The organism is Corynebacterium sp. MSK074 (genome assembly GCF_030229735.1).
In the GTDB taxonomy this organism is placed as follows: domain Bacteria; phylum Actinomycetota; class Actinomycetes; order Mycobacteriales; family Mycobacteriaceae; genus Corynebacterium.
The window spans coordinates 56823-113367 of record NZ_JASPIX010000006.1; the positions used below are offsets into that span (position 1 = coordinate 56823).

The 56545-nt window shown below is 60.5% G+C and carries 57 protein-coding genes, 2 tRNA genes and 4 pseudogenes (2 of these 63 only partly in view); 28 read left to right on the forward strand and 35 right to left on the reverse strand.

Features of this window, described 5'->3' with window-relative positions; all coding sequences use genetic code 11:
• Positions 1-333 carry the final stretch of a bile acid:sodium symporter family protein gene (locus QP965_RS07130; RefSeq protein WP_284844513.1) on the forward strand. The gene continues 633 nt to the left of window position 1, outside the view, so the window shows 333 of its 966 coding nt (coding positions 634-966); its start codon lies off the left edge, out of view; its stop codon occupies positions 331-333.
• A 15-nt stretch (positions 334-348) separates the two neighbouring features.
• A complete protein-coding gene (locus tag QP965_RS07135; protein WP_239278990.1) occupies positions 349-657 on the forward strand; it encodes a hypothetical protein in 309 nt (102 codons plus the stop codon).
• A gap of 12 nt (positions 658-669) precedes the next feature.
• Here the strand turns inward: QP965_RS07135 and QP965_RS07140 are convergent, their stop codons facing one another.
• The 4 genes from QP965_RS07140 to QP965_RS07155 are packed head-to-tail and all read right to left on the reverse strand — an operon-like array spanning position 670 to position 3802.
• Entirely contained in the window at positions 670-1002 is a 333-nt protein-coding gene (locus tag QP965_RS07140) for a branched-chain amino acid transporter permease (RefSeq protein WP_284844512.1), read from the reverse strand.
• Entirely contained in the window at positions 1002-1730 is a 729-nt protein-coding gene (locus tag QP965_RS07145) for an AzlC family ABC transporter permease (protein ID WP_284844511.1), read from the reverse strand. Before QP965_RS07145 ends, QP965_RS07140 begins: the two co-directional genes overlap by 1 nt.
• Positions 1731-1769: 39 nt before the next feature.
• Positions 1770-2366, reverse strand: a complete 597-nt coding sequence (locus tag QP965_RS07150) for a YqgE/AlgH family protein (RefSeq protein ID WP_005325866.1) — start codon at positions 2364-2366, stop codon at positions 1770-1772.
• Positions 2366-3802 carry a CCA tRNA nucleotidyltransferase gene (locus QP965_RS07155; RefSeq protein ID WP_284844510.1) on the reverse strand — a complete coding sequence of 479 codons (1437 nt, stop codon included), beginning with the start codon at positions 3800-3802 and terminating at the stop codon, positions 2366-2368. The genes QP965_RS07150 and QP965_RS07155 overlap by 1 nt, the downstream gene beginning before the upstream one ends.
• Positions 3803-3980: 178 nt before the next feature.
• On the opposite strand from QP965_RS07155, the pseudogene QP965_RS07160 reads away from it, so the two are divergent.
• The 4 genes and pseudogenes from QP965_RS07160 to QP965_RS07175 form a co-directional block, all read left to right on the forward strand.
• A pseudogene (locus QP965_RS07160) lies at positions 3981-4484 on the forward strand (NUDIX hydrolase); the annotation flags it as partial.
• Positions 4484-6679 (forward strand): DUF6049 family protein, encoded by a 2196-nt coding sequence (locus QP965_RS07165; protein ID WP_284844509.1) that lies wholly within the window; start codon positions 4484-4486, stop codon positions 6677-6679. The pseudogene QP965_RS07160 and the gene QP965_RS07165, both read left to right, overlap by 1 nt.
• A gap of 18 nt (positions 6680-6697) precedes the next feature.
• On the forward strand, positions 6698-10126 hold the full coding sequence (murJ, locus tag QP965_RS07170) for a murein biosynthesis integral membrane protein MurJ (protein WP_284844508.1): 3429 nt from the start codon (positions 6698-6700) through the stop codon (positions 10124-10126).
• A gap of 183 nt (positions 10127-10309) precedes the next feature.
• Positions 10310-10843 (forward strand): YceI family protein, encoded by a 534-nt coding sequence (locus tag QP965_RS07175; RefSeq protein WP_284769085.1) that lies wholly within the window; start codon positions 10310-10312, stop codon positions 10841-10843.
• A 298-nt stretch (positions 10844-11141) separates the two neighbouring features.
• Here QP965_RS07175 and QP965_RS07180 read toward each other — a convergent pair whose 3' ends face one another.
• The 5 genes from QP965_RS07180 to merT form a co-directional block, all read right to left on the reverse strand.
• The gene (locus QP965_RS07180) at positions 11142-11852 is read right to left on the reverse strand and encodes an IS6 family transposase (RefSeq protein ID WP_284769086.1); all 711 of its coding nucleotides are present in this window, start codon (positions 11850-11852) and stop codon (positions 11142-11144) included.
• 351 nt (positions 11853-12203) lie between these two features.
• Complete coding sequence (merA, locus tag QP965_RS07185) at positions 12204-13646, reverse strand: mercury(II) reductase (protein ID WP_049151230.1); 1443 nt, start codon at positions 13644-13646, stop codon at positions 12204-12206.
• A 120-nt stretch (positions 13647-13766) separates the two neighbouring features.
• Entirely contained in the window at positions 13767-14315 is a 549-nt protein-coding gene (locus tag QP965_RS07190; protein WP_014316113.1) for a TlpA family protein disulfide reductase, read from the reverse strand.
• Entirely contained in the window at positions 14312-15277 is a 966-nt protein-coding gene (locus QP965_RS07195) for a cytochrome c biogenesis CcdA family protein (RefSeq protein ID WP_284769087.1), read from the reverse strand. The genes QP965_RS07190 and QP965_RS07195 overlap by 4 nt, the downstream gene beginning before the upstream one ends.
• Positions 15274-15651 (reverse strand): mercuric ion transporter MerT, encoded by a 378-nt coding sequence (gene merT / locus QP965_RS07200; protein WP_284769088.1) that lies wholly within the window; start codon positions 15649-15651, stop codon positions 15274-15276. Before merT ends, QP965_RS07195 begins: the two co-directional genes overlap by 4 nt.
• Before the next feature lie 227 nt (positions 15652-15878).
• Here merT and QP965_RS07205 point away from each other — a divergent pair, with 227 nt between their 5' ends.
• Positions 15879-16262 (forward strand): heavy metal-responsive transcriptional regulator, encoded by a 384-nt coding sequence (locus QP965_RS07205; protein WP_419127241.1) that lies wholly within the window; start codon positions 15879-15881, stop codon positions 16260-16262.
• A 62-nt stretch (positions 16263-16324) separates the two neighbouring features.
• On the opposite strand, the gene QP965_RS07210 is transcribed toward QP965_RS07205, so the two are convergent.
• The 5 genes from QP965_RS07210 to QP965_RS07230 form a co-directional block, all read right to left on the reverse strand.
• Positions 16325-16537 (reverse strand): alkyl hydroperoxide reductase, encoded by a 213-nt coding sequence (locus QP965_RS07210; RefSeq protein ID WP_284767241.1) that lies wholly within the window; start codon positions 16535-16537, stop codon positions 16325-16327.
• Between the two features lie 280 nt (positions 16538-16817).
• Positions 16818-17132, reverse strand: a complete 315-nt coding sequence (locus QP965_RS07215; RefSeq protein WP_230208643.1) for an NIPSNAP family protein — start codon at positions 17130-17132, stop codon at positions 16818-16820.
• Positions 17133-17237: 105 nt separating this feature from the next.
• Positions 17238-17567, reverse strand: a complete 330-nt coding sequence (locus QP965_RS07220; RefSeq protein ID WP_003849969.1) for a DMT family transporter — start codon at positions 17565-17567, stop codon at positions 17238-17240.
• Positions 17564-17923 (reverse strand): DMT family transporter, encoded by a 360-nt coding sequence (locus QP965_RS07225; protein ID WP_003849971.1) that lies wholly within the window; start codon positions 17921-17923, stop codon positions 17564-17566. Before QP965_RS07225 ends, QP965_RS07220 begins: the two co-directional genes overlap by 4 nt.
• A complete protein-coding gene (locus tag QP965_RS07230) occupies positions 17920-18465 on the reverse strand; it encodes a TetR/AcrR family transcriptional regulator (RefSeq protein WP_284767240.1) in 546 nt (181 codons plus the stop codon). The genes QP965_RS07225 and QP965_RS07230 overlap by 4 nt, the downstream gene beginning before the upstream one ends.
• Before the next feature lie 416 nt (positions 18466-18881).
• On the opposite strand from QP965_RS07230, the gene pepN reads away from it, so the two are divergent.
• The 5 genes from pepN (at position 18882) to QP965_RS07255 (ending at position 24648) form a co-directional block, all read left to right on the forward strand.
• The gene (gene pepN / locus QP965_RS07235) at positions 18882-21407 is read left to right on the forward strand and encodes an aminopeptidase N (RefSeq protein WP_284844507.1); all 2526 of its coding nucleotides are present in this window, start codon (positions 18882-18884) and stop codon (positions 21405-21407) included.
• 82 nt (positions 21408-21489) lie between these two features.
• The gene (locus QP965_RS07240; RefSeq protein WP_005326023.1) at positions 21490-22038 is read left to right on the forward strand and encodes an RNA polymerase sigma factor; all 549 of its coding nucleotides are present in this window, start codon (positions 21490-21492) and stop codon (positions 22036-22038) included.
• Between the two features lie 84 nt (positions 22039-22122).
• Positions 22123-23049, forward strand: coding sequence for a thioredoxin-disulfide reductase (gene trxB / locus QP965_RS07245; protein ID WP_284769092.1), 927 nt, complete (start codon positions 22123-22125; stop codon positions 23047-23049).
• Between the two features lie 6 nt (positions 23050-23055).
• Entirely contained in the window at positions 23056-23379 is a 324-nt protein-coding gene (trxA, locus tag QP965_RS07250) for a thioredoxin (RefSeq protein WP_284769093.1), read from the forward strand.
• A gap of 87 nt (positions 23380-23466) precedes the next feature.
• Positions 23467-24648 carry an N-acetylmuramoyl-L-alanine amidase gene (locus QP965_RS07255; protein ID WP_284844506.1) on the forward strand — a complete coding sequence of 394 codons (1182 nt, stop codon included), beginning with the start codon at positions 23467-23469 and terminating at the stop codon, positions 24646-24648.
• A 9-nt stretch (positions 24649-24657) separates the two neighbouring features.
• Here QP965_RS07255 and QP965_RS07260 read toward each other — a convergent pair whose 3' ends face one another.
• The 8 genes from QP965_RS07260 to rpmH all read right to left on the reverse strand — a co-directional run bounded on the left by QP965_RS07260 (position 24658) and on the right by rpmH (position 29542).
• On the reverse strand, positions 24658-25155 hold the full coding sequence (locus QP965_RS07260; RefSeq protein WP_284844505.1) for a 2-methylaconitate cis-trans isomerase PrpF family protein: 498 nt from the start codon (positions 25153-25155) through the stop codon (positions 24658-24660).
• Between the two features lie 88 nt (positions 25156-25243).
• Positions 25244-26284 (reverse strand): ParB/RepB/Spo0J family partition protein, encoded by a 1041-nt coding sequence (locus QP965_RS07265; RefSeq protein ID WP_250411830.1) that lies wholly within the window; start codon positions 26282-26284, stop codon positions 25244-25246.
• 6 nt (positions 26285-26290) lie between these two features.
• Positions 26291-27139 (reverse strand): ParA family protein, encoded by an 849-nt coding sequence (locus QP965_RS07270; RefSeq protein WP_284844504.1) that lies wholly within the window; start codon positions 27137-27139, stop codon positions 26291-26293.
• A gap of 10 nt (positions 27140-27149) precedes the next feature.
• A complete protein-coding gene (gene rsmG, locus QP965_RS07275) occupies positions 27150-27749 on the reverse strand; it encodes a 16S rRNA (guanine(527)-N(7))-methyltransferase RsmG (RefSeq protein ID WP_040425466.1) in 600 nt (199 codons plus the stop codon).
• A gap of 29 nt (positions 27750-27778) precedes the next feature.
• Positions 27779-28756, reverse strand: a complete 978-nt coding sequence (gene yidC / locus QP965_RS07280; RefSeq protein ID WP_239279041.1) for a membrane protein insertase YidC — start codon at positions 28754-28756, stop codon at positions 27779-27781.
• Between the two features lie 13 nt (positions 28757-28769).
• The gene (yidD, locus tag QP965_RS07285; RefSeq protein WP_005326014.1) at positions 28770-28985 is read right to left on the reverse strand and encodes a membrane protein insertion efficiency factor YidD; all 216 of its coding nucleotides are present in this window, start codon (positions 28983-28985) and stop codon (positions 28770-28772) included.
• A 47-nt stretch (positions 28986-29032) separates the two neighbouring features.
• Positions 29033-29395 (reverse strand): ribonuclease P protein component, encoded by a 363-nt coding sequence (rnpA, locus tag QP965_RS07290; protein WP_284844503.1) that lies wholly within the window; start codon positions 29393-29395, stop codon positions 29033-29035.
• A 3-nt stretch (positions 29396-29398) separates the two neighbouring features.
• Positions 29399-29542, reverse strand: coding sequence for a 50S ribosomal protein L34 (gene rpmH / locus QP965_RS07295; protein WP_003847033.1), 144 nt, complete (start codon positions 29540-29542; stop codon positions 29399-29401).
• A 670-nt stretch (positions 29543-30212) separates the two neighbouring features.
• On the opposite strand from rpmH, the gene dnaA reads away from it, so the two are divergent.
• The 5 genes from dnaA (at position 30213) to gyrB (ending at position 37727) form a co-directional block, all read left to right on the forward strand.
• Positions 30213-31850 carry a chromosomal replication initiator protein DnaA gene (gene dnaA, locus QP965_RS07300; protein WP_005325995.1) on the forward strand — a complete coding sequence of 546 codons (1638 nt, stop codon included), beginning with the start codon at positions 30213-30215 and terminating at the stop codon, positions 31848-31850.
• Positions 31851-32581: 731 nt separating this feature from the next.
• A complete protein-coding gene (dnaN, locus tag QP965_RS07305; RefSeq protein ID WP_005325994.1) occupies positions 32582-33763 on the forward strand; it encodes a DNA polymerase III subunit beta in 1182 nt (393 codons plus the stop codon).
• Positions 33763-34938, forward strand: coding sequence for a DNA replication/repair protein RecF (gene recF, locus QP965_RS07310; protein ID WP_284844502.1), 1176 nt, complete (start codon positions 33763-33765; stop codon positions 34936-34938). The genes dnaN and recF overlap by 1 nt, the downstream gene beginning before the upstream one ends.
• A complete protein-coding gene (locus QP965_RS07315; RefSeq protein WP_150850217.1) occupies positions 34931-35500 on the forward strand; it encodes a DciA family protein in 570 nt (189 codons plus the stop codon). Before recF ends, QP965_RS07315 begins: the two co-directional genes overlap by 8 nt.
• Before the next feature lie 157 nt (positions 35501-35657).
• Positions 35658-37727, forward strand: a complete 2070-nt coding sequence (gyrB, locus tag QP965_RS07320) for a DNA topoisomerase (ATP-hydrolyzing) subunit B (protein WP_284767236.1) — start codon at positions 35658-35660, stop codon at positions 37725-37727.
• Positions 37728-37797: 70 nt separating this feature from the next.
• On the opposite strand, the gene QP965_RS07325 is transcribed toward gyrB, so the two are convergent.
• The 5 genes from QP965_RS07325 to QP965_RS07345 are packed head-to-tail and all read right to left on the reverse strand — an operon-like array spanning position 37798 to position 40657.
• A complete protein-coding gene (locus tag QP965_RS07325; protein ID WP_284844501.1) occupies positions 37798-39273 on the reverse strand; it encodes an MFS transporter in 1476 nt (491 codons plus the stop codon).
• Positions 39274-39315: 42 nt separating this feature from the next.
• Positions 39316-39753: a DUF6918 family protein gene (locus QP965_RS07330; protein ID WP_150850214.1), complete on the reverse strand. Its 438-nt coding sequence runs from the start codon at positions 39751-39753 to the stop codon at positions 39316-39318.
• Between the two features lie 20 nt (positions 39754-39773).
• Positions 39774-40130: a hypothetical protein gene (locus QP965_RS07335; RefSeq protein WP_284844500.1), complete on the reverse strand. Its 357-nt coding sequence runs from the start codon at positions 40128-40130 to the stop codon at positions 39774-39776.
• Between the two features lie 38 nt (positions 40131-40168).
• Complete coding sequence (locus QP965_RS07340; protein WP_284844499.1) at positions 40169-40429, reverse strand: cell filamentation protein Fic; 261 nt, start codon at positions 40427-40429, stop codon at positions 40169-40171.
• A 6-nt stretch (positions 40430-40435) separates the two neighbouring features.
• A complete protein-coding gene (locus QP965_RS07345) occupies positions 40436-40657 on the reverse strand; it encodes a CopG family transcriptional regulator (RefSeq protein ID WP_005325982.1) in 222 nt (73 codons plus the stop codon).
• Positions 40658-40736: 79 nt separating this feature from the next.
• On the opposite strand from QP965_RS07345, the gene gyrA reads away from it, so the two are divergent.
• From gyrA to QP965_RS07365, 4 genes are all read left to right on the forward strand, one after another.
• Entirely contained in the window at positions 40737-43289 is a 2553-nt protein-coding gene (gene gyrA, locus QP965_RS07350) for a DNA gyrase subunit A (protein ID WP_225746210.1), read from the forward strand.
• A gap of 3 nt (positions 43290-43292) precedes the next feature.
• Positions 43293-43631: a DUF3566 domain-containing protein gene (locus tag QP965_RS07355; RefSeq protein WP_284844498.1), complete on the forward strand. Its 339-nt coding sequence runs from the start codon at positions 43293-43295 to the stop codon at positions 43629-43631.
• Between the two features lie 162 nt (positions 43632-43793).
• Positions 43794-43870: transfer RNA gene (locus QP965_RS07360), tRNA-Ile, on the forward strand.
• Positions 43871-43879: 9 nt separating this feature from the next.
• A tRNA-Ala gene (locus tag QP965_RS07365) sits at positions 43880-43952 on the forward strand.
• Between the two features lie 114 nt (positions 43953-44066).
• Here QP965_RS07365 and QP965_RS07370 read toward each other — a convergent pair.
• The 8 genes and pseudogenes from QP965_RS07370 to QP965_RS11585 all read right to left on the reverse strand — a co-directional run.
• Positions 44067-45245, reverse strand: coding sequence for an IS256-like element IS1249 family transposase (locus QP965_RS07370; RefSeq protein ID WP_284844497.1), 1179 nt, complete (start codon positions 45243-45245; stop codon positions 44067-44069).
• Between the two features lie 642 nt (positions 45246-45887).
• Positions 45888-46370, reverse strand: a complete 483-nt coding sequence (locus QP965_RS07375) for a GNAT family N-acetyltransferase (RefSeq protein WP_284836120.1) — start codon at positions 46368-46370, stop codon at positions 45888-45890.
• Between the two features lie 652 nt (positions 46371-47022).
• Positions 47023-47440: pseudogene (locus QP965_RS07380) on the reverse strand (transposase family protein); the annotation flags it as partial.
• A 164-nt stretch (positions 47441-47604) separates the two neighbouring features.
• Positions 47605-48459, reverse strand: a complete 855-nt coding sequence (locus tag QP965_RS07385) for a 23S rRNA (adenine(2058)-N(6))-methyltransferase Erm(X) (RefSeq protein ID WP_011117480.1) — start codon at positions 48457-48459, stop codon at positions 47605-47607.
• Positions 48460-48558: 99 nt separating this feature from the next.
• A complete protein-coding gene (locus QP965_RS11545) occupies positions 48559-48624 on the reverse strand; it encodes an erythromycin resistance leader peptide (RefSeq protein WP_071569110.1) in 66 nt (21 codons plus the stop codon).
• A 50-nt stretch (positions 48625-48674) separates the two neighbouring features.
• Positions 48675-49853, reverse strand: coding sequence for an IS1249 family transposase (locus QP965_RS07390; RefSeq protein ID WP_284844496.1), 1179 nt, complete (start codon positions 49851-49853; stop codon positions 48675-48677).
• 456 nt (positions 49854-50309) lie between these two features.
• Positions 50310-50528: pseudogene (locus QP965_RS11580) on the reverse strand (IS110 family transposase); the annotation flags it as partial.
• Between the two features lie 4 nt (positions 50529-50532).
• Positions 50533-50772 (reverse strand): annotated as a pseudogene (locus tag QP965_RS11585) (IS110 family transposase); the annotation flags it as partial.
• A 554-nt stretch (positions 50773-51326) separates the two neighbouring features.
• Between QP965_RS11585 and QP965_RS07400 the strand changes: the two are divergent.
• The 7 genes from QP965_RS07400 to QP965_RS07430 all read left to right on the forward strand — a co-directional run.
• Positions 51327-51725 (forward strand): hypothetical protein, encoded by a 399-nt coding sequence (locus QP965_RS07400; RefSeq protein WP_284844495.1) that lies wholly within the window; start codon positions 51327-51329, stop codon positions 51723-51725.
• Positions 51722-51940, forward strand: coding sequence for a hypothetical protein (locus tag QP965_RS07405; protein WP_284836116.1), 219 nt, complete (start codon positions 51722-51724; stop codon positions 51938-51940). Before QP965_RS07400 ends, QP965_RS07405 begins: the two co-directional genes overlap by 4 nt.
• Positions 51937-52980 (forward strand): ABC transporter ATP-binding protein, encoded by a 1044-nt coding sequence (locus QP965_RS07410; RefSeq protein WP_086589202.1) that lies wholly within the window; start codon positions 51937-51939, stop codon positions 52978-52980. The genes QP965_RS07405 and QP965_RS07410 overlap by 4 nt, the downstream gene beginning before the upstream one ends.
• Positions 52977-53729, forward strand: coding sequence for an ABC transporter permease (locus QP965_RS07415; RefSeq protein WP_005325973.1), 753 nt, complete (start codon positions 52977-52979; stop codon positions 53727-53729). Before QP965_RS07410 ends, QP965_RS07415 begins: the two co-directional genes overlap by 4 nt.
• Positions 53726-54463, forward strand: a complete 738-nt coding sequence (locus tag QP965_RS07420; protein ID WP_005325972.1) for an ABC transporter permease — start codon at positions 53726-53728, stop codon at positions 54461-54463. Before QP965_RS07415 ends, QP965_RS07420 begins: the two co-directional genes overlap by 4 nt.
• Positions 54464-54536: 73 nt before the next feature.
• Positions 54537-55220 carry a class I SAM-dependent methyltransferase gene (locus tag QP965_RS07425; RefSeq protein ID WP_034668635.1) on the forward strand — a complete coding sequence of 228 codons (684 nt, stop codon included), beginning with the start codon at positions 54537-54539 and terminating at the stop codon, positions 55218-55220.
• On the forward strand, positions 55217-56545 hold the 5' portion of the coding sequence (locus QP965_RS07430) for an ABC transporter ATP-binding protein (protein WP_238801895.1). It continues 450 nt past the right edge of the window; 1329 of the gene's 1779 nt are visible here — the first part of the coding sequence; it begins with the start codon at positions 55217-55219; its stop codon lies beyond the right edge, outside the window. The genes QP965_RS07425 and QP965_RS07430 overlap by 4 nt, the downstream gene beginning before the upstream one ends.

The window sequence follows — 56545 nt, forward strand, 5'->3', positions numbered from 1 at the left end:
TCCAAGGGTGTGGTGGACGGAATTTGGTCCTCGATTTCCCTGTGGGATCTGGCGTTCCTAGTCGTCTTCGCCGCGATCTTCGTCGCCTTCATGCTGTGGCTAACCAGAAGGGCAAGCCAAAAGATGGGATTCAACCGCGCCGATACCATCGCAATCGAGTTCTGCGGATCGAAAAAGTCATTAGCCACGGGGCTACCCATGGCCTCGGTCATCTTTGCTTCTGGCGGCGCATCCCTTGGCCTACTAATCCTCCCGTTGATGATTTACCACCAGGTTCAGCTGATGATGTGCTCATGGCTAGCGGCCCGTTACGCGCAGCACCCCGACACGTAACTACACTTAAGTGCCATGACGAATTACCTTTACGTACGAACCGAACTGAATGTGCCCGGAGTGGGCTCAGCAATTCACATGGCGGAAATGGAAGAGCGCGATGCCCGCAGCTGCCGCATGGTGCGCATGATTGCGCTGGATCCCTCGGATGCCATCGTCGGGGTAGCAACACCAACTAGTTCCACGGGAAACGTAGATCAACCGCAAGAGGTTGTCCCTCACCCGGATACCTATGATGATTTTCCGGACATTAGCGCGCAGTACGTGGACCAGTCTCGGTTCGACGCCCTGTGGTCCGAAGCCACCGCCAAGTTCGGCCTATAAGAGTCGCAAGGGCTAAAACACTACGTTGACGAGGAGCATATAGAAGGCGGTTCCTCCGAAGATGGACAGCGCAGACTCCCGCTTCCACAGGTGAAGCAGAAAGGTAACCACCACACCAAGGAGAGCCGCCCAGATACCACCGGGGGCGCTGGACTGCCCGTGGACGGTATACACGACCAAGATGGTCATCACACCGACGGGCATCATCATGCCGAGCAAGGAAAAGAACTGACTATCCTTCATCCATTTCACAAAGGAGAAAGGAAGTTGGCGTAGTACAACGGTAATGAGACCGACGGGAACTAGGACGGCCGCGATGGAAGCAAGGGTGACTCCAGCGGGCATTAGCACTCCTCCCAGAGTCGCTTAAGGTCGCCTCGCCTACGCAAGGTAAAAGCCGCATCGACGCGTGGAGATAGGTACCGAATAATCAACAGGATGAAGTAGGCGCTGAGAGCCACCATGAGAAGTTGACCAGGGACGAAGGCAGCGGCGAGGATCCCCACCATCGCGGCGCTCAAAGACAATGAGAAGTCCTGGTTATTGCGGAAGGAATCCATCGCCAGCACGACGAAGAGCGCCACTAGGGCGAATTCCATGCCCTGCACGGTAGAGGGAATCACCTGGCCGGCGAGAGCACCGACAATGCCACCGCCTACCCACAGAGCCTGACAAAAAATTTGGATGGTGAGGATCCGGGCCCCGGTCGGGCGGTCATGGGTGGGGAGGGAGGAGACGATGGCATATGTTTCGTCGGTAAGCGCATAGGTGGAATAAGCCCTGCCCAGGCGCGAGTTAATGCGGTGGCGAGGAAAAGTAAGACCATAGAAAATATGGCGGAAGTTCACCATGAAACCGGTGACCAGGGAGGCCACGGCTGTGGCGCCGCCGGTGACCATGGAAATGGCCAGGAACTCCATAGAGCCGGCGTAGATGACGATGGAGAAAATAGGCGTCCACCACCAACTGAAGCCGGATTGGACCATGAGCAGGCCGAAGGCAAGGCCGAGGGGAATGAGGCCGATGGCGGCGGCCCAGGTATCCCGCACACCTTGTGAAATATCCTCACGCATGCGGGCTAGTTTAGCCCACTGCCTGCAGCGCGATAGGAATTAATTGTCTTCCACGTTGACAGGGTAGGTGGAGTACAGCGGCAACGGCATGGGTTGGCGCTTCATAACATCGGACCAGAGGTCGGCCGGGCCCGGCGTAATAACGTCTTGGGCTAGGGCAGGGGAGACGAACCATTCGCCGGCCTCGATTTCCTCCTCGAGCTGGCCCGGGCCCCACTCGGCGTAGCCGGCAAACATGCGCATGCCCGAGACCAAGGGCTCTATCTCTTCTGGCTCCGCGCGCAGATCCACATGCGCGAGGCGCGGGGCGAGGCGGGTGAGGCGATCGTGCTTGTCCGGATCGACGCCCTGGTTGGTTTGCGCGAGTCCTACGACGGATTGCTGATTGAGCGGGCCGCCGATGTACAGCGCCTGCGGCTTGGCCACAACGGGAAGCCATTCCGGCAGCACATTGAAAATCGCCACCTCGGAGCGCTTGGTCAGATCCACGCCGAAGGTCATCATGTCATTGTGCTCAATAACGAGAATGACGGAACGGGCGAATTCCGGCGAAAGCATCCCCGGAGCGGCGATGAGCAGCTGGCCGGGGGCGGGGTCATTGCGCTCGAGGGCGTTGAATAATCTATCGGCAAACATCACTGTTTAGAATCCCACCACTCACGCAACTTCGCAATCGCTTCCTCGCGCTCGAGGGGGCCATGCTCGAGGCGCAGCTCCTTGAGATAGGACCATGCCTGGCCCACCTCAGGGCCGGGCTGGAGCCCTAAGATCTCCATGATCTCGTTGCCGTCGAGGTCTGGACGCACGCGCGCCAGGTCCTCCTTGCGGCCGATCTCTTCGATGCGCTCTTCCAGCTGATCGTAGGTGCGCTGGAGGCGGCGGGCCTTCTTGGCATTGCGGGTGGTGCAATCGGCGCGCACCAGCTTGTGCAGGCGGGGAAGAAGCTTGCCGGCGTCGGTGACATAGCGACGCACGGCGGAATCAGTCCACTGATTTTCCCCAAACCCGTGGAAGCGCATGTGTAGGTACACCAGCTGGCCGATGGACTCCGTGGTGGCCTTCGGGTACTTCAACTTGCGCAGGCGCTTGCGGGCGAGCTTGGCGCCCACCACCTCGTGGTGGTGGAAGGAGACCTTGCCATCGGTGTTATCAAAGGTATCCGGCTTGCCAATATCGTGCAGCAGCGCCGCCCAGCGCAGGACAAGATCAGGCCCATCTTCCTCTTGATCCATGGCCTGGCTCAGCACCTTGAGCGAGTGCGCATAGACGTCCTTGTGCTGCGCGTGTTCGTCCGCGGTCATGCGTAGCGCGGGGATCTCCGGGAAGATATAATCCGCGATTCCCGTAGATACCAGAAGATCAATGCCATCCCACGGGGCCGTGCCGCAGATGAGCTTATCCAGCTCCACCTGCACGCGCTCCACGGTGATGCGCTGGATCTCGCCAGCCATATCCCGCATGGCCTCCACAACGCGATCCGCCACGCGGAATTCCAACTGGGAGGCGAAACGAGCCGCACGCAGCATGCGGAGCGGATCATCGTGGAAGGAGATCTCCGGCTTATCCGGGGTATCGAGCACCCGGTCAGCCACGTCTTGGAGGCCGTGGAGGGGATCGTGGAACTTAAAGGAGGCGTCGGCAAGCAGCTCAATGGCCATCGCATTGACCTTGAAGTCGCGCCGGACTAGATCGCCTTCCAAGGTGTCGCCGTAAACCACCTCAGGATTGCGGGACTGGCCATCATAAGAATCGGAGCGGAAGGTAGTGATCTCAATCTGCTGGCCCTTGTAGGCCGCGGAGACGGTACCGAAGTCTATGCCGGTATCCCACACGGTTTCGGCCCACTCATCGAGAATCTCCTTGACCACCTCGGGGCGGGCCGGGGTAGTAAAGTCCAGGTCATTTCCCAAGCGGCCCAAAAGCGCATCGCGCACAGAGCCGCCCACGAGGTAGAGCGGGTAGCCGCGCGCGGCAAATTTCTCCACCAGTCCACCCAGCAGGCTGCTGAGGGAGGAGACGGTGGATTCCGCGCGGGCAAGAACGCCGATTAGCTGAGTGTCCTGAAAATTCACGGGTGAGAGTCTACTACGATTGGCAGGGATGACTAACCAAGAACAGGGCCCCTCCAAGGGAGGCGGCCGCAACCGCAACCGGTCCCGGCGCAGGCGGCGCCGCCGGCCGGATAATCGCGCGCGCCGCACCACTCAGCAGCGCAAGCCCTACCGCGGTGGCAATGGCCAATCCACGGCCATGGAAACCCGCGATGAAACCTCCGCGGGTGGCCTCGTTGTCTCCGGCTTGGCGGAGTGCGTCGATGCCACTGGCAATGTCGACCTTTCTCGGCTCTATGTGGCGCTCATTGGCCGCCTCGACCGCCGCGGGCGCCTGCTGTGGTCCATGCCCAAGGGCCACGTGGAAAATGGCGAGGCCAAGGAGGTCACCGCTGAACGCGAGGTATGGGAAGAAACCGGCATTTCTGGTGAGGTTTTTGCGGACCTCGGCATGATTGATTACTGGTTCGTCTCTGATGGCGTGCGCATCCATAAGACCGTGCACCACCACTTGCTGCGTTTTGTAGACGGCATTATGAACGATGAGGATCCAGAGGTCACCGAGGTCTCGTGGATCCCCGTCTCTGAACTCATCGAGCACTTGGCCTACGCCGATGAGCGCAAGCTGGCGCGCATCGCGCATGATCTCCTTCCCGATCTCGCACGAAAGGAAGCCGCGGCGGGGAAAGTGACGCCACGGTAATGCGCCAACGCCTGAAGTCTTGGGCCGCCGTGGGCGGCTGCATGGCGGTAGCGGGGTGGGGCTTGTGCCTGCCGCTACCAGCAGCCGCCGCGCAGATGGACTCGGCCGCCGAAAATCAGCAGGATATCCAGGCATGGTTGGGCGCGCGCGGGCCGGAGCGGGCCACTCTTGATCTCCTTACGGCCGAGCCCTTTTCCGTGGGCAAGGACCTGAAACTGACCTTCCGGCTGCACAATCCCACCGATGAAGCCATGGAGGATCTCCAGCTCACGAGCCGCCGCGGCGATGCTGTGCAGGACACCGCGCAGGCCCGCACGCAGCTGGCCACCGGCGAATTCCCGTATTACGGTCCGAGCACTACCACCGCACCCCTGCAGCCAGGCGAATCCCGGGAGGTCACCTTCCAGGTTCCCACCTCCCTGCACGAGGAGCAGACCCTGGCCATCGAAGAGCCTGGCTCCTATCCGCTGCTGTTTACCCTCACCGGCACCGTAGGCGGCGAGGCGGTCAGCTTTGCGGAGGAGCGCCTCGTAGGCCAGGTAAAGGGGAAGGAGCAGGCGCTTGGCGATGCCCCCTCGGACCCCACACCCCACGATCTCACCGTGATCTATCCCATCAGCGCCGATATCGACTCGGTACCAGGCGGCACTGGGGGAGAGGACCTTATCCTCTCCTCTGATGAGCTGGCCGGTGAGCTGGCGGAGGGCGGCAGGCTCGATCGCTTGGTCAGCACGTATGCCGACCACGACCTGCGTGGGGCAGGCTGCGTAGCCATCGATCCCGCCCTCTTGGACACGGTCAACCGCATGGCGGAGGGCTATAAGGTGGGGCCGGCCCGCCTACCTCAAGCCGAGCGACCTAAGCGCCTACGCGATTCGTGGTTCACTAACGATGACGATGTGCACCTCGAACCCGGCAGTGGAAAAGAGGACGCTGCCCGCTGGCTCAAGCGTCTGCGCGAGCTCGATTGCTTTATGTCTATGCCGTGGGCGAACGCCAATGCTTCCTCCGTGGCCAAGGCAAATAATCCCTTCCTTACTTATGAGGGGCTACAACGCGGCAATCACACCATCGAGCGAATTCTCGGTGCCAAGCCGGCCACCACCGTGCTCGCGGTCGGCTCCGGCTATGTGGATCAGCAGCTGCCCCTGCCCGCGTTGGTGGCGGATAATACTTCGTGGCCTGGCCGCGCCGTGACTTTCGACGCCTCCCTGGGCGCCCTCCTCGCCCAAACCGGCTCCAAACCACAGACGGTGGGCTATTCCAACCCAGAGCTGCGCTACGATTACTCGCTCGATTCCGATCTTTCTCGTGCCATCACCGGCGGCGCCGCACTGAGCTTGGCCGCAAGCGATGACACCGTGGCGCGCTTGCCCAATTACTTGGATCCCAGCGCGGCCGAGTACGCACTCGACTCTGCCGAGGCACTCATCGCTTCCGGTAAGTCCCATCCGCGCACCGTCGGCAGCCTGAAGCAGGAGACCGCAGAGCCCGGTTCACTGCCCGGCAGCCCCTTTAGCGATCCCGCCGCCTTTGCCGAATCCGATATCGTCCGCGTGGAGCAGCAGGCCCGCTATACCGACGAGCTGATGAATATCATGGTCGACGATCCCGATATCGCGCTCACTCGCTATGAATTTGTCTTGCCTTTGCGCAGGGATCTGCTCGCCGCCCTCTCGCTGACCAACCGCGATAGCTTGGGAAGCAATGCAGAGGCGCAGCGCCGATTCACTCACACGATGGATGTGCATTCCGATACACTGCGGGACCTGCGTTCTTCTGTAGCGCTTATCCCACCGGGCAATGTCTATACCCGCGTATCCGAGTCATCGCCGCTGCTCATCGTGGCAGAAAATGGCCTGCCACTACCGGTGGAGGCCAAGCTGCAATACGATGCTCCCGATGGCGCGCGCCTCAACACGCCCAAGAGCGTCCGTATTCCGGCGAAGGGCTCTATTACTGTATCCATGACCGCCGATATGCCTAAGGACGTCGATCGCACGGACATTGGCCTGTGGCTTGCCACCCCAGAAAAGCAAACCATCTCCGAGCCCATCAATATCGCTGTGCAGACGCGTGCCGGTATCGTAAGCGTGTATGGCGTCGGCATAGCCGGCGCCCTTGCGCTGGTCTTAGCCACGCTCTTCCGGCTAGGCCGCCATCGGCGCAAAAAATCACAAAGGCTTAAAAAGTAAGTTGAAGTTGTATCCTCTATGACTGATAAGACTGGCCGCGAGGCCGAACACGTGGAGAAGTCACCTGCGGGTGTAGTTGACCCAAAGGATGCCGCCGCGCCGGCAGAGCACCCCGCCCCGGCGGGTGCCCGCGGCCGCATCGTCCAGGCCTCTCCTCCCGCTCCGGTACCAGAAAAGCGCCCCACCCCAGCGGTGAAGGACACCGCCGTTCCTCCCGAGGAGGATAAGTCCGCGCTCACTGGACGCAACGCGGACAACGAATCATCCAATCAGGATGTCATCCGCGCAACAGGCACGATGGCCATCGCGACGCTGCTATCCCGCATCACTGGCTTCTTGCGCCAGATGCTCATCGGTGCCACGCTCGGCGCCACGGTGGGCACCGCGTTTAGTAGCGCCAACCAGATCCCTAACCTCGTCACCGAGATCGTTTTGGGTGCGGTACTGACCTCTCTGGTTGTGCCCGTCCTCGTGCGCGCCGAAAAAGAAGACACGGACCGCGGCGAGACCTTTGTCCGGCGGCTATTTACCCTGGCCTTTTCCATCCTGGGCATAGTCACCATCGCCTCCGTGGTGCTCGCACCCTTCTTAACCAGGATGATGCTGCCGGAAGATTCCAAGGCCAATGCCGTGCAGGCAACTTCCTTGGCCTTCTTGCTGCTGCCGCAGATTCTTTTCTACGGCCTCTTCGCCCTCTTCCAGGCCGTCCTCAATACCAAGAATATCTTTGGTCCGGGCGCCTGGGCACCGGTGATCAATAACTTCATCTCCATTGGCGTGCTGCTGGCTTATCGCTTCCTGCCCGGCCAACTAGACCCGCATGAGCCCACGCCAGTGGCCGATCCCCACGTCATGCTCTTGGGCTTGGGCACCACCACAGCAGTGATGGTGCAGTGCCTCATCCTATTGCCGTATCTGAAAAAGGCCGGCATTAACCTGCGCCCCAAGTGGGGCTTGGATGCGCGCATCAAGCAATTCGGCGGCATGGCTTTGGCCATCATTACTTATGTGGCCATCTCCCAGCTGGGCTACGTGGTCACCTCCCGCGTGGCCGCCTATGCGGATGCCGGCGCCCCGCTGGTCTATCAGAATGCTTGGCTCATGCTGCAGGTGCCTTATGGCGTTATCGGTGTGACGCTCCTGACGGCGATTATGCCGCGCCTGTCCCGCAACGCCGCCGACGGCGATGTTGATGCCGTGGTCCGCGATCTCACCCTGGGCTCCAAGCTGACCTTCATCGCGCTTATCCCCATCGTCATCTTCATGACCGGCTTCGGCGTACCTATCGCCCGCGCCCTCTTCCAATACGGCGCCTACGGCGCCGACAGCGCCGAGCAACTCGGCCTGACCATCAGCTTCTCCGCCTTCACACTCATCCCGTATGCCTTGGTGCTGCTGCACCTGCGCGTATTCTATGCCCGCGAGGAAGCCTGGACGCCTACCTTCATCATCGCCGGCATCACGCTGACCAAGATCGTCCTCACGCTCTTGGCACCATTGATGACGTCCAACCCGGACCGCGTGGTGATTCTGCTCGGTACGGCCAATGGCTTTGGCTTCGTCTCCGGTGCGGTCATTGGCGGCTTCCTGCTCAAGCGCAAGCTCGGCAGCCTCGGCGGCAAAGCCGTCACCCAAACCGTGCTGTGGGCTTCCGGTGCCGGCCTGGTGGGCTTGGTCGTCTCCTGGGTGCTGTACTGGGGCGTGAATTACCTCCTTCCGGAGAATTTGCCGTCCATCGTCTCGCTGATCAAGGTCGCGGTGCTCGGTGTCATATTCCTCATCGCCACCGGCCTGGTGCTGTCCAAATCCTCCTTGCCGGAGGTGCAGAACTTGGCGCGCGCCCTGCAGCGCATCCCGGGCATGTCCCGCTTCATCAAGGTCGATTCCTCCAAGGCCATCGAGCTGGAGGAGCCCGACGTGCCGGAAATCCGGCCGGTATTTACCCAGGACGCCTTCAATGCCACCCTGGTGCCGCCGCCAATGTCCGCGGGCATCGTCCGCGGCCCACGCCTGGTCCCAGGCGCCCCGGTTTCGGATGGCCGCTTCCGCCTGCTACAGGATCACGGTGCGGTCACTGGTGCGCAGTTCTGGCAGGCACGCGAACAGTCCACCGGCCGACTGGTCGCCTTGACGTTCGTCGATACCAATAGCCTGGCGCCGATTGCGCCATCGACTCCGGGAGTTGCCGCCCGCCGCTCCGCAGAGATTTCGCGCAATACCCGCCGCCTTGCCGAGCTGGAGCTCGATACCGTGGCGGATAATATCCAGGTTCTGTCTTATCGCACTGGCTGCCTGGTAGTGGCGGATTGGTTCGAGGGCACCTCCCTCAAGCAGGTAGCGGAGGCAGATAACCTCGATCCCCATTCCGTGGCACGAGCTACTGCGCCGCTATTTGCTGATGCCGCTGCTGCCCACGACGCCGGCCTCACCCTCGGCGTGGAGCACCGCGACCGTTTCCGCGTCTCTACCGATGGCGTGGTCAAGGTTGCCTTCCCCGCCGTGCTGGACGGCACCTCCGCAGCCACCGACCGCGAGGCTTTGAGCTCCGCCCTCGAGCTGCTGGTGGAGTCCACGGAACCTTCGCCGAAGAAACTGCGCGATATTTCTGAGGACGCCAATCTCCCCGCAGACGAGGCCGCCCAGCGCATCGAAGATGCGCACTTTGCCCTCGATAGTGCCGATGAGGACAGCCGCGAGGAAAAGATGGAGGAGCTGCAGGAGGCACAGGCGCTAACCTTGGCCGGCATCGCCCAGCGCCTGCACGACTTCGCACCGGATGAACCAGAAGAAACACCCGAGGCCCTGCCGGTGAAGGCACAGGTAGAACCGGATCAAGAGGATGACCCCGCGCAAGAACCCGGCTTTGGCGGCCGCGGCTATTCCGGTTCCGGCGTCATCGTCATCGGCATCTTTGCCACGATCTTCGTCGTAGCAATGGCCGCGCTCACCACCTGGATCATGTCCTTGCTCAGCAATGTGGAGGCATCCAACCCGGTCAGCGAGACCATCCACGGCAGCACGGACATTCCGGATACCCCGCCGGTGCGTCTCCAGCCTTCCTCTGCGGTTACCGTCCCTGATAACAAGGACAACGCAGCGCTTATCGACGGCAAAACGGCCACCACGTGGTCCACCACCGAGGAGGACACCGGCGTCCTCGTCACCTTGGATACGCCAACGCACCTAGCGGTCCTGCCGGTGGTGCAGTCCAACTCCACTGGGGCGCGGTACGCCGTCTATGGCGTAAACCAGGACAGCTTCAATCCGGAGAACCCACAAGCTGGCTCCCTGCACCAACTGGCCAGGGGCAAGTTCGAAAGCGGCAAGGAAGATATCGAGCTGGAGGAAACCACCGAGCAATTCGATGGGATCCTCTTCATGCTCACCGAGCTGCCCAAGTCCGATAAGGCAACCATCGCAGACATTGGTCTCGTCGGGCAGCCCTAGGCGCAACCCACACGGCCGAATCGAGGAACACGACCTTCGATTCGGCCTTCTTTTTTAAATTCTTCCCAATCACACTTCTGTGACCTGCACGTTTACAAAGTTTTTACTTCACGTGTTGACTATTTAGAAGTGGTGCGTACACTGTGGGGTGTAACGCAAACAACAACTTTAGGAGTATTCATCATGTCCCTCGCAGCAGGTACCTACGCACTTGACCCAGCCCACACCGTTATCGGATTCGTCGCCAAGCACGCGATGGTCACCAAGGTTCGCGGTAACTTCGCAGACTTCGAAGGCACCATCACCGTGGCCGAGAACATCGCCGATTCCGCTGCTGAGACAATTATCCGCACCGCTTCCATCTCCACCGGCAACGATGACCGCGATGCACACGTAAAGAACGAAGATTTCTTCGCAGTAGAGCAGTACCCGGAGATTACCTTCAAGGCCACCAACCTCAACGTTGATGAGAATGGCAACGGCACCGTCACCGGTGACCTCACTATTAAGGGCACCACCAAGTCCGTCGACCTCGACGTTGAAGACGTTGCTACCGCCGAGGACCCATTTGGCAATACCCGCCTGGGCTTCGAGGCAACCACCAAGATCAACCGCAAGGACTTCGGCATCGACTTCAACGCTCCGCTGAAGACCGGCGGCGTGCTGGTCTCCGAGGAGATCAAGATTGAGCTCGAGGTCTCTGCTATCAAGCAGTAGGCCCGTAGCCCCAGACACACTAGAAGCATTAAGCTTCCCCAAGCCCGCAGCCACCTTCTGGCTGCGGGCTTTTCCTACGTCTTCCGGTCTAGCGGTACAGCCACTCCTTACCCTTGGGAAAAGCCATTCAGCCCCTCAGCACCTCTGGATATCAGCCAATCAACGGGTTTGGCTTCACCTATAAAGGAAACAATTCAAAGTCGCCACAGGAGAATTGCAGGGTGCTGTTGCAAAGTTGGGCGGAGAGCCGAGACGACCCAGTTTCTCATTTCCTGATGGCCGCTGCGTGCCGGCGTTCTCAGGCCGTCTCGAAGACCCGGTTGACGATCACCGCGTCCGGATTGGGGTGCCCATAAGCAAACATCGTGCCCTGACCTTTCCGTAATGAATGCATCGCTTCCATCCCTTTCAACGTCCGGTAGGCGGAAATTCGGTTTTTGAACGCCCCCTTCGGTCCCAGGATTCTTTTAAGTCGGCCATGATCTCCCTCGAGAACGTTGTTCAGGTATTTCACCTGCCGGTACTCCACCGTCTGAGGGCAGATTCCCTCCGCCTTCAGCTCGGATATTGCCTTGGCCAGAGCTGGTGCCTTGTCGGTGTTGATGACCCGCGGGGACCCGGCTGTCGTATTCGATCGCAGCGTCTTGGCCAGGAAACGCTTGGCCGCAGCCACATTCCGTTTTGGTGAGAGGTAGAAGTCTAAGGTCTGGCCACCGGCGGTAATAGCCCGGTAGAGATAGCACCACGTGCCGCCGACCCGGATATAGGTCTCATCCACCCGCCAGGACCGGGCCTGCCAGTCGGGTACCTGCCGGTACCAGCGAGTGTGCTTATCCAGCTCAGGGGCGTATTTCTGCACCCAGCGGTAGATCGTGGTGTGATCGACTGGCACACCCCGCTCGGTCATCATTTCTTCGAGGTCGCGGTAGCTCACGCCGTAGCGGCAGTACCACCGCACCGCCCACAGGATGATGTCACGGGGGAAATGCCGACCGGAGAAGATGCCCATGGCTCTGATTATTTCACGCCGGTCTTTCTACTGCCCCAACTTTGCAACAGCACCGACATACTTCACGCTGGCATCCACATTACTTTGAGACCTCGCACATTCTGTGCGGGTCAGGTTCCTATTAGCAGTCTGGAGTATGTCACTGCCTTCGGCGGCATCACCCCCGGATCATTTTCAGACAGGGACGAAAATAAGCCATACCGAAGCCAGCGACTAGTTCCACTGCCACAAGGCAGAAGGAACGCAGATAAACATAGCCTGCCCCAGCATGGGGCTAGGAGTACGAATCCTGGGCTCCTTCAAGCGGAACTGCCAACAACGTAATGGGATTAGGCTGGGATCTGGCGCGGGTCAGGAGGCGCAGCAGGAGAGTTTGGAGACGTCGGTGGTGAAGGACTGTGCGGCGATTTTGATCCCTTCGGCCATGGTCAGGTATGGGCACCAGAGGTTCGCGACCTGGTCAACGGTCATGCCGGCCTCGAGGATGTAGACTCCGGCGGCGGCCAGGTCACCGGCCTCCTTGCCGACGGCGGTGATCCCCACAATCCGTCCGGTGTCGGCGTCGGCGACGATTTTGATGAAGCCGCGGGTGTCCCGGTTCACCAGTGCCCGGGGAACGTATTCCAGGGGCAGGACCCGGCATTCACACCGGATGCCCGCCTCGTTGGCTTCCTTGTCGGTCATGCCGACCGCGGCCAGTGACGGGCTGGTGAACGTCACGCGGGGCAGGTGCCGGTAGTCGACCTCGCGCCCGGCGTTGTTGAAGGCGTTCTCCACCATCAGGGTTCCGTGGGCGGACGCGACGTAGACGAATTCTCGGTGCCCGGTCACATCCCCTGCGGCCCAGATCCTGGGGTTGGAGCTGGCGAGTGTGCTCTCGACCAGGATCTGGCCGGTGTCGCCGGTCTTGACGCCGACGGCGTCCAGGTTCAGTCCGTCGGTGACGGCGCGTCGGCCGGTGGCTACCAGCAGCTTTGCGGCGCGGAATTCCTCCTGGCCCCCGGCGACCGTGGCGGTGACAAGGACCTCTGCGCCGGCGGGATCTGTGCGGACCGAAGTTACGGCTGCGCGGCGGACCACGCGGATGCCCTCGTCGGCGAAGACGCCCATCAGCGCACGGGAGGCTTCCGGTTCCTCGTGCGAGGCAAGCCTGGAGCGGACCAGCAAGGTCACTTTGGATCCGAGGCGGGCAAAAAGCTGCGCCTGCTCCAGGGCCACGTACCCGCCGCCGAAGACGATCAGGGACTCAGGCACTTCGTTCAGTTCCATGGCGGTGGTCGAGGTCAGGTAGTTGACTTCATCCAGTCCCGGCACCGGGGGTGCCCACGGGGTCGAACCGGTCGCGACCAGATAATGGGCGGCGGTCAGGGAGTCGCGGGTGCCGTCGGGTCCGGTGATTTCCAGGACCGGTTCCTCCGGGGTGCCGGCGAACACCGCGGTGCCCTGGCGCAGGTCCCATCCGTAGTCGGCGGCCAGATCCACGTATTTATCCGAGCGCATTCGCTCGACCAGGGAGCGTTTCCCGTCTATCAGTACACCCATGTCCACCGGGGCGGCGGAAGTGCTGATCCCGGGGAACCTTCCGGTCGCATCCACAGCGACATGCCGGGCTTCAGCGGCGGCCAGCAGGGCTTTGGAGGGAACGCACCCGGTGTTCACACAGGTCCCGCCCACCGTGGAGCGTTCGATCATCACGACCCGATAGCCCAGCTTGGTGGCCCGGATGGCGGCGGCGAAGGCGCCGCCTCCGGAACCGATCACGGCTAAATCAAAATCTGGTGCTGCCTCAGGCATTAGTCCTCCTTGGAGTCTCGAATGAACACCCCGGGGGGCGTTCCTTTTTGCATGCTGTCCCCAGTCTGCACCTTCCCCTGCACGGGAAGGTCAAGAACGGGAGCGAAGAGATCGGTGTTGCTACGGAAGTGTTGTGTCAAGAAATTCCTTCAGGGCATCGGCCTTCATGGGCCGGGAATCGGCCCGGCCCAGGATGTCACCGTCAGGTGCGATGACGACGGTACTGTCTAGGGATGTGACCGCGTACTTTTGGGTGAGTTCCCCGGTCCGGTCGACAACGAAGGGGTATCCGGGTGTGCCGGCCATTTCGCGGAACTGGTCCACTTGGGTTTTTGTGGTCTCCGGCGTCACGTCCACGGCGACGAAGTCTGCCTTATCGGCATATTCCTGTTCCAGTTCCTTCATCGCTTCTGCCTGCGGAACGCAGGTATAGCACCAGCTCGCCATGAAATACAGCACTGTCGGGCGGGTGGAAGGGACGGTGAGGGCCTTGCCGTCCACAGATGTGATCTCGATCCTGTCCACGTTGTTTGCGCCCGCTGGCCCGGCGGCGGGAGCGGTTTCGCTCCCGCGGTTCAACGCAGTGAGGGCCAAGACCAGGATGAGGGCCGCGGCCGCTACGACGGCAGTAATGGTGAAAATCCGCCGGTGGTTTCTGGTCGTTGTCATGGGTTTCCTTTCTGGTTGGTGCGCCCCGGCGCCGTGTCGGGAAGAAGATGTTCCGGGCCGCAGCACGCTTCGGTGCTGTCGCTGCTCTCAGCCCCATCCGTGATTGCGCTGTTGTCCTGTGCCTTGCTTTTACTGCGGCGCCGCAGGGCCAGGGCCGCGGCGGCGAGGACGGCGGCCACCGCGGTGAGGGTGATGATGGGCCAGTTGCCCGAGATGAAACCGGACAGCGCCACGCTGGCTTCGGTGACCGTCCCGCCCATGATCTCCCCGGCCTGCCCGCCGGACAGGGCCGGAACCCAGTAGAGCAACAGGTAGATCCCTGCGAGGATAAGCGCGGCTCCGCCGAGACGATTAACAAACGGCAGGATCCTTCGGACGTGGCGTGCCAGGACGTCCCGCGCTACCGCTGCACCGAGGGACAGAAGGACCAGCACCACCGAGGAGCCCAAGGCGTAGGCGGCGAAGACCGCCAGCAGCCCGGCCAGGCTCCCGGTGGACACAGCCTGGGCGACAACAGCCAGCAGCACGGCCAGGCTGCAAGAGAGCGCAGCCACCGCATAGGCCACCCCGTAGCCAAAGACCGCCCTGAGGCCCGAACTGGTCCCGTCCGTCTTCAGAATCCGGGGCAGGTTCAACCTCGCCCCGGGCAGCTGCCATCCGAACACCATGCCAAGGCCGGCAACCACAATAACCGCTCCGATCAGCGCCGCCGCCCAGGGAAGCGCCGACGCCACCGACCGCAGGCCTACAGCGGCGAGCAGGCCGGCCGTAACAAAGACAGTGGCGAAACCGGCGCTGAGGGCAACCCCGGCCTGAAGACCTGCAAGCAACGGCCGCTTCCGTCCCGCACCCGGGCCTGAACCAATGAAATACGCCAGATAGGTTGGCAGCATCGCAAACCCGCATGGATTCACCGTGGCAAGCATTCCGGTCAGAAAGGCCAGACCCAAAACACCCGTCATCCCTGTGACCCCGCATCCTCAGAAGCACCGGCCCGGGACTGCCCGGACCGCTCCTGCTCCGACGATGAATGAGGTGTTGGAGTAGAACCCGCGGACAGGCTGGCCCCCGGGCGGGAACGGGCGCAACAATCCGTCCCCGGGCTGCCCCGACGCTGCGCCCGCAGGAGCAGGGCCCCCGCGGCAAGGGCTGCGGCGGCAATGAACCAGAGGTTGCCGGCCATTGCGCCGGCCGCGGCGAAAACACCGGCTGCAGCCGTCAGAACGGGTACCCCGCAGCACACCAGCGCCACCATCACAACACCAAGGAAGGACAGCAGAGTGCCTGCCGCAAGCACCAGGCCAGAGCGCTCCCGGCCCTTCACTTTTATTGACATGATCATCCCTTCATATGTCCGGCTCGTGTCCGGAACCCCGACAGGGGACCCCAACACGAAACCGGACGGCCAGTAGTACGTCACACCCCATTATCAACCTTCCACTAAGGGGGAAGGTCAAGCTGGCGACGGGACCTGTTGGTTTGCGGGTGCCGATGCGGAACGTTCCAGTACGATGGAAGGGTCATATGCGATTTTTTGGAACGAGATGAGGACCCGAAATGCGAATCGGTGAAGTTGCTGATGCTGCCGGTATAACAACCAAGACGATCAGGTTCTATGAGGACCGGGGCCTGCTCCCACCGGCTGAGCGCTCGGCCAACGGCTATCGTGACTACGCCCACGACACCCTCAGCCGCCTCGAATTCATTCGCCGCAGCCAAACCGCCGGGCTGACCCTGGCGCAGATCCAGGGCATTCTGCGGATCCGCGATAGCGGTTTGACGCCTTGCACCCACGTACGGGATGTCCTGGGGAAACAGTTGCAGGACCTGGACCGGAAAATCGCGGAGCTCACCGCGCTCCGGGTGACCGTGGCCGAACAATATGCAACCGCCGAGGTGGCCGACCCTCAGCGCTGCGATGCTGAACAAATCTGCAGTTACATCTGAGCCCGCCGCAGGCTAAGGGGCTTCACTGAGCCGGCTCCCGCCGCGGCCAGTGCCGTCCGCAGTTACGCAGCACCCGGCTCCACGGCACGGAAGACCTCCGTGCCCGCGGCGTCCAGGATTACAGCGGTGCTTACCTGGTTTATCCGGTAGGCGGTGATGAGCCGCGTATCGGTATCAGAGGCAAAGGCCAGGGATGACGCCCCATTTCCGGCCAGGAATTCCCTGATTTCATTGGCCGTCTCGTAGGACGCGATGTCCACCGCGACATAGTTCACGGCAGCAGGAGAGCTTCGCTGGACCTTGGCAAGCACCCGGGCTCCCGGCTCGAAGGTCAAGCCCCATGGTGATGCCGTGGCCCGGCGAGTGAGCGAGGTCAGGCCGGTTGGCGGCGGCTTTCGGTGGGAATGATCTGGGGTAGGAACCGGACGTAGAGGATCGTGCTCTGATTCTTATTCTCTCCGAGACGGGTGACACATGTAACAGTTGATTACACCCATCTGTACGCGCTGACCTGCGGCGTTGTGGGTTGTGCCGAGCGTGCTGCCGGAGTCCCTTTCAGTGTCCCTGGGGTAGGAGCGGCCGCATGAAGGTGCGCTCGTACCGCAGGACGCACCCGGACTCGTCTCGAATCCGGTCAGCGGCGATGAAGTCCGGGTGGGTGCCGAACAAGGTGCGGTACTGCTCGTAGGCAGCCAGGCTGGGGAAGCTGAACAGGGATTCCGCACGGTCACTCACACCTTCCGCGGGTAGGTAGTACCCGTGGTGGGTGCCGCCGTGTTCGTCGACATGCCGCATCCAAGCGCGGGCGAACTGTTCAAAGGCCGCGATCTGGTCGGGGTCGATGGTGTAGTGGACGACACAGGTGATCACATCCACAACGCTAGGCCCACAGGCGCTCATTGGGGAGCCTTTGTCTGTGCGCCTCGTGGTGCACCTGGGGCACACCAATCTGCCTGGTTTACCTGCGGAAATGCATCAGTTCGCCAAGTTGGCGCCGAGTTCAACGGTGAGAACTCCGACGGCGATGAGGAGGATGCCGAGGGCCATGGTTCGGGTGAGGGGTTCGTGGAAGATGACCCGGGCGAGGATCGCGGTGAGAGCTACGCCGGATGCTGCCCAGATGCCGTAGGCGACGCCAAGGGCCATGCCGTCGGCCAAGGCGAGACTTAAGGCGACGAACGCCACGAGATACCCCGCGATGACGCCGATGAACCATTTCTTCACCCGGCCACCGTCGGAGGCTCGTAGCGACATGGTCGCGACGACTTCGGACAAGATGGCGCCTGCGAGGAAGATCCATCTCATGAGTTGACTCCTGCTTCCTGGGCTGCGGTTTGCTGAGCTTTCTGGGAGCCGAGTTCGACGGTGAGGACACCGCTGATGATCGCAACCATTCCAAGACCCATCACAGCGGTCAGAGGTTCACCGAAAATCGCGGCGGATAGCACGGCGGCGAGCACGACCCCGCTGGCTCCCCAGATGCCATAGGCGACGCCGATCTGCATTCCTTCGCGCAGGCAGAAGGTGAGGAAGACGAAAGCGCCGATGTATCCGGCAGCAACCACGATGTACCAGGATGGGTGATTGAGCGCCGCCTTGAGAGACAGCGTCGCCGCCACTTCGGTAGTGATGGCGCCAGCGAGCAGGAACCACTGCTTCATGGGGTTGTTCCTTCGATCAGGGAGCGAATGCTGGAGACGACGGCTTCGAGATCCGCGCCGTGGAGGGTGGACACACCTGTGGCCTGGGCGCCCCAGAGTCCGTCGGCGGCGAGTCGGGCGGTGGTCAGCCTGGCTCGGGTGGCGGCGTCGAGATCGTCCGGGAGTTCGAGCCAGCGGCCCATCCGCGTAGTCCACGGTTCGGTGAGTTCGGGCCGGTACGTCGCTTGGCCCCAGATGATGAACTCGGCGCGCTTGGCGGCCCCGTGGGCGGCGACGTGAAGGTAGCTCAGGAGCCGCTCGGTGGCGTTGGCGTTCTCGAGGGGCTTGCCAAGGGTGGCAGTCATGTCGTTCTCGACGTTGGCCGCAGCGTGGTCGACGATCGCGGCGAGCAGTACGTCGCGGTTGCGGAAGTGATATAGCAATCCCGGTTTGGTGAGCCCGGCCTCGTGGGCCACTGCGTCAAGGGTAATGTCGCCACCCTCCGCTGCGTTCATGACGCGGAGGGCAGCTTCCAGGATCTCGGAGCGCTGACTGGTTCGCATATAGCTAACTTTACCATTTGGTAGGTGAAGCCTTCAACTGCGGGCGCTGGTAGGGGCACCTGGGGTACACCCTATTGTTACGCCGGTTTGACGCAGAATGTTTCCTGTAAATAGGGCCGTTCCTAGCATTGTTTTACACGCGTCTAGTGGGGTCTAGGCCTTATGTTTACAGAAAGTGGTGAGTGTGGTGTTATCGCCTGACGGTTTCCATAGGTTGCATCCCTCAGTGTGGTGTAACGCTTGCTGATGGTCACTGGCATTTTGCGCCACATGAAGAGTATGGGACGGGCAAAAACTAATCCAACAGGTTCACAGTGAGGCTCCAATACCCGCTGGGTAATTTGCTGCTAAAAGGCAGCGGGCTTAGGACCCCAACCCCGCACCCTGCGTGACGGCGGTAACTATAGTGCGTAGATATGACCGCACCACAAGACAAGACGCAGCACGAGTTGCTCCAAGAACGCGCGGCGGCGGTGGACCTGCGCGCCTATCACCTCCACCTCGATCTCTCGGAGGTACTCGATAGCCCCACCTACCGCGTGACTACCCGCCTCGAACTCAGCAGCAGCGCACCAGAACTTTTCCTGGATTACCTGGGCGAATCCGTCGCGGAGGTCAAGGTCAATGGCACCCCGCAGGAGGTGGACTTTGATGGCAGCATCATCCGGCTGCACGGCCTGCCGGTAGGGGAGGAGCTCGCCATCGAGGTCACCGGCCACTCGCGCTATTCGCGCACCGGCCAGGGCCTGCACCGCATGCACGATCAAGCCGATGACGCGACCTACCTGTATTCACACCTCGAGCCTTCCGATGCTCGCCGCATCTTCCCCTGCCTAGAACAGCCGGATCTCAAGGCCGTCTTCCACGTGCGCATGACCGCACCGAAAAAGTGGCAGATCCTTTCCAACCAACCGGAAGTCGAACGCAGCGAAGAGGGGGAGCTCGCCACCGTTACTTTTGCGCCGACCCCGCCGCTGTCGACGTACCTGACTTCTTTCGCCGCCGGCCCCTACCAGTACCGAGAGCGCACCTGGACCGCCCCGGATGGCAGCCACTCGGCACAGCTGCGCGCTTTTGCGCGCGCGTCCATGTTTGAGCACCTAGACGAGGAAATCCTAGAACTTACCGCCCAAGGCATGGACTTTTTCCACCAGAACTTTGGCTATCCCTATCCGTGGGGCAAGTACGATTCCATCTTTGTCCCCGAATACAACCTGGGTGCCATGGAAAATCCCGGCCTGGTGACGTTTACGGAGAACTACATTTTCCGCTCCCGCGCCACCCGTGCGCAGCATGCCGGTCGTGCAAATACCATCCTGCACGAGATGTCCCATATGTGGTTCGGCGATCTGGTCACTCCGCAGTGGTGGGATGACCTGTGGCTCAAGGAGTCCTTCGCGGAATTTATGGGCGCGGATTCTTCCGTCCACGGCACCGACTACACCGAAGCCTGGGCCAATTTTGCCGGCGCCCGCAAGAATTGGGCCTACCTGCAGGATCAGCTGCCCACCACGCACCCCATCAAGGCGGAGATCCCGGACGTGGATGCCGCGCGCCAGAACTTCGATGGCATCACCTATGCCAAGGGAGCGGCGGTGCTCAAGCAGCTGGTGCACTACGTCGGCCGCGATAATTTCTACGCCGGTGCGCGCGACTACTTCCAGGAACATGCCTTTGCCGCCGCCACCTTTGATGACCTCCTGCAGGCGCTCAAGAAGCACACGGACCGCGATCTTGATGCCTGGTCCCAAGCTTGGCTGCGCACCTGGGGCCCGGATACCCTCACCCCGGAGTTGCACACCGAGGGCGAGAAGATTGCGGAGCTGGCCATCAGTGCAGACGCCGAGGACGTCACCCGACCGCACCGCCTGACCGCTTCGCTCTTTGATGCGTCCCTGCACAAGTACCGCGAGTTCGACATCGATCTCCCGGCCGGTGATGGCACCACCCGCACCATCATCGATGAGGCTGCCGGCCTTCCGGCCCCGGCATTGCTGCTGCTTAACGACGCCGACCATACCTACGCCAAGATCCGCTTCGACGAGACCTCCCTAGACACAGCGGGCGAGCGCCTGACCGACATCGAGGATGAACTGACCCGCGCGGTAATCTGGACCGCCCTGTGGAACCTCACCCGCGATGGGGAAATGTCGGCGATTGACTATGTGGGGGTCGTCGTCAAGCACGAAGCCTACGAGACCAATACCACGCTGCTGGCTGCTGCCTGCGCCAATGCCAACTTTGCCATTGCGCATTATGTTGCAGACGCCGACCGCGAGCAGGTCCGCACCGACTATGCCGAGGCAATCTGGGGCCACCTGGCCGAGGCCGAACCAGCCTCGGACGCCCAGCTTGTGCTCGCTCGCGCCGCCATCCGCGCACTCGCCGCAACGCCGGAGGAATCAGGCACCGCGCGCCTTAAGGCCCTGCTCTCCGGTGACATTGCCGGCCTTCGCTTGGACCCCGAAATCCGCTGGTCGATCTTGCGCGCCCTCGCGGCCCGCGACGCCGTAACCCCGGCCGAGCTCGAAGAGGAAAAACAGCGCGATAATACGCTGACCGGCGCTACCGAATTCCTCGGCGCCAGCCACGCCTTCCCCACGCCGGAGACCAAGCGCTCCGCGTTCGATAAGGCGCTCACGCCCGGCGCATATTCCAATGCCGAGGTCGACGCACTGGTCGCCGGTTTCAACGCCCCGCGCTCAGCTAGCCTGCAGGAGGCCTTTGCGGAGGAGTTCTTCTCCCGCGTGGAAGACATCTGGGCCGCGCACCCGATTGAGATTGCTAACCGCCTCATCCGCGGCTTCTACCCGGAGTTGCCGATGGCCGATGCCGCCACCACGCGCCTGCTGCACCGAGAGCTGCCAGGAGCGCTGCGCCGCATCCTGCTGGAATGCCGCGATAACCTGCGGCGCACCCTCCGCGTGCGGGCTGGTCAATAAACTGTACAGCCTAGCGCTCGCGCCCTAATTCCCCTCGGGTCACACTGTGTATAACAGTTGTTGATCCGGGGGGAATCTACATATGACGCTGAGCCATGACCGCAGTGACGAAGAACTAGTTGATGCTTTTATTGAGGGGGATAATAAGGCCTTTTCCACCATCGTGGAACGCCACCGCACGCGGCTGACCACGGTGGCGCGCCGCTACACCAGAAACGATCATGACGCCCAAGATGTGGTCCAGGAGGCCTTTCTGCGCGCCAGCTGTAACCTGCATTCCTATCGCCGCGAGTCTGCGCTTTCGACCTGGCTGCACCGGCTGGTGAAAAATTCTGGCTATGACTACTTGAACCACCGCTCTAACAGGGAAAATGCTTCATTAGATGCGGAGGACTTCGACGACGATCGCAACCCGCTGCTCGCGCATAACCCTTCCGAAAACCTAGCGGAGCAGCTGGTGGTGCGAGAAGCCATGCAGCTGCTGCGGGAGGATCAGCGCGAGGCGCTGGTGCTTACCGACGTCGCCGGGTTCCGCGTCGGCGAAGTTGCCACCGCCCAAGGGGTAAAGCCCGGCACTATCAAATCCCGCCGCGCCCGAGCGAGGGAAGTCCTACGCGCCGCCATGGGGTGAGTTTGCTAATACCGACGTTTGCCAGCGTGGCGGGTAGACTCAGGGCGTTACGCGAAACCACACTCTGATTTAAGGGAGTTAGCAATGACCGTCCACGATGTTGCCATCGTAGGTTCCGGCCCTGCCGGTTACACCGCCGCGCTGTACGCGGCACGCGCCGAGCTCAACCCGATTGTCTTCGAGGGCTTCGAGTACGGCGGCGAGCTTATGAATACCACCGAGGTGGAAAACTACCCCGGCTTCCAAAAGGGCATCATGGGCCCAGAGCTCATGGAAGAAATGCGTGCCCAGGCCATCCGCTTCGGTGCGGATCTCCGCATGGAGGTCGTTGACTCCGTTGAGCTGGAAGGCGATATTAAAAAGCTGCACGTCGGTGACGAGCTCTTTGAGGCCCGCACCGTTATCCTCGCCACCGGTGCCGCCCCGCGCCACCTCGGCGTTCCCGGTGAGGAAGAGCTGTCCGGCCGCGGTGTATCCACCTGCGCTACGTGCGATGGCTTCTTCTTCAAGGGCCACAATATTGCCGTTATCGGCGGCGGCGACTCCGCCATGGAGGAGGCTACCTTCCTCACCAAGTTCGCGGACTCTGTCACCATTGTGAACCGCTCCGAGAACTTCCGCGCCTCCAAGATCATGCTGGAGCGCGCCCAGGCCAACGAAAAGATCAAGTGGGAGACCAATAAGGTCGTCGAAGAAGTTATTGAAGCCGAAGGCAAGGTCGGCGGACTCAAGCTCAAGGACGTCACCAACGGCGAGACTTCCACCTTGGATGTCACTGCCATGTTCGTAGCAATTGGCCATGATCCGCGCTCTTCCTTCCTCAATGATCAGGTCAAGCTCAACGACAACGGCTATGTTGTAGTTGAACAACCCACCACTAAGACCTCCCTGCCTGGCGTTTTCGCCTGCGGCGACTTGGTGGATGACCACTACCAGCAGGCAATTACCGCGGCCGGCTCCGGTTGCCGCGCGGCAATTGATGCGGAACATTTCCTCGCAGAAAACCGTTAATTCAGTATGAGCAACGTAAAGAATGTAACCACCGATACGTTCCGTAAGGACGTCATCGAGTCCGATAAGCCCGTCGTCGTTGACTTCTGGGCCGAGTGGTGTGGCCCCTGCAAGAAGCTTTCCCCCATCCTGGAAGAGGTAGCGGAGGAGCTGGAAGGCCAGGTCACCATCGCCAAGGTCAACGTCGATGAAGAGCGCAACCTAGGCGCCATGTTCCAGATCATGTCCATCCCAAATGTGCTGATTTTCAACCACGGCGAGAAGGTAGACGAATTTGTAGGTCTGCGTTCTAAAGATGACATCGTGGCGCAAGTGAAAAAGCAGCTTTAACTGTTAATCTAATTCCTATTAGATTAAGCGTGTAGAAATTCTGGAATGCGGCCCTAACTAAAGCGGGCTGTGAAAGGGGTATAAGGCGTGAACCGCGTTCTTCGAGTCGGCGATACAAGCGTGCGTGTAGCTGAGGCTCGCGCTACCTTGGCCCGTCTCGGCCTCTTGTCAGATTTCAAGGGGGAACTTTCGGCTTGGAAGAAGCAGAAGTACTCCGAGAGCGACAAGAGCTTTGATGCCAATTTGTCTGAAGCCCTCAAGGCCTTCCAGCAATCCCGCGGTATCGTGCCCACGGGCGAGATCGACGATCTCACCCTGCGCGAACTGCGCCAAGCCTCGTACACGCTCGGCAGCCGCGTACTTAGCTACGAGCCTGCGAATGAGCTGGTGGGTGACGATATCTCGCAGCTCCAGCAACAACTGCAGGAGCTCGGCTTCTACCAGCAGCGTGTAGACGGCCACTTCGGTACCAATACCCACGCGGCACTGAAGGAATATCAGCACAACTGCGGCCTGCAGGAGGATGGTGTGTGCGGCCCCGCCACCATCCGCGCCCTTGGGCTGCTTGGCCGCCGCATCACCGGCGGTTCCGCGCACAATATCCAAGAGCGTGAGCGCGTCCGCAACGCCGGACCAAAACTCGCGGGCAAGCGCGTTGTCATCGATCCCGCCTTGAGCGGCGGCGACGCCGGCCAGCTGGTCAAGGGTCGCTTCGGTGATATTTCCGAGCAAGAAATCCTGTGGGACCTCACCCAGCGCATCGAGGGGCGCATGATTGCCGCAGGCATGGAAACCATCATCTCCCGTCCTCGCACCTCCGATGCGGACGTCAAGTCCCGCGCCGAGCTGGCCAATGCCTTCGATGCGGACATGGTCATTTCCCTAGCCTGCGATTCCTACCCCAATGAGAAGGCCAATGGTGTTGCCACCTTCTACTTCGGTTCCGAATCCGGCAACTCCTCACTCATTGGTGAGACCCTCTCCGGGTTCATCCAGCGCGAGATTGTCGCGCGCACTGAACTGCTGGACTGCGGCAACCACGGCCGCACCTGGGACCTGCTGCGCTTGACGCAGATGCCGGTCATCCAGATCGTTCTGGGCTACCTGACCAACCCAGAGGACATAAAGATCCTCACCAACCCGTCCCGCCGCGATGACATTGCGGAGGCGATCGTGATTGCCGTAAAGCGCATGTACCTCATGGAGCAGGACACCGCCGTAACCGGCGCCTATAAGTTCTCCGAGCTGCTCCAGGCCGAACAGTCCTAGGCCTCGAATCTAGGCCAAAGCGCGGGCTAGGAGATCTTCGGCGGCTGCCGCACTGAGCGTATCGTGCTGGGGCGGCAATTCGAGCCGCAAGCGGGGGAGAACTGGGTGATCCGCGGCCACCTCAAAGCCGGCGGAGCGCAAAGTGTCATAAGACATCAGCCCAATATAGGCCGGTTTGTGGCCCAAGAAATCCGCCGCTGCCGCAGGATCGCCGTAATAGCCAAAGGCCTCCACGGCGGTGCTGCCGCGGTTGGTAAGGTGCATAATGGCGGCGTCGACAAGCACTGCTTCAATGCCACGCCCCATTAAATGTGCTTTGACGAAGAGCGAGGTAATGATCTCCGCATCGTCTGAAATGGGGGCGGTGGGAAGCTTGGCGGCGCCGGCAGCATCCTCGCGGGAGCAAAAGAGAATGGTGGCGTCCTCGCCCACGGTAAAGCCGCACTGCCCAAAAGACAGCAGGGTAGTAGCCAGCCACGCCTCTTTTTCAAAGGCGGGATCGAGCACGGAGGCCTCCAGCTCCCAAAAGGTACTGCGCGCGGCCTGGCGGTGAATGCGCGCCTTCGCGTACCGGCTCGAGGATCATCGCCCCAGTTTAGTGCTGGCCCTCGATGAGCGTCATGATGCGCTCGAAATCTTCTTGGTCACCGAATTCCACGACCATCTTGCCCTTGCGCTTGCCCATGGTCACGGTGACCTTGGTATCGAAGCGATCGGACAGGCGCTCGGCGGAATCGGTAAAGTACTGCGGCTGCGGTGCCGGCTGCTTCTTCTTGGATTCTGCCGGCTTACCATCGCGCTTGTAGAGGGTGACTGCTTCCTCGGTGGCGCGTACGGACAGGCCCTCCGCGATGATGCGGTTGGCAATGTATTCCATGGCCTCGGTGTCATCCAAGGACAAAAGCGCACGCGCGTGGCCGGCAGATAAGGTACCAGCAGCTACGCGCTTTTGTACCTCTACCGGCAGCTTGAGCAGGCGCAGCATATTGGTCACCTGCGGGCGCGAACGGCCAATGCGATCCGCCAGCTCGTTCTGGGTAACGCCGAATTCTTCCAGCAGCTGCTGGTAGGCGTGTGCCTCTTCCAAGGGATTGAGCTGTACGCGGTGGATGTTCTCCAGCAAAGCATCGCGCAGCAGGTTGTCATCCTTGGTATCGCGCACGATGGCCGGAATCGTGGCCAGGCCCGCCTTGGAGGAAGCGCGCCAACGGCGCTCACCCATGATGAGCTCAAAGCCGCCTTCCTCGGAAGGACGGACGACCACGGGCTGCAGCAGGCCAAACTCGCGGATCGAGTGGACGAGCTCACCGAGTTCATCCTCGTCGAAGACCGTGCGCGGCTGCTTCGGGTTGGGGATGATATCCCCAATGGAAATCTCACGGTAGGTCGCACCGATAGGAGCCGGGGTGGCCTGGCGCTTCTTGGAGGACTTAGAGCCAGAACCCTGCTGAATGGTGGGAGCGCCCTTTACGCGCTTGCCTTCACCACCCTTCCGGCCCGGCTGCGGGGTGGAATTTCCCAAGATGATATCCGCGGCGGAATCGCCCAAGCGCGGCTTGCGGGTAGGAGCATCAGGCCCGGACGGGATGAGTGCGGCTAGGCCCTTGCCAAGGCCGCCTTGCTTCTGTTCTGCCATGAGTTCCTATCCTTCCAATTCCGCGTAAATCTGTGGGCTCACGCCAATCGCCCCGGTGGTCGGGTGCGGGCGGTAATCGCCCCGCCGGTCAAGCTCGCGCGCGGCCGCAAGGTAGGCGCGGGCACCGGTGGACGAGGGAGCGTAATCAATAACCGTAGTACCGTACCCCGGTGCCTCGGAAACGCGCACGGAGCGCGGGATAACATTGGCCAGCACCACGGCTCCGAACTGTTCGCGGACGTTATCGGCCACGTCCTCGGCCAAGCGCGTGCGGGCGTCATACATGGTCAACAGCACGGCGGAAATATGCAGATCCTCGTTGAGGTGCTCGCGAATCATGGAGATATTGCCCAGCAGCTGGCCCACGCCCTCCAGGGCGTAATACTCGCATTGAATCGGGATGATGACCTCCTCAGCGCAGGTCATCGCGTTAATGGTGAGCAAACCCAGCGATGGCGGGCAATCAATGAAGACATATTCGAAGCCATGCTCTTCAAGGAAGCCATTATGCAGGGCGTCATAGAGCCGAAATTCGCGACGCACCAAGGAGACCATTTCAATCTCTGCGCCAGCCAGATCAATGGTGGCGGGGATGCAGAAGAGGTTCTCGTTGTGCGAGGAAGCCTGCATGGCCTTCTCGGCGGTGCAGTCCCCAAGGAGCACCTCATAGCTGGAATCGGTGCCGGAATTATGTTCCGCGCCCATGGCCGTGGAGGCGTTTCCCTGCGGGTCAAGATCGATCACCAGCACTTTTTTGCCCTCTGTGGCTAGCGCTGCGGCCAAGTTGGCGGCGGAGGTGGTTTTGCCTACGCCGCCTTTCTGGTTAGCAATGGTGATAAGGCGCGGATTAGTCATGCCGTCTACTTTAGTTCACGCGCGGGACACGAATGATCGTGGTTCCCTCGATGGTGCTGACCTCGGCCTTTCCACCGCCGGCCTTCTTAATGTCGGCGGCATCGCGTTCCAGTTCCTCGTGTACCGAAGAACCCTTCAGCGCGATCATCTCGCCACCCTTGCGCACGAGCGGCAGCGACCATTTCGCCAGCTTGCCCAGCGGTGCGACGGCGCGGGAGGTGACCACGTCTGCTCCCGCCACGGCCTTTTTAATCGGGCCTTCCTCGGCACGGCCGCGCAGCACCGTCACGTTGTCTAGGCCCAGCTCTTCTACGACCTCGTTGAGGTAGTTATAGCGCTTGAGCAGCGGCTCGATCAGGGTGATCTGCAGGTCCGGGCGCGCGATGGCCAGCGGAATGCCGGGCAGCCCAGCACCCGAGCCGACGTCGATAACCGTGGCGCCCTCCGGGATTGCCTGCTTGACGACGGCGCAGTTAATAATGTGCCTGTCCCACAGGCGTGGCACCTCGCGGGGGCCTATAAAACCACGAGTGGACCCGTCTGTAGCGAGCGAATCATGGTAAGCCTGCGCGAGGGGCAAGCGGGAGCCGAATACTACTGACGGGTCCATCTCGGACACGATGGGGTTCTCCTCCGTGTTTATTTGTTTTTGCGCTGTTTCTTGGTGCGGTTGTCCTTCTTGCGGGCACCCGGCTTAGGCGCGGAAGTGCGCTTGGCCTCTACCTTAGCGGCTTCCTCTTCTTCTTCCTCGCGGTCCATCTTGGCATAGACGATGCGGGTTTGGAAGAAGGTCCAGACCGTATTGGCCATCATGTAGAACAGCAAGCCAATCGGCCAGATGAAGCCGGAGAAGACCAGCATGGCCGGCATGACCCACAGCATCATCTTGGACATCATGGCCATTTGCTGCTGCATCATTTCCGCATTTTGCCCCTGCGGCGCTTGGGTCTTGCCAGCAGCACGGCGCTTTTCCTGGCGGTTCAGGCTCATGCGGGCGTTGAAGTGCGTCATAACCGCAATGACGGCGATCATCGGAACGATGATGACGGCTGCCTGGGTAGTGGTTACGCCCTCCACAATCGGCGAGTTCAAGCGCAGGTTGGTCACCAGCGGAACATCAAAGATCTTGGCATCCAAGAACTGCTGGACCAGGTCCGGCTTAAAGATGTAGTTCGCGGTGTTGGCGTTATCCTCAACGGACATAGGGTCACCACTGGGATGTCCAATGCCACCGGCTACCGCAACGGTGCGGTCGAAGGACCGCAGCACGTGGAACAAACCAACGAACATTGGAATCTGCACGAAGACCGGCAGGCAGCCGGCCATCGGGCGAACGCCGGACTCCTTGTAGACCTTCTGCATTTCCTGCGCGGCCTTGGTTTGGTCATTGCCGTACTTCGCGCGGATTTCCTGCACCTTAGGCTGGATTTCCTGCATCTTGCGCGAGGAACGAATCTGGCTGATGGTCGGCTTGACCATTAGTGCCTTTAGCGTCCAGGTCAGCAGCACAATGGCCAGAATCCAGGTAATGCCCCAGGTAGGGTCCATTACGAGGGACAGCAGCCAGTGCCAGAACCACAAAACGGCCGAAATTGGCCAGTAAATGATATTAAGCACGAGTGTTTAATCCTCAATTGTTGTTGGTACCCGGGACCGGATCGAATCCGCCCGGATGCCAGGGGCCGCATTTGCAGACCCTGGCTATTGCCATCGCCGTACCCTTGATTGCGCCGTGTTGAGAAAGCGCCTCTAGGGCATAAGCACTGCATGTCGGCTCGAACCGACAGGTCGATACCATCTTAAGGCCAGAGACATGTTTTTGGTAGAAACGAACCACTTTGACCATTGGTTTGGCCAATCCTCTGGCTGGGGGAATTTCCTCCCCGCGGGAATTTAGATATCCCATTGCTTGCGCAGTGCTTTGGCAAGATCTTTTTCTAATTGCTCACTGCTAGCAGTGGCGCTGGCGGGCAAAGCACGGATGACAACGTCCACGCTGGCGGGCAGCTTGGGAATGAATGTCATGCACACATGGCGAAGCCGCCGGGAGGTGCGGTGGCGAACCACTGCATTCCCGACGGCTTTAGAAACAATCAGCCCAAATCGCGGCCCAGTGGCGGCGATATCGGCTGTCTTGTCCGTACCTGCGTTGTCGCGCGCATGCACGACGACCGTACGAGTGCCCGCCCGGCGACTGCCCTTCATCGTGCGCCGAAATTGCGTCGGCGACGTGAGCTTGTGCTGGGCTGGAAGCATAACTTATGCAGTCAGCTTTGCGCGGCCCTTCTTGCGACGAGCTGCAACAATGGCGCGACCTGCACGGGTGCTCATGCGGGTGCGGAAGCCGTGCTTGCGAGCACGACGACGGTTGTTCGGCTGGAACGTGCGCTTACCCTTTGCCACGTTAATTCTCCTTGAAGTTGTGCGTAGGCACACCACCGCAGTGCAGCGGCACGCCCACTGATGAATAGATTCCATGAACCTGACGCATCACAGTCTCTCCGGTGCACGGCTAGCCGACGGGCCCAGCCAGTGCGAGGTGACGCTGTCACTTTCACGCGCAACTCTTTGTTGCAATAGACCATGCCAGATTACGTGATTTCTGCCGCTGGAAACAAATCGACACCCGGGTACACCCGAAATTACATAAATGTTTTTTCCTGCAGCTAGAGGGCCAGATTCTGCGCTCTTACTGCACCTAATCCATCACGCAGTAAGACCCACCCCAACCCACACCCGGGTGGTGAATTTTTCTCGCTAGACACACCCGCCGTTTCGGCGGTAGAACAGAAGAATCAAATTCCACAGCCCAACCGGTCATGTGGATAACTCTAAATCAACGCTTGAGACTTTTGTAGTTTCCGCAGCGTAAGGCCATAAACTGGCCAATGAAGAGTTATCCACAGTCATGAACTAAGCTGTGAATAACTATTTCATCCACACCTGTGGATAACTCTGTGGAGATCGAGGTGACTCGATAAAAACCGATGTGAAAACCACAGTGGAATCCGCGGTGAAAATTGTTATTCAATGTCCACCCGTCCCCGACTAAATTCCACAAAGGTAGCCTGTTGTGACTGACCCACAAGCGAACCTGCATGCCGTTTGGCGCGCGGTCGTTGATGACCTGCTCGCACAATCCGAGCAACCCAATTCCGAGGTCCCTAGTTTTTCGCACTCGCAGCGCCTTTACCTCCAACTGGTTCGTCCCATCATGATGGTCGAGGGCTACACCCTCGTCGCCGCCGAGAACCTGGATGCCAAAAATGTGGTCGAAAATGAGTTGGGCGAGCACATTGCCAAGGCACTAACCCGCCACCTGGGCCGGCCGTGTTCCTTTGCGGTTACCCTTGCCACCCCGCAAGAGCCACAGCCGCCGGCTGCGGACCCTGCACAACAGGCAACTCCCCCTCAACAACAGCAGCCTCCTCAAGCGCAACCGCCGCAGAACACGGAATCTACCCAGAATTACATTCCGCGCCCGCAGCAAACGGATGCCGCTGCACAGCAGGCCCCTTCCCAGAACAATTGGCAGTCGAGTCACGCCCCTGCAAGCCTGGATGAGCTGGCCCAGCACTATAACCAACAGCAGGCAGAATCCGCGGGAAATTTCTCCGGTGCCGCCACCAATTCCGCCCGCATCCCGCGTGAGGCCCCGGCGCACGATCCCAACCGTGAGACTTCCCTCAATCCGAAGCACACCTTCGATAGCTTCGTGATCGGTTCTTCGAATCGTTTTGCCAATGGCGCCGCCGTGGCTGTGGCCGAGAATCCCGCCCGTGCGTACAACCCACTATTTATCTGGGGTGGCTCTGGTCTGGGTAAAACGCACCTTTTGCATGCCGCCGGCAATTACGCCCAGGTACTGCATCCGGGTCTACGCGTGAAGTATGTGTCCTCGGAAGAATTCACGAATGACTATATTAATTCCCTGCGCGATGACCGTCAGGAATCTTTCAAGCGGCGCTACCGCAATCTCGACATTCTGATGGTCGATGACATCCAGTTCTTGGAGGGCAAGGAATCCACCCAGGAAGAGTTCTTCCATACTTTCAATGCGCTGCACCAAGCCAATAAGCAGATCATTTTGTCTTCGGACCGCCCACCGAAGCAGCTAACCACGCTGGAAGATCGCCTCCGCACCCGCTTTGAAGGCGGTCTTATCACCGATATTCAGCCGCCAGATCTAGAAACGCGTATCGCGATTTTGATGAAGAAAGCGGCCAATGACGGCACCGAAGTGGATCGCTCCGTGCTTGAGCTCATTGCCTCGCGTTTTGAATCATCTATTCGTGAGCTCGAGGGCGCACTCATCCGCGTTTCGGCCTATTCTTCCTTGGTGAATGAGCCGATCAACGTGGAGATGGCAGAAATCGCGTTGCGCGATTTGGCCCCGGATTCCGCTGACCGGCAAATCACCGCTACCTCGATCATGGAGGTCACGGCAGAATTCTTCGATATTGATGTAGAAACTCTGCGCGGTGCTGGCAAAAAGCGTGCGGTGGCGCATGCGCGCCAGTTGGCTATGTATCTGTGCCGCGAACTGACCGAGCTATCCCTTCCCAAGATTGGTGAACAGTTCGGCGGCAAGGACCACACCACCGTCATTTATGCGGATCGCAAGATCCGCAAAGAGATGACTGAAAAGCGCAATACCTACGACGAGATCCAGGCGCTTACCCAGCGCATCAAGAATCGCGGTCGCGCCTAAATCTCTCCACCACTGCCGCAGCGCCTTCCTTATATAAAGGAGGGCGCTTTTGTTTTCCCTTTGGCAGTTCGCGGATTCTGCTCGCGCTACGCGAAGGTGGAACCAAACTACAAGATCCGAGATCCTTAGCCAAGTCACCGGAACCTGGAACAAAACCGTCCGCCAGCCGCCCACACGCTCGTGTAATTCCACAGAGAACCCGGAAGAACCACTAAAAGTAATCAATTAACTGGGAAAAGAGTTATCCACAGCGTTATTCACACTTGTGTAATTCCATCTTTGTAATTCATAGATCTTACTCACAGTTTTAAATTCCACAGGCTCTATGCTGGGAGAACCACCCTGTGATCAGCGCTGTGTGTAGATCGGTGATCAAATGACAAAACCTGTGGATAAAACGGTGATCCCGTTAGTTGTCCACAATTCGCCCCGATTGATCACAGCAAGATCACAAGAATTAGCACACCCCGGATCTGCGGCTTGAACTTGTCATTTACCTAGTTACCCACAGATCCCACAGCGCTTATTACTACTACTAAATTATTTCTCTGATCTGTATAGAAGAAAGAGGATGTGTGGAATTCGGCCCGGCCTGCCTTGGGCCAGGCGCCGATCGGGCGAGCAAAGATGGAATTACACGTTGTGGCGCACCGCGCCCGATGCGGTAAGTTGGAAGCCAGTCTTTTGTAAGTAACAAATTTCCTACTTGCCTCAGAGGAGCTCTTCGCACCATGGATGAAGCCGTGTCATTTCGCGTTGCCAAAGATGACCTTGCCAACGCCGTAGCGTGGGTTGCTCGCAGCCTGCCGTCCAAGGTCACCCAGCCCGTGCTCCGCGCAATGCTGATCACCGCGGATGACAATGGCCTTGAGTTCACTGGTTTCGATTATGAGGTTTCTACCCGCGTCCGCATTGCCGGCATGGTGGATGAACCCGGACAGATCGCGGTAGCCGGCAAGCTCCTATCTGACATCGTCGCTTCCCTACCGAACAAGGAAGTGGAGATCTCCCAGGTAGATTCCAAGGCACTGGTTACTTGTGGTTCTTCCCGCTTTGAGCTGCCACTGATCCCCCTGGATGATTACCCGCAGCTTCCGGTCCTGCCGGAGGTTACCGGCACCATCCAGCCGCAGCTATTCGTCGAGGCCATCCACCAGGTCGCCGCCGCGGCCGGCAAGGATGACACCCTGCCCATGCTCACCGGTGTGCACATGGATATCCGTGGCAAGGACATTGAGATGACGGCAACGGACCGCTTCCGCCTGGCCATGCGCACCTTGGAATGGGAACCGAAGTCGCCGGATGTAGAAGCGAAACTCTTGGTGCCGGCGAAGACCCTGCAGGAAACCGGTCGTTCCTTGGATCCGCACCTGAATATCCCAGTGGAAATCGCTGTGGGCACCGATGACAATATTGGTGCAGATGGCCTCTTTGGCCTGCACGCGGATAATCGCGAGACCACCACGCGCATGCTGGATGCGGACTTCCCTAATGTGCAGCCGCTGCTGCCGAAGAACCACACCAATATTGCCTCCATTGAGGTCGCTCCGCTTCAAGAAGCAATTCGCCGCGTGTCTTTGCTGACGGATCGCAACGCGCAAATTCGGATGGAATTCGCCGATGGCCAGGTGACCCTTTCCGCCGGTGCGGATGCCGGTAACGCCACCGAGACCCTGCCGTGTGCATTCCATGGCCGCGATGAATTCCTCATCGCCTTCAATCCGGGCTACCTCAAGGATGGCTTGGGGGTCATCAATACCGACCGCGTGGTCTTCGGCTTTACCGAGCCTTCGCGCCCAGCCATCATGATCCCAGAACCGGAAGAGCTGCCTGAGGCCGATGAAGATGGCAACTTCCCCACACCGGAGACCAACTTCACCTACCTGCTCATGCCGGTTCGCCTGCCGGGCTAATGTACGTCAGGGATCTCGATGTTCGGGATTTTCGCTCGTGGCCCGAACTTAATGTGCAGCTAGGGCCGGGGATCACCCTTTTTGTCGGGCGCAACGGCTTTGGCAAGACCAATATCGTCGAGGCCATTGGCTATACCGCCCACCTTTCTTCCCACCGCGTTTCACACGATGCACCGCTGGTGCGCCAGGGCGCGGACAGCGCGCGGGTATCCATTACCGCGGTGAACCAAGGCCGCGAGCTTACTACCCATTTGCTGATTAAGCCCCACGCGGCCAACCAGGCGCAGATTAATCGCACCCGCCTGCGCAGCCCCCGTGAGCTGCTGGGCGTGGTAAAAACTGTGCTCTTTTCCCCGGAGGACTTGGCCCTGGTGCGCGGGGAGCCAGCCGGGCGCCGCGCTTACCTCGATAGCATCATTGCCTCGCGGACTCCGCGGCTAGCGGGTGTGAAGGCTGACTACGATAAGGTGCTCAAGCAGCGCAATGCCCTGCTGAAATCAGCCTCCGGCAGCCTGCGCCGCGGCTATTCCGATAGCGATGGCGCCGCCGCATTGGCCACCTTGGATACCTGGGATGCGCAGCTTGCCCGGCTTGGCGCCCAGGTGATCGCCGCACGCCTTGCGCTTGTCGACGCCCTCTTGGACCACATCCCCGCCGCCTATTCCGGCCTAGCGCCAGAATCGCGACCGGCGCATGTGAACTATAAGTCCACGATCGATACCTCCGATCGCGAGGTGCTAGAGGCCGTGCTGCTCACCGAGTTGGCCGCCGCCCGGCAGCGCGAGATCGAACGCGGCATTTCCCTGGTGGGTCCGCACCGCGATGATCTGGTGCTCAACCTGGGCGATCAGCCGGCCAAGGGCTTTGCCAGCCACGGCGAGACGTGGTCTTATGCCATCGCGCTGCGCCTGGCGGAATTCAACCTCCTGCGCCAGGAGGGAGGATCCGATCCGGTGCTCATCTTGGATGATGTCTTTGCCGAGCTCGATGCCAAGCGCCGCAAGCAGCTGGTCCACTTGGCCGCCGAGGCCGAGCAGGTGCTTATCACCGCGGCCGTGGATGAGGATTTGCCCGGAAACTTGGAACCCATCGTGCGCTACCGCGTGAGCGTAGAAGATACCGAGACCGGCCGCATTTCCAAGCTCAGCGCCGAGGAAGGTGAAGGGAATGAGTGAGGATCAAGGGGGCGTCGGCAAGCAGCGCATCGATCCCGTCACCCAGTACTTCAAGCTGGTTCGGTCCACCTCCAAAAACCCGCCGAAGCTGACCCGCCCGGTACCGAAGATGCCGGTGCCTTCGCTGGAGAAGGCGCAAAAGCAGGGGTATATGGGCTATCAACGGGGCTTACCCACTGGCCCGGATGGCAGGAAGAAGCGGCGCACGCTGGCCGTGCCGAGCCTGGGATCCCAAATTAACCGCGAGGTGGTCAATCGTGGGTGGGAGCATGATCTGGCTAATGGCTGGGTGATGGGCAATTGGGAGCATCTGGTGGGCGAGCGCATCGCCGCGCATACGCAGCCGCAGCGGATTAAGGACAAGATTGTCTATGTATCCTGCGATAACTCCACGTGGGCAACGGAGCTGCGCTACCTGCAGCGGCAAATCCTGCGCAAAATCTCTGACCGCCTGGGCCCCGATGTCATTGTGGAACTGCGGATTCACGGGCCGAAGCAAAGGCGCAATTACGAGGGGCGGCAGTGGGTCAAACCGCAAGGATCACAAGATACCTACGGCTAATAGGCTGAGGTTTACTCAGACCTGCACAATGTAAATAACCTCAGAGCGCGCCAGATTCCTATCTCTCACGGGTGTGGGGTGTCTTTCAGTAGGGGGTATCCGTGTAGAATAGTCAAGGTCTTAGAATTAGCTATAGCCAAAAGGAGAGCACGAATCCGTGGCTGAAGAACACGCATATGATGCCGGGTCAATTACGATCCTGGAGGGCCTCGAGGCCGTCCGTAAGCGCCCCGGCATGTACATTGGTTCGACCGGTTCGCGCGGCCTGCACCACCTCATTTGGGAGATCGTTGATAACTCCGTCGATGAGGCCATGGCCGGCTACGCCGATAAGGTTACCGTCAAGCTGCTGGAGGATGGCGGCGTCGAGGTCATCGATAATGGCCGTGGCATCCCGGTAGAAATGCACGCCTCTGGTGCGCCTACCGTCCAGGTGGTCATGACCCAGCTGCACGCCGGCGGTAAGTTCGACTCCGACTCCTACGCCGTTTCTGGCGGCCTGCACGGTGTCGGTATTTCCGTGGTGAACGCGCTTTCTACCCGCGTGGAGGCGGAGATCAAGCGCGACGGCAAGCACTGGTACCAAAACTTCCAGAACGCCATCCCGGACGAGCTCGTTGAGGGCGGCAATGCCCGCGGCACGGGCACCAAGATCCGCTTCTGGGCGGACCCGGAAGTTTTTGAAACTACCGAGTACGATTACGACACCATCGCCCGCCGCCTGCAGGAAATGGCCTTCCTGAATAAGGGCCTGAGCATTGAGCTCATTGATGAGCGCGTCACCGAAGAGCAGATCGAGCTGGAGGAAATCGCCGATGCAGAATCCGGCGAGACCAGCGCGGATGAGACGTCCTTCGATGATGCCCCGGACGCCGGCGATACCTTCAACGAAGAATCCGGCGAGGCGAAGGACGCTGCGGCAGAGAAGAAGCGCCGCAAGAAGGTAACCTTCCACTACCCGGATGGCTTGACCGACTACGTCAAGTACCTCAATAAGTCCAAGACCGCGATCCACCCGACCATCGTTTCCTTCGATGCGAAGGGCGAGGATCACGAGGTAGAGGTAGCGCTGCAGTGGAACCAGGGCTATAAGCAGTCCGTTCACACCTTTGCCAATACCATCAACACCCACGAGGGCGGCACGCACGAAGAGGGTTTCCGTGCGGCCCTAACCTCCCTGATGAACCGCTACGCCAAGGAGCATAAGCTCCTCAAGGAAAAGGACGGTAACCTCTCCGGTGATGACTGCCGCGAGGGCTTGGCGGCCGTCATTTCCGTCAAGGTGGGTGATCCGCAGTTCGAGGGTCAGACCAAGACCAAGCTGGGCAATTCCGAGATCAAGGGCTTTGTCCAGCGCGCGGTCAACGAGCACGTTAATGACTGGTTCGATGCGAACCCGGCAGAGGCTAAGGCCATTATCAATAAGGCTGTGTCCTCCGCGCATGCTCGCATGGCTGCTCGCAAGGCTCGTGAGATGGTGCGCCGCAAGTCCGCTACCGACCTTGGCGGCCTGCCAGGCAAGCTTGCAGACTGCCGCTCGAAGGATCCGAAGATTTCCGAGCTCTACATTGTGGAGGGTGACTCCGCAGGTGGCTCCGCTAAGGGCGGCCGCGATTCCATGTTCCAGGCCATCCTGCCGCTGCGCGGCAAGATCCTGAACGTGGAGAAGGCCCGCATGGATAAGGTGCTCAAGAATGCCGAGGTGCAGGCGATTATTACCGCGCTGGGTACTGGCATTCACGAGGAATTCGATATCAAGAAGCTGCGCTACGACAAGATCGTGCTCATGGCCGATGCCGACGTTGACGGTCAGCACATTGCCACGCTGCTTCTGACTTTGCTCTTCCGCTTCATGCCGCAGCTGGTTGAGGATGGCCACGTGTTCCTGGCTAACCCGCCGCTGTACAAGCTCAAGTGGTCTAAGGGTACTCCGGGCTATGCTTTTTCCGACGCCGAGCGCGATAAGCTGCTGGCCGAGGGCCTGGAGCAAAACCGCAAGATCAACAAGGATGATGGCATCCAGCGCTACAAGGGTCTGGGCGAGATGAACGCCGCCGAGCTGTGGGAGACCACGCTTGACCCGAGCACCCGCATCCTGCGCCGCGTGGATCTGGAAGACGCGCAGCGCGCCGATGAGCTCTTCTCCATCCTCATGGGTGATGATGTCTCGGCTCGCCGCTCCTTCATTACCCGCCGCGCGAAGGACGTCCGCTTCCTGGATATCTAATAGCGCAGCACAAAGCCCACCGTGGAATTACCGCGGTGGGCTTTAATTGTGGCGTCGGAAAGCGCCGGGCCTAGGCCTGGGAGCTGCGCTGATCCGCTATGGCGAATCCCAGGGAAGCGAGGCACATGGCGAGGATGACGCCGAAGCCGGCAATGATGGACAGCGGCCAGTCCGCGCTTGTGCCGTGCAAGGTGGCAAAAACGATGGCCGTAATAACGGCAAGCCCAATGGCCGTACCGATGCGCTGGCCGGTTTGGAGGACGGCGCCGGACGATCCGGCGTAGGCCTGTGGAACATGCGCCAAGGTGAGCGTTTGGTTGGGGGAGATGACCGAGCCTTGGCCGCCGCCAACAAGGGCCAGCGAAAGGACCATCCACCATTCGCTGGCTCCCCACTGCTCGGTGGCCCAGATAAGCGCAATGGTGGCAATGAGGCCGGAGATGGTCACGAGCATGCCCAGCACCACCACCTTGCGGCCGTGGACGGATACGGATCGGCCGGCCAGTGTGGCAGATATGGAGCTCAACAAGGCAGCCGGAATACCTACGGAGCCGGCAGCCAGGGCGGAGTGTCCGAGCCCGCTTTGGAAGTAGAGCGCCACGAGCACCCAAATGCTGGTAATACCCATAAACCACAAGGTGGCGATGATGGTGCCATTGCGAAAACTCGGGGTGGCGAAGATAGTGAGATCCACCATCGGCGGATGGCCGGTGGCCTTGTGGCGGCGCTCCCATAGCACCCATCCCACAAGGAGGACGGCGCCCAGCAGTAGGAGCCACCACACGGCCGGGGAAGCGGATGATTCCATGAAGGGGAAGAGGATGGCCCATACGGCAGCGCCGAGGATCAGCGCGCCGATGGGATCCAGGGTGGCTAGGGCCTTGAAGATGCCCAGTTTATGGCCATTTTTATCGCGCACGCGGGAAAACAGCGGCCGGGGAAACCACATCAATCCCAAGATGATGGCAATAAGGCCGACGGGGACATTGACCAGCATGGTCAACCGCCAACCTAGGTCCGCGCCGCCGAGGCGGATGAGCAGGCCGCCCAGTACCGGTCCGATGGCCACGGCGATGCCCACCGTGGAACCGAAGTAGCCGAAGGCGCGGGCGCGCTCCGGACCGCGGAAGTATTGCTGGATCATGCCCACGCCCTGCGGATTGAGCAGCCCAGCGCCTAGGCCTTGGATAAAGCGGGCGGCGTTGAGTGCCTCCGCGTTGGGGGCAAAGCCGGCGACGGCGGCGCTGAGGGAATAGATAGCAATGCCTGCTAGAAAGATGCCGCCGCGGCCGAAGAGATCTCCGGCGCGGCCGGCCGCCACAAGGATGACACCAAAGGTGAGCGCATAGCCGGAGAGCACCCATTGCACATCGGACTCAGAGGCTCCCAGGCCCGATTGAATAGAGGGCAGGGCTACGTTCACGATGGACACGCTCAGCAGAGACATGAAGAGCGCCGTGAGCAAAACGATAAGAACCCGCCAGCGGGCGGGATCTTGGCCGACGGGGTACTCGGTCTGGTTAGCTGCGGAAGTAGTCACTTCCACACTTATACTCTGCGGTTTGTTCTAGGTTCAACCGCGTGGAAATTACATGTGTTTTTGCAGCACGCGGCCGAAATCCGGTACCGCAGGGGTGAGGAACTTCGAGGCCTTACCGCGCAAGGAGTTATAAGGCTTAGACAGCGCGGGGGAGTTAATCTGCTCGGCGTGCTTATCGGCCACCGACATGATGGAATCGCTCACCTGGGTGCTGCGGGGCTCGAGGAAGGAACCGAAATCCTGCTCGGAGCTGCGTGCAAACTCTTGCCAGTGCGGATCTAAAGCGTCGAGGATATCCGGTAGCACGCGGCCTAGGGCCTTGGTGATGATGGCGGGGTCTACCTTCTTCGCGGCGGCGACGGCGCCCTTGAGCGCCATGCCGGTAATGCCCGATTGCTTGGCGACGACCCCCTCAACCAGCTCGCCGCAATCGTTAATCACCGCAGTGCGCTGCGGACCTGACATAAGTTCAGAAAGATGTGCCATGCTGCACCACCTTACGCGAGTTAGGCGGGCTGGCCCGGCAGGCCAGGGAGGTTGGCCTGAATGGCAGCAATCTGATCGGCGACCTGGCCCAAGCCAGCATCGCGGGCAGCTTTCTCCAGATCCACGTTAGGGGAGTACAGGGCCACGGCGCTGGCCAGCGCGGCGACGCCAGCGGCCGCTGCGGTGATGATCAGGGTGAGATCCAGCTGGGAAGAACCGGTAGAGGAACCACCGGCCTCGCCCGGCTTAAAGTCTGGATTTACGGTTTCTTTCCACGAAGCGGCATCGGCTGCGGTGGCGGTAGGAGCAGTGACGGCGGTGGCAGCTAGCGCCACGGCGGTCAGGCTAGAGGCGGCAATCTTCTTGAAGCGGGACATGGTGGTAGTTCCTTTCTTGGGTCACTATCCCCAGTAACTTAGGTAACTTCTTTAACACTAAGGTAGACGCGCGCGCTGAACTTTGCGAACTCTGCGTTATACCCGCTCAGCGCCGGCACGCGGGCTAATACCTCCGCCATGGCGTAGGCGGCATCGCGGTGGTTGTCATGAATGGCTATTCCCTCCACCTTGGCGGTGCTGGCTGCCGCCGCGGCCGCCAGGGCGGCGAAGTTGGTGATGCGGACGTTAAAGCGAGCGCAAAACTCGCGGGCCAAGAGGTAGAGCTGTTCAGTACTCATGCTTTCCTAGGACTGTGCGGGCCGGGCACGGCGGATTTCCGCCTCCAGCTCAGCGCGGCCGGGGAGGAGGGCGCGGGCGGTGGACTGCACATGGGCGTCGGCAAGCGTGCGGGCTGCGGCCGCAACGATGGCGCGCACCACCGCCTCGTGCTTGGAGGTGCCCTGCGCGGAGGCCAGCAGCGTCAGCGCGTGATCCTGTTCGTCCGTAAGCCGCAATGTCATCGCCATACCTCAAGTGATACCACGGTGATACCACTCGTGCGGCAATTCGAGTCTTGAAAGGCGCTAGAGGGTAGAATTTGGGATTATGAGTGACAATAACGACGATCTTTTTGATCGCATATTTCCCATTGATATTAATGAGGAGATGGAGTCGAGCTACATCGACTACGCCATGTCCGTCATCGTCGGCCGTGCCCTGCCGGAGGTGCGCGATGGCCTGAAGCCGGTGCACCGCCGTATCCTCTACGCGATGTTCGATTCCGGTTACCGCCCGGAGCGCGGCTACGTGAAGTCCGCCCGCCCGGTCTCGGACACCATGGGTCAGTTCCACCCGCACGGTGACGTCGCGATTTATGACACCTTGGTGCGTTTGGCTCAGTCCTGGAACATGCGCTACCCACTGGTGGATGGCCAGGGTAACTTCGGCTCCCGCGGTAACGATGGCCCGGCAGCAATGCGTTATACGGAGTGTAAGCTCACCCCATTGGCCATGGAGATGGTGCGCGATATCCGCGAGAACACCGTGGACTTCTCGCCCAACTACGATGGCAAGACCAGCGAGCCAGACGTCCTGCCATCCCGCGTTCCGAACCTGCTCATGAACGGTTCTGGCGGCATTGCCGTGGGTATGGCCACCAATATTCCGCCGCATAACCTCAACGAGCTGGCCGAGGCCATCTACTGGATGCTGGATAACCCAGACGCCGATGAAGAGGCTGCGCTGGAAGCCTGCATGGAACGCGTCAAGGGCCCGGATTTCCCCACCGCTGGCCTCATTGTGGGCGATCAGGGCATCAAGGATGCCTACACCACCGGCCGCGGCTCCATCCGCATGCGCGGTGTGACCTCCATCGAGGAGTCTGGATCCCGCCAAACCATCGTGATCACCGAGCTGCCGTTCCAGGTCAACCCGGATAACCTCATCTCCAATATCGCGGAGTCCGTGGCCAGCGGCAAGATTGCGGGCATTTCCAAGATTGAGGATGAGTCCTCCGACCGCGTGGGCATGCGCATCGTGGTCACCCTTAAGCGCGACGCCGTGGCCCGCGTGGTGCTCAATAACCTCTACAAGCACTCCCAGCTGCAGACGTCCTTCGGCGCGAATATGCTCTCCATCGTCGATGGCGTGCCGCGCACCCTTCGCCTGGATCAGATGCTGCGCTACTACGTGGAGCACCAGATCGAGGTCATCGTTCGCCGTACCCAGTACCGCTTGAACGAGGCCGAGAAGCGCGCCCACATCTTGCGCGGTTTGGTCAAGGCCCTGGATATGCTGGATGAGGTCATCGCCCTTATTCGTCGTTCGCCCACCGTGGACGAGGCGCGCGAAGGCTTGAAGGAGCTTCTCGACGTCGACGATATCCAGGCCGATGCCATCCTGGCCATGCAGCTGCGCAAGCTGGCTGCTCTGGAGCGCCAGAAGATTATCGACGAGTTGGCCGAGATCGAGCGCGAGATCGCTGACCTGAAGGACATCCTCGCCCGCGAGGAGCGTCAGCGCCAGATTGTCCACGATGAGCTGGCAGAGATCGTCGATAAGTATGGCGATGAACGCCGCACCGAGATCATCCCGGCCACCGGCGATGTCACCGATGAGGACCTCATTGCCCGCGAGAACGTCGTGGTCACCATTACCTCGACCGGCTACGCTAAGCGCACCAAGGTGGATTCCTATAAGGCGCAAAAGCGCGGCGGCAAGGGCGTGCGCGGCGCTGAGCTCAAGCAGGACGATATTGTGAAGAACTTCTTCGTCTGCTCTACGCACGACTGGATCTTGTTCTTTACCAACTTCGGCCGTGTTTACCGCCTCAAGGCCTATGAACTGCCAGAGGGCGGTCGCGCCGCACGCGGCCAACACGTGGCTAACCTGCTGGAATTCCAGCCGGAAGAAAAGATCGCGCAGGTCATCCAGATTCAGTCCTACGAGGACGCTCCTTACCTGGTCCTCGCCACCCAGCAGGGCCGCGTGAAGAAGTCCCGCCTGACCGATTACGAGTCCGCGCGTTCCGCTGGCCTTATCGCCATCAACCTCAACGAGGGCGATGCGCTCATCGGCGCACAGCTCGTCTCCGAGGGCGATGACATCCTGCTTACCTCCGAGCAGGGCCAAGCTATCCGTTTTACTGCCGACGACGACCAGCTGCGCCCCATGGGCCGCGCTACCGCCGGTGTGAAGGGCATGCGCTTCCGCGGCGATGATCAGCTGCTATCCATGTCCGTGGTCCACGATGGCGAGTTCCTTCTGGTCGCCACCTCTGGTGGTTACGGCAAGCGCACCGCCATTGAGGAATACACCCCGCAGGGCCGCGGCGGCTTGGGTGTTATGACCTTCAAGTACACCCCGAAGCGCGGCAAGCTCATCGGCGCCATCTCCGTCGATGAGGATGACGAGATCTTCGCCATCACCTCCGCCGGCGGCGTCATCCGCACCGAGGTGGACCAGATTCGTCCGTCCTCCCGTGCGACCATGGGCGTGCGCTTGGTGAACCTGGCTGACGATGTCGAATTGCTTGCCATCGACCGCAACGTCGAAGAAGATGGTGAGGAAGACGCTCAGGCTGTAGCCAAGGGCGAAAAGACCGTGGATGAGGTCCAGCAGGAGCACAAGGCTGGCGATGCTTCCAAGGATGAGGAGTAATTAATGGCACGACGAGACGTAACGATTACGCGAATCTCGCCCACCTCCGCGTTCCGCGTTGGTCTGGCATTGTCACTCGTCGGACTCATCGCCTGGATGCTGGCCGTATGCTTGCTCTACATCGTCCTGAACCAGGTGGGCATTTGGGAATCGCTCAATAGCCTCGTCGGCGGCGTGGGCGGCGGATTCGAGGTCACCTTCGGTGTCATCATCTCCGCCTCCGCGCTCATCGGCGTTATTTTCGCCGTTCTCCTTACGTTGCTGGCACCACTGATGGCGGTTATTTACAACGCCATCGTGGACGTCTTTGGCGGCCTGCGGGTCGACCTAGACAACCGCTAGCGCCTCTCTCGCCATAGCGGATGCCGGCACCTTCGGGTGCCGGCATTTTCCTTTCTTCAGCAGGAATCTTTCTCCTTTGTTTGATGGCGTAAAATGCTCATTGAGCAGGCGATTTGTATAAATCCGGGGATAGTATGTAGAGTTAATTCTCGTTCCGCACAAGGGCCTATAGCTCAGTCGGTTAGAGCGCATCGCTGATAACGATGAGGTCGCTGGTTCGATTCCAGCTAGGCCCACCACGGAACAATGGGGCATTAGCTCAATTGGTAGAGCATCTGCTTTGCAAGCAGAAGGTCAGGAGTTCGATTCTCCTATGCTCCACAGCATGAAGTCCGGCTTCCTCTTCGGAGGGGCCGGACATTTTTTATTTCCGCGGTCGTTCCCAAGCGCGGGTTAAGGGTCAAAAAGTGTGTCTGGCTCGGCGTGTCGCGGGGGTTAGATTTGGCCTTTTTGGATGCCGATTGAGTGGGTGTAGTCGGTGTCGATAGCGTTGTCGTAGAGGGCTGGGCGTCCTGTTTCGTGGTCGGCTTGGTTCTCGGTTTGGGTCAGGGTGGATACTTTGGCGAGTTGGCCCTGGCCCCAGTCGGACTGCCTGGCGATTCGTACTGGATCGTCAGGCAGTTCCGTTTTTAAGTAGAGCCACCAATCCAGCATGCGGCGTTGTCGTTCGCCTGATCTGCCGCGGTGGGTTCTGGCGAGCAGTTTGAGCTGGGCGTTGATGCCGCCTTCTAAGCTGTTGGTGGTGGATTTGATCCGCTCGGGCGCAAGGACTCCTGCTGGCGGGTTGAGGTAGACAAACAGCATCTCGGACCGCCAAAGATGGTTGAGGCTGTTGTAGGCCTTGCGCACGTTGTGGTGGGTCCACACGCGGGTCCATGCACCTGTTTTGGGGTCTTTGATCATGGTTTTCTCGTTCATCCATTCCCGGTAGATCGTTGAAAACTCGTGCAGTTGCACACCCCACGCGGCGGCTTCATCCAGTGTGGTGATCCGGGTCAGTTTCAGTGCAAGTTGGTAGATGGTGCGCCCGGCATCTGTGCGCGGGCGTGAGGTGGTGTAGCGGCGGACCACGCGTTGGGCGTGGACGAGGCAGCGTTGAATTTTCGTAGTCGGCCAGCACTTTTTGATTGCGCTGTATGCGCCTTGGCCGCCGTCGATGACGGCGATGAGTGGGGCTTCGATGCGTTCAAGCAGCAGTTGGTAGTCGCGGGTGGTTTCGTGTTTGCACCAGTGCCAGGCGATCACGTGGTCGATGGTCGCCGCGACGATCAGGCAGCCACCGGCGGTGTAGGTGCCATCGAGAAATACCTGGTCGTAGATCCGCTTGTGGTGGCCGGCGGTGGGGTCAGGCACATCAACGAGCCAGCACCACTTGAAGCGCCGCTTCATGGTGGCGCGGCTAACACCGTTTCGTTTGGCTAGGTCGTCGAGTGATATTGCGGTGGTGCAATGCTCGATGAACTGGGTGAACACTGCCGCGTTGGTGATGTCGTTTCGACGTTTGACGCTGGAGGCGCCGCATTGTTTGCAGCGCCATCTGGTGGTGCCTTTGCTGGTGGTGCCGTTGCGTTTCATTTCACCGCCGCAGTGGCAGCGTGGTTGGTTCTTCGACATTGCGACACCACACCACGCCGCGCATAGCACATCACGGCTGCCACACCGAGGATTTCCCGTCGGGGGCTAGATATATGCTTCCGGAGCATATACTTTCCGGAAACCTACAGGTCAATCCGTGAAAATCCGCGATTCCGGACACACTTTTTGACCCTTAACCCTAAGGCCACATTCACGGTAGATAAGGGCCAGAAATTTGAAATTTTTCGCCCTTATCTACCGTGAATGACAGTGACAGGTGTGCGAGACCCAGGGCTGTGGGCTGGACCCCGGAAATCGGATAGCCGCAACGTCACGGATACTCCTCAGGACAGGCAACTATGCGGGCCAAGATTGTGCCCCATTTGCGGTCTTTAAACGCGATAGCTGGGGCTTGGTTGCGACCTCAGTTGTCGTTCATAGGTTGAGACACACCTCTAGAACTGCTCCTGAAAGCGCTAAAAGCAGCAGAGCTGGGCCTCACACGGACTTATTTTCAGCAGCCGTCACTTCGGTGTGGAAAGCCGCAGAGAATCGATGTGGTGAGACATCCGGAACGATGTCTCCAAACCAGACACTGTTAGTCCGACAGCATTCCGGCTGTTCAGAGCTTTTCTGGCCAGCTTTCCCTTTACCCTTAGGCAACCACGGGGGCTCATGCGGCTACCGCGTGAGCTCCTTGAAGTAGCAAAACATGCGGTAACCGTTCCCGTCTTCGTAATGTGAGAATCCGCGTCCCTCGTAAAAGCGGCGAGCGTCAACATCCACTTCATCGACATTGATCTGGATCTCGATGACGTCTGCTTTAGACACTGCGGTTTCTACTAGGTCCATGATGGCAGTGCCTATCCCCCGCCCTCGAAGCTCGGGATGAACGTAAAGCTCTTCAAGCATCGCGATAGGCCCCTCATAGTAGGGGCTGGGTCGAAGCGTCACAAAGGCGAAGCCGGCAGGTAACTTCTCACCGTCAGCGATGCAGACTATGACGTCATCGCGCCGAAGAAGACACTGAAAACGCTCTGTAAGAACATCGATTGACGGGCACGGGGTATCGAATTCGGCGTTGAAATCACTGAGCATCGCGGCCACATCATGAGCACGTTCGTGCGTAGCCCTATTCAGGTCGATCCCTTCGGCCCGAATCATCCTTTGAGCCGATTTGTCCAGAGAGCTAGCACTAGCTGGGACCGTGATGTTAAAGCCAACACCGAAACGGTCGATCACCATGCCGAAGTAGTCGCCCCACGGCGCCTTGGCGAAAGGCATGGACGCATCGCCGCTGTCGGCTAGCGCAGCGTAGATCGTTTCAGCTTCTTCCACGGAATCAGACTCGACGGTGAATCCGATATTTCCTAGAGTGAGGCGATCGCAAGAGTTCTGCAAATCGTCACCTCCACCAAGAGTAAAAGGACCGCGAAGGGTGCCGTGAGCGATGGCGTCACGTGGCGGATCGAAGGGGAACTCAACTCCATTATCTAGCTGCTCGCCATACGTCAGCATCTCGAGATCACCACCGAAAACCGAATGATAATACTCGAATACGTCGCGGGCGTTACCAGGGAAAGAAATGTACGGCGTGGTCTTTACTGTCATGCCGCAATGATAACCCTATTTTTCGCTCCGGTTGCGGGCGCGCTGTAAGGCGGTATGGTTTTGCACGCGTGGGGATTGAGGGTGTGAATCCCACTGTCGTGGGTTTGATGAGGTAGTCGATGTTGCGGAAGCTTTGGCATCGGCGTGCGTTGTGCTCCGTACGTTGTTTCAAAAACGGGTTTCATCAAACGGAACAAAACCTGGGACACTTCATATCCCACCCCAGGCCTAATGACTTGGGTGCAGCGGCAACGCTCATCCGATTTAGGCAGAGTCGTTGCAGGATCCAGTGGGTCACCTGGTCCGTGGTCTTTGAATTGTCGGGCGCGCAGGCAAGGCCAGCACGGAAGATCTTCTGCAAGCAACGCTTGTTGGTGCACCGGTAGCGTGGAAGGCGCACATGAAGTTGTTGGGTGGCCGACGATGGGCAGATCGACCAGGCTGCGGATGACGTGGTCGCGGAATACTCCAGGCTGCCCGCAGGTAGGGCATTCATTGATCGGCTCGACGGGTTCGGCTTCAATAACAGTGACGTCACCGTTTTCTGTGGCACCGGTGATAGTAGTTCCTAGTTTTGCGGTGCGGCAGATGGTATCGACGATGACATTTCCGTTAGGCTGCACAGTAGGTCCTTAGTTTTGTACGGATGGATTAGATACCTTTTTCCTACAAAGCCAAGGACCCCAATATCTTGTGCCACGCCCGAACCCCCGGCGAACTAATCAATGCACTCTAAAACCGGAAGAGCCCTTTTAGTACTACTGGTGGATTTCGGTTTTGGTGGGGATTAACGCCGCCGGCTTCGGTTTTTCCGTTGAGGAGGTCGTTGACTACTTCCCGATGGTGAAATGGGTCGATGGTGAGGTAGAGAGGAACCAGTCACCTGGAAGAGATCGATCCAGTCGTTGGTGTGCAATCTGGGAGGTAGGGTCGCGGGGTCGATTCCTCGCGAGCGCAACCATGATTGTGTTTCTGAACGTGATGAAAACAACCCTGCCCTTCGGAGAATTTCCCCTATCCCGCGTCCCCGGGCAGTGAAAACGGTGTGCACCATCGCCTGAAAGGCTTTGCGCTGCTCTATCGGAATCTTCGGGTCACCCACCCGGCGGATCACTAAGATCCCCCCGTCAACGTTTGGCTGTGGCCGGAAAGCAGACCTTGGTACCCGAGAACCCAGGTGAAATGTGAACCATGGGGACCACTGAGCCGTCATCATCGTGCTTGCGCCTACCCCGGCCCGGCGGCGAGCGACTTCCCACTGCATGAGGAGTACAGCGTCAGTCCATGCTGGCGCATGCAGCAACTTTCGAAGAATGGCAGTGGTGAGGTGAAAGGGAATGTTTCCCACAATGACGCAGGGAGTGGCGGGTAACCGGAAGTTAAGGAAATCATCATGGACCACTTCGACCGCCGCCGAGGAGGTTTCTTGTGTGATTTTGGCAGCTAGTTTTGCGTCCACTTCAACTGCCGTTATCGCCCTCCCCAAGTGGGCCATCGGGTGAGTGAGGGCACCGCTTCCTGGTCCGATCTCAATGATGGGGCCGGAGGTTTGTTTCACAAGGTCGATGATGGAGTTGATGATCTTGTGGTTGGTGAGAAAATTTTGGCCATGCTCGTGACGGCCGTGTCCGTATGCAGACATCAGGTGTGCTCCTTGGATTTGAAAGGGAGCCGGGCATGACAAATAGCCGCCCGGCTAAAGGACCGGAGCGGTTTTTAACCTACGGGGTAGGAAACCGCCTTAGCGGTTGGTGCGCAACCGCAAGAAAGCGGTACCTGAAATCAACATGGGTCTAATTATATCCATTTAAAGGGTTAAGGGTCAAAATGTGTGTCTGGCTCGGCGTGTCGCGGGGGTTAGATTTGGCCTTTTTGGATGCCGATTGAGTGGGTGTAGTCGGTGTCGATAGCGTTGTCGTAGAGGGCTGGGCGTCCTGTTTCGTGGTCGGCTTGGTTCTCGGTTTGGGTCAGGGTGGATACTTTGGCGAGTTGGCCCTGGCCCCAGTCGGACTGCCTGGCGATTCGTACTGGATCGTCAGGCAGTTCCGTTTTTAAGTAGAGCCACCAATCCAGCATGCGGCGTTGTCGTTCGCCTGATCTGCCGCGGTGGGTTCTGGCGAGCAGTTTGAGCTGGGCGTTGATGCCGCCTTCTAAGCTGTTGGTGGTGGATTTGATCCGCTCGGGCGCAAGGACTCCTGCTGGCGGGTTGAGGTAGACAAACAGCATCTCGGACCGCCAAAGATGGTTGAGGCTGTTGTAGGCCTTGCGCACGTTGTGGTGGGTCCACACGCGGGTCCATGCACCTGTTTTGGGGTCTTTGATCATGGTTTTCTCGTTCATCCATTCCCGGTAGATCGTTGAAAACTCGTGCAGTTGCACACCCCACGCGGCGGCTTCATCCAGTGTGGTGATCCGGGTCAGTTTCAGTGCAAGTTGGTAGATGGTGCGCCCGGCATCTGTGCGCGGGCGTGAGGTGGTGTAGCGCCGCACCACGCGTTGGGCGTGGACGAGGCAGCGTTGGATTTTTGTGGTCGGCCAGCACTTTTTGATTGCGCTGTATGCGCCTTGGCCGCCGTCGATGACAGCAATCAGTGGTGCTTCGATGCGTTCGAGCAGTCGCTGGTAGTCGCGGGTGGTTTCGTGTTTGCACCAGTGCCAGGCAATGACGTGATCGATGGTGGCAGCGACGATCAAACAGCCGCCGGCGGTGTAGGTGCCGTCTAAAAACACCTGGTCGTAAACTCGTCCACAATGTGCATTGGTGGGGTCGGGCACATCAATGAGCCAGAACGGTTCAAACCGGCGTTGCAGCGTACGGGGCGAACATCCCACGCGGTGGGCAACAACATCGAGACTGGCACCGGTGGTGAGATGATCAATGAAAGCGGTAAACACCGCTGCATTGGTGATGTCGCCGCGGTGCTTCACGCTGGATGCGCCGCATTGTTTGCATCGCCATCTGGTGGTGCCTTTGCTGGTGGTGCCGTTGCGTTTCATTTCACCGCCGCAGTAGCAGCGTGGTTGGTTCTTTGGCATTGCGCCACCACACCACGGCGTACATAGCACACAGCGCTAGCCTCTTCGTGGATTTTCCGTCTGGGAGCCAGATATATGCCCCAGGAGCATATATTTTCCTGAAACCTAGAGGTTACGCCCGGGAAATCGGCAATTCCGGACACACTTTTTGTCGTTTAACCCCCAAGCGCTCTGAGAAGTGACACAATGACGAGCACTCTACTCGGATCACCATTTTCGTCCATATAGACCAGCAAAACCGTCGACGAAAACCGAGTTTTGGATGGACGATATCGTTGAAGACAACGCTAAGCCAGTCTCGAAAAGGGGGGTGTTCCTATATAGGTTGTCAACTCCGTGGGTGGGCTTGTTGGGGGTGTGAAGGGTTTCTGCTTCGTCTCGTAGATGTTGTTTTGGGTACCTTGAGGAGCCGGTTGGGCTTGCTGTGCAATCGGCTTGGATGGGGGTCTGGTGGCTTTAGGCTGCTGCGGCCTTCTGGATTGTGGGGATGTCTCGGTAGTGCTCGCCTTTTCGCATCATGGCGAAGAGGACGTTGAGGCGTCGGCGTGCGAGTGCGACGACTGCGGTGTTGTGTCTTTTGTCTTCTTTGCGTTTTCGTTCATAGAATTGCCGGGAACGCTCGTGGAATCTGATCGATGCAAAAGACGATTGCCATAGGGCGTTCTTTAATTTTTGTTGAGCGATCGTCTGCCCCCATGTGTTGGGCGACTGCGACGGTTAATCGGCTGATGTTGTTGGGCTGATCGACAATGACAAGGACTGAGGTGTTGTCGGCGAGGAATTGGCCGAAGAGCTTGCGGAGCGAGCCTTTATGCTGATTGATGCGTTTGGACAGGACTTGTCTGCCTTGGGGATCGAGGACGCAGGCGTGGTGGAAGTATTTGCCGACGTCTACGCCAATGACGAAGTCATAGGCCATGGGTGTGTTCCTCCTAGCGATGAATTAGAAGTTGGACTATTTGAGCTTCATCGCTGGGGGTGGTCGGACATACTTAGTACTGGCATCTACATTACTGTGAGACCTCATACCACCTGGGCTGGGTCAGGTTCCTATTGAGCTGTTTGAGTATGTCACTGTCTTCGGCGGCATCACCCCCGGATCATTTTCAGACAGGGGCGGGAATAAGCCATACCGAAGCCAGCGACTAGTTCTACTGTCCTTTCAGACGGAGGGAACGGAAATAAACATAGCCCGCCCAATCGGGTGGACAGACTATGAATCTTCGGTGCCCTGAGGTGGAACTGCTAACAACGAAATGGGGGGGGAGCGGGGGCAAAGTCAATAATTCGAGTCTGGCATAAGTAGATAAGGATTGCCTAACCTAATACTGTTTCAAGTTATGTTCCCGATCGGGAATCGGCAACGGAAGCGAGGCGGCGACGATGAACAGAAAACGTGGATCGACCAGAGAACCCCTCTCCGGAGGGGGAGTCGGGGACGCGGGCCCGGACGGGACGGGCGACGGCGACGCCGTGGCATCGCAGACGGACGATGGGCGGTTGGTACACGTCGCACCGGTCGCAGCGGGTGGCCGACCATCCACCCGCGATATGCTCGGCGGCGCCATCGTCGAAGTGCGGCGCAACCCGGTGTCGTCGCAAAGCGGAATCGGCTACGAATGCCCGGACATCGACGTCGTACGCGAGGTGTGCCCCTCGATCCTCGGATATTCCTACCACGTCGCCTTCGATGCTCTCCCCGATGAGTCGGTGGAGAAGATCCGCACGTCGAGACTGTACGCGATGCCCGTCGTCTCCGGTCTGCTCGCCCGTCTCGGGGCGGCCGTGACGTCGCGGAAGGCGCGGGCGATGCGGGGTCGGCGGCCGAGACAACCGTCGTCCGGGCGACTGGCCCGGGTTCCTACAAAATGACCGCGGCCATTGCCGCCGCCACCGTTGCGTCGGTCACGGGGAAGCCGGTCGCGCCGGGGTGCCGGGATCTCGTCGGCCACCCCCGGCTCCTCGAACCGGTCCTCGCCTTCGCCCGCGATGCGGGCATCCATATCGAAACGCCGCATGACAACCTGACCACGGGGCCACTGCCGGCAGCGGCCCAATGCGACACTAAAGAAAAGGAGAAACGATGACGGATCAAGCTGAACGGGGTGCGGCGATCGTCGTCCGCGACCTCACGAAGAGCTACCCGATTGCGGGCAAAGCCGGCACCGCGCCCGAAGGCGGGGCAGGTGCTCCGCCGGACGGCGGGCGTAAGGGAAAGCGCGGCGCCCGGATGCGCAAGCATGTGCTCGACGGCGTGAGTTTCACCGTGCCCGCCGGGTCGATCGTGTCGTTCCTCGGCCACAACGGCGCAGGCAAGACCACCCTCATCCGAATCCTGTCGACGCTCATCACCGCAGACTCCGGCGAGGTGAGCATCTTCTCGCGCGATGTGAAAGAGGATCCGGCGGGCGTGCGCGCCGACATTGCCACCACCGGCCAATTCGCGGCGATCGACGAGAACCTCACCGGCCGGGAGAACCTGGAGTTCTTCGGGCGTCTGCGCGGACTCGACCGCGCCGACGCGGCCGCCCGCGCGACGGAACTGCTCGCGCAATTCTCGCTCGCGGACAGTGCCTCGACGTTGGCGTCGGCCTATTCGGGTGGTATGCGGCGCCGCCTCGACATCGCCGCGTCGCTGTGCGTCGTGCCCAGGTTGCTGTTCCTCGACGAACCCACGACGGGGCTGGACCCGGTCAGCCGCGAAGAGTTGTGGGGCTTCATCCGGCAACTGCGGGACGACGGAATGACCCTGGTGCTGACCACCCAGTACCTGGAAGAGGCGGAGGCGCTGGCAGACCACGTCCATCTGCTCAAGGACCGCCGCATCGTCGCCAGCGGAACGCCGGAGGAATTGCGTCGCGACTTCGGGTCGCACGTGCTCCGCGTGTCCTTCGCCACCGCCGCCGGGGCGGAGGCATTCGCCCGCTGCCTAAGGGGAGCGTGTCTGGACCGCGCCCGCGTCGCGGGGAAGATGGTGTCCCTCGACGTCGACCCCGGACCGCAGGTCCTCGAGGCGGTGGCGCGGGCGATGGAGGCCTCGGAAGCGTTGCCGGATTCGCTGAGCGTGTCGCCGCCCACCCTTAACGAGGTGTTCATATCGATGAACGCGGGGGGTGCGGCGCGATGAGTGCGACGTCGGTCGCGGCGTTCCTCCGTCGGGATCTGCTGCTGTTGCGACGCAACACCGCGTCGCTGATCTCCATGTTCGTTGTTCCTCCCCTCTTCCTGCTGTGCCTGTACGCGGTGTTTGGGTACTCAGCAGGGCAATCCGGCTTCGGGTACCTGCGTTTCGTGCTCGGCGGCTGCCTGTTCCAGGCGGCGATGTTCACCGCCGCGGCGTCGGCGATGGCGGTGGGACAGGACGTCGAATCCGGGCTCGTCGACCGTGTGCGCGTGTTGCCCGGGGCCACGGGCGGCTATGTCGCCGGCAGGCTCGCCACCGATGTGCTGCGGATGTCCGCGTCGATCGCGGCGCTGCTGATCGTCGCGTGGGCCTGTGGCCTCGACATGGCTCTCGGTGACGTCGCGTGGACAGTCCTGTGGTCACTGCTCGCTGCCGCGGTCCTGTCCCTGGTCACGGACGGGGTGATCCTGATGGTGCCCGCTCCGGTGTCGACGGCCTCATCGATCCAGGCGCTGGAAATGCTGCTGCTCATGTTCTCCACTGCGTTCATTCCGACGACCGCTGTGGACGGCTCCCTGCGCGACATCGTGCGCCACATGCCTTTTTCGCCGGTGATCGAGGTGATCAGGGCGGCGTCCCCGGGCGCCTTCCCGAATCACGCCGGGGAAGAGGCCGCCCTGTGGCTTGGTGTCGCGACGGTCGTCGGAATCGTCCTGTTCATCCGCCTGTTCACCTCGAGGAGCGAATCATGATCGACGCCATTTTCGTGCATCTGCGGCGCATCGTCCACACTTGGCTGCGGCGCCCTGACTTCTGGTTCATGACGTTCATTGCTCCGCTCGTGTACCTGTTCATCGTCAACCGCATGTTCGGTAGCCTGGTCAGGCAGCTCACCGGAGAGTTCGAACTCCGGAACGCGGTCATCCTTGTCGTAACGGCGTGGGCGTTCATCTTGGCCATCACGGGATCGTCCACCGTGTTCGTTGAACGCAGCAATGGCCTCCACGAGCGGTTGATCACAATGCCGGCACCGTACGCGGCCGTGCCGACCGCACGGATAATCGCCGAGTTCATCCGGATCATGGCGATGACGATCGTCGTCGCGGCGGTGGCCGCCTTGCTTTCCGACGGCCCCCTGGAGGTGTCCTGGTGGTGGAGGATCACGGTGACCGGCGCGATGGTTGCCGCGGCGGCCGCATGCACCGGCACGTACATCGCGTTCTCCATCACCAGCCCCCAGGGATCCGTGGCCCTTATCCCGTTGATAATCGTTGCGATGTTCGTCAACACGGTGCTCATGCCCGCCGACCACTTCCGTCCCCTCCTGCGCGGAATCGCCGGGCACACCCCCGTATCCGCGGCCGGCGAGGCCGTCAACGGTACCGGGGCTGCGGGTCTGGTGGTCTGCGCGGCCTGGTTCTTTGGTATCGCCGTGCTCGCGGCGTGGGGCATCGCCGTGAAAACGAGGCCGGGGGAGTCTGCATGACGGCCCGCGAATCCGAGCATCTAACCCGAAACCGCCGCGTGGACGCGGCCCACACACCCGGAGACAGAACCAGATGAAGTCGATCGCCCAGATCGTCCAGAACAACCGCAGGCTCCTCGCGGCCTACGAGGACAAGGTCCAGCCGAGGTTCCTAAGCCGCTATGCGCGCGAACCGATGGACGCCGCCGCCGTGTACCGGAAGCTCCGTGCGCTGGATCCCGGGCCGGATGCGCCGGCCCGGGTCCTCGACCTCGGTTGCGGAACCGGGTGGCTCGCCCGCACGCTCGCCGCTGAGTCTCGCTATCGCAGGGCGAACATCGTCGGCTACGACCTGTCGCCCAATGCGATCCGCATCGCCCGCGAACGCGCCGCCGCCGACGGGCTCGGGGCCCGGACGGAATTCCACGTTGCCGACATCCTCACGCCGCTCGCGGGAGAGCCCGGCGGGGCCTGTGAAATCTGGGTGTGTGGCGCGCTCCACCAAATGAAGGATGCGGGAGCCGCGCTCGGCAGGGTCTCCGGGCTGCTCGCCGACGGCGGCATCGCTTACGTGCAGACGTTCGTCGAGGATCCCGACGTGAACGAGCGGGTCGACATGGCCGTCATGGCGAAGATGGGCCACCGGGTGTTCCGGGGCAGCGAGCTCGAGGACCTCGCCGAAGCCAACGGGCTGAAGCTGGACGGAGCCTCACGCGCCGGCATGGTGTATTTCTGCACTCTCGCGAAGAAAAGCGCGATCGGGGAGGCGGGGAAGTGAGCGCCGTGGACGGGACCGTCGGCCCGTGGTCGCTGCTCGCCCCGATCCGGACCCGGATGCGTGCGGTGGTCGCGTTGTCCGTCCTGTCGTCGGTGGCTACCGTCGCTTCGCTGGTCGGCATCATCGACATCGCGATGACGTACCCGGAGGCCCCGGTGCATCGGACGTGGTTGGCCGTGGTTGTCATCGTCGTCGCCGCGACGGTGCGAATGGCTGCGGACGGCGCCGCCGGCATGCTCTCGCACCGGGCGGATAACGACCTGCAGCTCCACCTCCGGCGCCGGTTGGTTGCCCATATCCGGAAGCTGCCGCTGGGTTGGCTGGACGCCCGGCGCTCGTCGGGGATCATCGGGTCGGTTGAGAAGGACGTCGCGGCTGTCCACCAGCTCATGGGCCACACCGTCGGCGAGACCGTGGTGGCGGTGCTGGTTCCCCTGCTTTCCCTCATCGCGCTCGTCGCGGTCGATTGGCGGATCGCGGCGGTGGCGGTCGTCCCGGTGCTGGTCACCTTCGCCCTGATGGGCGTGATGATTTCGCGCGGAGCCGGTCTTCAGCGCGACTACGAGCGAGCCTCTGAAAAAGTGACGGCTGCGGTCATCGAGTTGGTGCGCGGCATCCCGGTGATGAAGTCCTTCGGACGCGCCAGCCAGGGCGCGGGCCGCTACGATGCCGCGGCGTCGTCGTTCGTCCGCGCGTGGTCCGCCTGGTCCCGGCAGTCGAACATCTATCTCGGGCTCATCGACGTGGTGACGTCCCCGATCACGGTCCTCGCAGTGGTGTGCGGCGCCGGCCTCGCTTTGAGGGACACCGCGGGCGGCAAACCGGAGGGTCTCGTCGCCGGGCTGGTTCTCGGCCTTGGACTCTCCGCGGCGATCGTGAGGGTGGCTATGAACTCCGAACCCATCATCGCGGGGATCGCCGCCCTGAAGTCCATCGCGGAGGTGCTGGGCACGCCGCCGATCACCGAGTCCGCCGAGCCGGTGCCCGTGCACGGAGGCGCGCTCGAGGTCCGGAACCTGGTCTTCTCCTACGGGGATGGGCCGCGGGTCCTCGACGGGATGTCCGCGACGTTCGAATCGGGGGCCCTCACGGCGCTGGTGGGACCCTCCGGTTCCGGAAAGTCCACCGTCGCCCGGCTGTTGGCGCGTTTCCACGACCCTGTCGAAGGCTCGGTGCTGCTGGGCGGCGACGATCTTCGCGACATCGCCGTGCGCGACGTGCACCGTTCGGTGTCGGTGGTGTTCCAGGATCCGCAGTTGCTCACGCTGCCCTTGCGGGAGAACATCCGGCTGGCCAGGAGAGACGCCACCGACGGCGAAATCATG

Excerpts from the sequence above, each read along its gene's own strand:
- trxB (WP_284769092.1), top strand. The coding sequence starts at position 22,123 with ATGACCGTCCACGATGTTGCCATCGTAGGTTCCGGCCCTGCCGGTTAC.
- QP965_RS07145 (WP_284844511.1), bottom strand. The coding sequence starts at position 1,730 with ATGCGTGAGGATATTTCACAAGGTGTGCGGGATACCTGGGCCGCCGCC.
- dnaN (WP_005325994.1), top strand. The coding sequence starts at position 32,582 with ATGGATGAAGCCGTGTCATTTCGCGTTGCCAAAGATGACCTTGCCAAC.
- QP965_RS07425 (WP_034668635.1), top strand. The coding sequence starts at position 54,537 with ATGAAGTCGATCGCCCAGATCGTCCAGAACAACCGCAGGCTCCTCGCG.
- QP965_RS07270 (WP_284844504.1), bottom strand. The coding sequence starts at position 27,139 with ATGACTAATCCGCGCCTTATCACCATTGCTAACCAGAAAGGCGGCGTA.
- QP965_RS07330 (WP_150850214.1), bottom strand. The coding sequence starts at position 39,753 with ATGGCACATCTTTCTGAACTTATGTCAGGTCCGCAGCGCACTGCGGTG.
- QP965_RS07225 (WP_003849971.1), bottom strand. The coding sequence starts at position 17,923 with ATGAAGCAGTGGTTCCTGCTCGCTGGCGCCATCACTACCGAAGTGGCG.
- rsmG (WP_040425466.1), bottom strand. The coding sequence starts at position 27,749 with ATGGACCCGTCAGTAGTATTCGGCTCCCGCTTGCCCCTCGCGCAGGCT.
- QP965_RS07165 (WP_284844509.1), top strand. The coding sequence starts at position 4,484 with ATGCGCCAACGCCTGAAGTCTTGGGCCGCCGTGGGCGGCTGCATGGCG.
- QP965_RS07420 (WP_005325972.1), top strand. The coding sequence starts at position 53,726 with ATGATCGACGCCATTTTCGTGCATCTGCGGCGCATCGTCCACACTTGG.
- QP965_RS07150 (WP_005325866.1), bottom strand. The coding sequence starts at position 2,366 with ATGTTTGCCGATAGATTATTCAACGCCCTCGAGCGCAATGACCCCGCC.
- murJ (WP_284844508.1), top strand. The coding sequence starts at position 6,698 with ATGACTGATAAGACTGGCCGCGAGGCCGAACACGTGGAGAAGTCACCT.
- QP965_RS07140 (WP_284844512.1), bottom strand. The coding sequence starts at position 1,002 with ATGCCCGCTGGAGTCACCCTTGCTTCCATCGCGGCCGTCCTAGTTCCC.
- QP965_RS07375 (WP_284836120.1), bottom strand. The coding sequence starts at position 46,370 with ATGATTCGGGCCGAAGGGATCGACCTGAATAGGGCTACGCACGAACGT.
- yidD (WP_005326014.1), bottom strand. The coding sequence starts at position 28,985 with ATGGTCAAAGTGGTTCGTTTCTACCAAAAACATGTCTCTGGCCTTAAG.
- QP965_RS07415 (WP_005325973.1), top strand. The coding sequence starts at position 52,977 with ATGAGTGCGACGTCGGTCGCGGCGTTCCTCCGTCGGGATCTGCTGCTG.
- QP965_RS07190 (WP_014316113.1), bottom strand. The coding sequence starts at position 14,315 with ATGACAACGACCAGAAACCACCGGCGGATTTTCACCATTACTGCCGTC.
- QP965_RS07315 (WP_150850217.1), top strand. The coding sequence starts at position 34,931 with ATGAGTGAGGATCAAGGGGGCGTCGGCAAGCAGCGCATCGATCCCGTC.
- recF (WP_284844502.1), top strand. The coding sequence starts at position 33,763 with ATGTACGTCAGGGATCTCGATGTTCGGGATTTTCGCTCGTGGCCCGAA.
- QP965_RS07220 (WP_003849969.1), bottom strand. The coding sequence starts at position 17,567 with ATGAGATGGATCTTCCTCGCAGGCGCCATCTTGTCCGAAGTCGTCGCG.
- QP965_RS07240 (WP_005326023.1), top strand. The coding sequence starts at position 21,490 with ATGACGCTGAGCCATGACCGCAGTGACGAAGAACTAGTTGATGCTTTT.
- QP965_RS07370 (WP_284844497.1), bottom strand. The coding sequence starts at position 45,245 with ATGTCGAAGAACCAACCACGCTGCCACTGCGGCGGTGAAATGAAACGC.
- QP965_RS07230 (WP_284767240.1), bottom strand. The coding sequence starts at position 18,465 with ATGCGAACCAGTCAGCGCTCCGAGATCCTGGAAGCTGCCCTCCGCGTC.
- pepN (WP_284844507.1), top strand. The coding sequence starts at position 18,882 with ATGACCGCACCACAAGACAAGACGCAGCACGAGTTGCTCCAAGAACGC.
- QP965_RS07410 (WP_086589202.1), top strand. The coding sequence starts at position 51,937 with ATGACGGATCAAGCTGAACGGGGTGCGGCGATCGTCGTCCGCGACCTC.
- QP965_RS07265 (WP_250411830.1), bottom strand. The coding sequence starts at position 26,284 with ATGGCAGAACAGAAGCAAGGCGGCCTTGGCAAGGGCCTAGCCGCACTC.
- QP965_RS07345 (WP_005325982.1), bottom strand. The coding sequence starts at position 40,657 with ATGGCGATGACATTGCGGCTTACGGACGAACAGGATCACGCGCTGACG.
- QP965_RS07335 (WP_284844500.1), bottom strand. The coding sequence starts at position 40,130 with ATGTCCCGCTTCAAGAAGATTGCCGCCTCTAGCCTGACCGCCGTGGCG.
- QP965_RS07340 (WP_284844499.1), bottom strand. The coding sequence starts at position 40,429 with ATGAGTACTGAACAGCTCTACCTCTTGGCCCGCGAGTTTTGCGCTCGC.
- QP965_RS07180 (WP_284769086.1), bottom strand. The coding sequence starts at position 11,852 with ATGGGCATCTTCTCCGGTCGGCATTTCCCCCGTGACATCATCCTGTGG.
- QP965_RS07175 (WP_284769085.1), top strand. The coding sequence starts at position 10,310 with ATGTCCCTCGCAGCAGGTACCTACGCACTTGACCCAGCCCACACCGTT.
- merA (WP_049151230.1), bottom strand. The coding sequence starts at position 13,646 with ATGCCTGAGGCAGCACCAGATTTTGATTTAGCCGTGATCGGTTCCGGA.
- merT (WP_284769088.1), bottom strand. The coding sequence starts at position 15,651 with ATGTCAATAAAAGTGAAGGGCCGGGAGCGCTCTGGCCTGGTGCTTGCG.
- gyrA (WP_225746210.1), top strand. The coding sequence starts at position 40,737 with ATGAGTGACAATAACGACGATCTTTTTGATCGCATATTTCCCATTGAT.
- QP965_RS07405 (WP_284836116.1), top strand. The coding sequence starts at position 51,722 with ATGACCGCGGCCATTGCCGCCGCCACCGTTGCGTCGGTCACGGGGAAG.
- QP965_RS07385 (WP_011117480.1), bottom strand. The coding sequence starts at position 48,459 with ATGTCTGCATACGGACACGGCCGTCACGAGCATGGCCAAAATTTTCTC.
- trxA (WP_284769093.1), top strand. The coding sequence starts at position 23,056 with ATGAGCAACGTAAAGAATGTAACCACCGATACGTTCCGTAAGGACGTC.
- QP965_RS07135 (WP_239278990.1), top strand. The coding sequence starts at position 349 with ATGACGAATTACCTTTACGTACGAACCGAACTGAATGTGCCCGGAGTG.
- QP965_RS07355 (WP_284844498.1), top strand. The coding sequence starts at position 43,293 with ATGGCACGACGAGACGTAACGATTACGCGAATCTCGCCCACCTCCGCG.
- QP965_RS07195 (WP_284769087.1), bottom strand. The coding sequence starts at position 15,277 with ATGACGGGTGTTTTGGGTCTGGCCTTTCTGACCGGAATGCTTGCCACG.
- rnpA (WP_284844503.1), bottom strand. The coding sequence starts at position 29,395 with ATGCTTCCAGCCCAGCACAAGCTCACGTCGCCGACGCAATTTCGGCGC.
- QP965_RS07390 (WP_284844496.1), bottom strand. The coding sequence starts at position 49,853 with ATGCCAAAGAACCAACCACGCTGCTACTGCGGCGGTGAAATGAAACGC.